The organism is Stenotrophomonas sp. GD04024, assembly GCF_029837545.1.
GTDB lineage: Bacteria > Pseudomonadota > Gammaproteobacteria > Xanthomonadales > Xanthomonadaceae > Stenotrophomonas > Stenotrophomonas forensis.
In genome coordinates this window covers 1-46,408 of record NZ_JAOEDV010000032.1, presented here as the reverse complement: position 1 = coordinate 46,408, position 46,408 = coordinate 1, and the positions used below count along the sequence as shown (strand labels likewise).

Below are 46,408 nucleotides of genomic sequence, written 5' to 3'. Positions count from 1 at the left end.
ACACCGGCAGATCGATGTAACTGGCCTGCGCGGCGCTGTGCCAGACCCGCTGCGTCGCCTTCTGGTAGTCGCCCGGCCTGGCCAGGTAGATGTTCGGCACGTAGGTCTGCGGGTTGCGGTCGTACAGCGGGAACAGGCTGGACTGCACCTGCACCATCACCCGGTGCCCCTTCTGGAAGGTGTGGTTGGCGTTGGGCAGATCGAAGCGGTACGGCAGCACCTCGTTGGCAGCCAGCGGCTTCGGATCGCTGAAGCTCTCACGGTAACGGCCGCGGAAGATCGCCAGCGACACCGGCAGCTCGTAGCCGCCCATCTCCGGCGTCGACGCTTCCTGGTCCGGATACACGTCAATCAGCTTCACCACCCAGTCGCTGTCGGTGCCACTGGTCGATGCCTGCAGGTGCACCACCGGCGCACCGCCAATGCGCAGCGGCGCGCTCAGCGGTTCGGTGATGAACGTCAGCACATCCGGGCGGCCATCGACGAAGCGCTGGTCCTTGACCAGCCAGGTGGTCCACATGTCGCGGTCGCTGAAACGCACCGGTCGCGGCACGAACGGCACCGGCTTGGCCGGGTCGGACACGTATTCCTCGAAGTCACCCTCGCCCGCCGCCGGCGCCTGGAACGCCAGCTTGCCGCCGGCGCGCAGGTACAGCGGCTTGCTGCTGGCGGCACAGCCCTTGTCGCAGCTGCGCGGCCAGCCCTTCAGGCGGTCCCAGTGGTTTTCGCCGGTGTTGTAGATCAGCACCGGCGGCGTGTCGGCCTTGGGTGCACCGTCCACCAGGTACTGGTCGAAGAACGGCTTGAGCACATCACGGCGGAACTGCAACGCGGTATCGCCATCGAACTTCAGGGCGCCCAGTTCACTGCCGCTGTAGTTCACCTGGCTGTGCCGCCATGGGCCCATCACCAGGTAATTGCGGTTGTTGCCACTGTCGCGCCCTTCCATCGCCTGGTAGGCGTGGTTGGCGCCCCACATGTCTTCCTGGTCCCACAGGCCCTGCAGCCACATGGTCGGCACCTTCAACGGCGTCCTGGCCATCACCGTGTCCAGCGCCTGGCCCTGCCAGAAGGCGTCATAGGCCGGGTGCTCGACCAGCTTCTTCCACCAGGTCAGCTGGTCCACGCCGGTGAAACGTGCGTAGTCGCCGGCCGAACCGATGCGCAGGAAGGTGCTGTAGTCGTCGTAGCCGAGGCTGGGCAGCGGCGTGCCCTTGCCGCGCTTCTCGGTCTGCATCGCGAAGTAGTTGAAGTTGACCTGGCGGAACGCACCGTAGTTGAGCCAGTCGTCACCCATCCAGCCATCCACCATCGGGCTCTGCGGTGCGGCCACCTTCAGCGCCGGGTGCGGGTCGGTCAGTGCCATCACCACGGTGAAACCTTCATACGATGAACCGAGCATGCCGACCTTGCCGTTGCTCTCGGGCACGTTCTTCACCAGCCAGTCGATGGTGTCCCAGGCGTCGGTGGAATGGTCGACCTTGGTGTTGTTCAACGGCCCGCGCAGCGGCCGGGTCATCACGTAATCCCCCTCGGAGCCATACTTGCCACGGATGTCCTGGAACACGCGGATGTAACCGCCGTCGACAAACACCTCGTCGCCCTGCGGCAGCATGTCGCGCATGCGCGGCGAATCACTGCGGTTGGCGCGGCCAGCGGCATCGTAGGGCGTGCGGGTCAGCAGGATGGGCGCATTGTGGGCACCCTTGGGCACCACGATCACCGTATACAGCCTGGTGCCATCGCGCATCGGCACCATCACCACGCGCTTGTTGTAGTCGCGGCCGACATCTGGCGCGACGAAGGGCTTGCCGCTGATGTCCGGGGTCATCGGCGGGGTATCGGCAGCCAGCACGGTGCTGGACAGGCAAAGGGCGATGGCTACAGCAACGGCACGCACACGCATGGAGACCCCTCCCGGCAGGAAAGCCTCAAGCCTACTCCTGCCATGAGCCGTGAAGTGTGGGCGGGCTTTGCATTCTGCGGTGGATACGGGCAGGACTGATGGCACATGTGCCGTCGCCCGGTAGTGCCGGCCGCTGGCCGGCAACGTCATGCTCCTGGGGCCGGTACGTGGTTGCCGGCCAGCAGCCGGCACTACCGATCAGGCGGCCACCTCATGCAGCGCCAGCCAGCACCAGCGCCCCTGCTCCTTCTCCTGCCTCAGTACCGCCAGCGATTCGCGCCATGCGGGCTCGCCGCCATCGATCGCATGCCCTTCGCGATAGCGCAGCACCGCCAGCGGTGATGGCACTTCCACCGCCTGCACGGCGTCGATGGAAATCTGCAGCCCTGGACGCGCGCCATGACCGCCCGCGAACAGTGCCTGCACGGCAATCCGGTCCAGCCTGCGACCAGCGATACCGACCATGCTGAAGTCCGCGCAGAAATGCGCCATCAGATCATCCAGTGCGTCGATGCCGACCTCGGCACGGAACCAGGCCTGCAGTTTGTCGTGCAGGCGGTGGATTTCATGTTCTGCGGTGGTATCCATCATCAATTCCCAGGGTGTGGAAGAAGAAGCTGCTTCGGCCGACGCAACAGCAGCATCGGCAGCAGGGTCAGTACGGCGGCCAGACCCAGCGCCACGCCAGTGGCGCGGGCCGGCAGCCATTGCATGGCCAGTGCCAGCAGCAGCGCGATGGCGGCGGTGCCCAGGCAGAAGCTGAGCTGGCGGTTGAGGTTCCAGAGTGCACTGGCATCGCCCAGCGCTTCGCCCTCGACCCCATGGAAGGCCAGCGTCTGCGCGGTGCTGCTGCACAGGCTGCCGCCGGCACCCATCAGCGCGAACAGCAGCCCGGCCAGCGCAAATGCCGGCCGTGGCAACAGCGCCATCGCCAGCAGGCCACTGGCCTGCAGGAACATGCCGGCACGCAGCACTGCGGCCGGGCCGAAGCGGGCCAGCAGGCGCTTGCTGGCGGTAATCGCGATGGCCGAGGCCAGCGCCCACGGCAGCATCAGTGCGCCGATGCGCGCGGCGCTGTAACCGGCCTGGTGCAGTTGCAGGGTGCTGACCAGCTGACTGCCGATGAACACGCCCGGCACCGCCAGATACACCAGCATCGCCAGGCGCAGGCTGCGATGGAACAGCAGCGACCAGCGCAGCAGAGGCTGTGGCTGCCGACGTGCATGCCGCAGGTGGATCACGGCGAGCACCACCGCGACCATCAGCAAGCCGCTGCCGGCAAGACGATGCCCGGGTTCGCCCAGCCAGGTCAACGCCAGCAGCAGCGCGCCCAGCGCCGTCATCGCGGTGGACAGCGCATGGGCCTGCAGGCGCGGCGCAGTCCGACGGACGTCGGCGGGCATCCACGCCAGCGCCAGCCCAATCGCCATGAGTGCCAGCGGCAGGCTGGCCCAGAGCACACCGCGCCAGGACAGCCATTGCACCATCAGCCCGCCCAGCGCTGGCGCCAGTGCCGGCACCAGCAGCGCCACCAGCAGGATGCGCCGGGTCAGCGCGCCACGTTGGTCGGGCGTGCACTGCCGGTAGGCCGCCGCCTGAGCCACCGGAATCAGCAGGCCACCGGCCAGGCCCTGCAGCAGCCGCCACCCCAGCAGCCAACCGATGCCCGGCGCGGCTCCAGCCAGCGCAGCGGCGATCGCGAACAGCAGCAGTGCCACCAGCAGCAGGCGGCGCTCGCCACAGCGTGCGGCCAGCCATGGCGCCAACGGGATCACCACGCTCAGGCCCAGCATGTAGGCAGTGCCGACCCAGGCCAGGGTGCCGACGTCGGCATGCAGCTCGGCCGCCAATGCCGGATAGGCCACCGTGGCAATGAACATGTTGACCAGGTCCAGGGCGAACACCAACAGGAAGATCGCCTCATGGCGCAGGCGGGGGGACGGCATCGACGGCGCTCCAGCAGGGAAGCGGCCAGCATGCCCGGCAGGCGTTGTTGGAAAAACACGACGACAGCTGCAACACTGTCAAATCTGTTTTGACAATTGATGCCCATGGTCAGCCTCGATCGCTTCGACATCTTCCGTGCTGTGGTCGAGGCCGGCAGCCTGACCGCGGCGGCCGACCGCCTCGGCCTGAGCCGCGCGGTGGTCAGCTTCAACCTGAAGCGGCTGGAACAGGAGCTGGGCGTGACCCTGCTGTTGCGCAGCACCCGTCACCTGGCCCTTACCGAGGCCGGTGAACAGTTCCTGCAGCACTGCGTGCAGGCACTGGATGCTGCACAGGCGGCGATCGATGCCGCGCGCCGCGACCAGCACCAACTGCAGGGCGTACTGCGCCTGACCACCACACCGGAGTACGCACAGCTGCGCCTGATCCCGGCACTGGAGGCGTTCCGCGCGCGCCACCCGGCCCTGCAACTGCATCTGTCGACCTCGCCGGCACCGGCTGACCTCATTCCCGAGCGTTTTGATCTGGCGATCCGTCTTGGCCGCCTGCCCGACTCTGGCCTGCATGCCAGCGAGCTGGAACAGCACCCTCTGTGTGCGGTGGCGGCGCCTTCACTGCTGGCGCGCCTGCCGTCCGCTGATGCCGCGGACGATCCGGTTCAGCTCGGCACGCTGCCGCGCCTGGGCTACCCACGGCTGGCCGATGTACCGGTGATCGCACCCGATGGCAGCGATGCGTTGTTTGCCACCAATCCGGCCAATGCAGTGGTACGCGTGGATGGCGCCAGCAGCCTGCGCGCCTTCGCCGTGGCCGGTGCTGGGGTCACCGTTCTTCCCCACTGGCTGATCGAGGACGACCTGGCCATGAACCGGCTGCGGCCACTACTGCGCCATCACCGTTTTCCACAGCAGAGCGTGTACGCGGTCTATCCACACAGCACCCAGCCCTCTCCGAAGGTCCGCCAGCTGATCGATTTCCTGCGCGACTGGTTCGCCGCATGAAGAAAGGGACGGAGGGAATCAAGTCGTTTCTGCCATAAACGACTTGATTCCCTCCGTCCCCTTTTTCAGACACGGCCCGTTGCGGGGCCGTGTCCTCAGGCATCAGCGCAGCACCTGCTCCACCAGCTGTACGTCCACGCTCTGCAGCGGCTCGGCGGCGTTGCGCGACAGCTGCACCTGGTAGGTGCCGCCATCGATCTTCCACTGGCGGGCCTGTGCATCGTAATGGGCCAGCGTCTTCGGCTCGGCCTCGATGCGGATGCGGCGCTGTTCGCCCGGCTGCAGGTTCACCTTGTCATAGCCGATCAGGCGGATCGGCGTGGTGCTGCCGGCCGGCAGCTTCAGGTACAGCTGGGCCACATCGGCACCGGCGCGCTTGCCGGTGTTGCGGATGTCGACGCTGGCGACCAGGCGCGAGCCTTCCACGCTCACCTTCAGGTTTTCATAGGCGAAGGAGGTGTAGGACAGGCCGTGGCCGAAGGCGAAGGTCGGGGTCAGGCCCTTGGCCGCCATCCACTTGTAACCGACGTTGGCGCCTTCGATATCGAAATCGAACACATCACCGAACGGCTTGGCCGGCTTGAAGCCGAGGCCGTCGATGTGCGGGCGCGGCAGCTGCGATTCATCCACCACCCAGGTCACCGGCAGGCGGCCGGACGGATTGACCTGGCCGGTCAGCAGCGCGGCAATGCCTTCGCCACCGCGGATGCCCGGGTACCAGGCCTGCAGCATCGCCGGCACCTGTGCCAGCCACGGCGTGCGCACCGGGCCGTTGGTTTCCAGCACCAGCACGGTCTTCGGGTTGGCCTTGGCCACGGCCGAGATCAGGGCGTCCTGGTTATCCGGCAGCTGCATGTCCGGCAGGTCGACCGATTCGGCCGCCCACTGGGTGGCAAACACGATGGCGACGTCGGCCTGCGCGGCAGCCTTGGCTGCAGCGGCGGCATTGCTGCCGTCCACATACTCGATGGTCGCGTCCGGGCGTGCAGCGCGCAGCGATTCCAGCGGCGAAGACGGGTGGAAGATCACCGGGCCCGGCCAGGTGGTCGGCAGCACGCCCGGCACCGCATTGGTGCCCTTGGCGGTCACGCCCACCATCGACGAACCACCGCCACCGATCACGCCCTTGTCGGCATGGCCACCGATGATGACGATGCGCTTCACGCTGTCGGCCAGCGGCAGCAGGTTGCCTTCATTGCGCAACAGCACGCTGCCCTCTTCCACCGTGCGCTGGGCGACGGCGAAGCCGGCCTCGGCATCCACCTTCTGGTGCTGCGGCGGGTTGTCGAAATTGCCGTGCAGGAACATCGTGCGCAGGATGCGCGCCACCATGTCGTTCAGGCGCGCCTGCGGCACTACGCCACCGTGCACGGCCAGGCGCAGCGGTTCGTCGAAGAACACCGCCGCATCGAACACTTCACCGGCCGACTGCTGGTCCAGGCCGGCCAGCGCCGCCTTCGAGCCACTGTGCACGCCACCCCAGTCGGACATCACGAAACCGGGGAACTTCCATTCCTGCTTCAGCACCTGGTTCATCAGGTAGCCATTCTCGCAGCCGTAGGTGCCATTGATCTTGTTGTACGAACACATCGCCACGCCCGGGCGGCCTGCCTCCAGCGCGATCTCGAAGGCGAGCAGGTCCGACTCGTGCATGGCCTGCTCGCCGATGCGCACGTCGTGGAAGTTGCGGCGGGTCTCCATGTCGTTCAGCGCGAAGTGCTTCATCGAGGAGATCACGTGCTGGCTCTGTACGCCCTGGATCAGCGCGCCGACCATCGAACCGGCCAGCAGCGGGTCTTCACCGGCATACTCGAAATTGCGACCATTGCGCGGGTCGCGCTGCAGGTTGACGCTGCCCGACAGCAGGATGTTGAAACGCTGCTGCCAGGCCTCGCGGCCCATGGTCGCGCCGCCGGCAAAGGCCACTTCGCGGTTCCAGCTGGACGCAGTGGACGGGCCCGACGGCATCGCGGTGGCGAAGTCGCCCGGACGGATGCCACCCGGATTGGTCACGCCGACGCCGGCATCGGCCGACTGCTGCGAGGGAATGCCCAGGCGCGGCACCGCCGGTACGAAGCCAGCCGAACCGACCGCGCCTTCCGGCAGCGGGCCACCGTCCTTGCCCAGCCCGAAGTAGCTGTGCAGCATCTGGAACTTCTCATCCTCGGTCATCGCCTTCAGCAGCAGCGCAGCACGTGCGTCGGCGTTGAGGGTGGTGTCCATCCACGGCGTGTCGCCATGCGTGTCGGCGGCATAGGCCAGGGTCAGCAGCGTGGCACGCAGGCTGCTGCCTTCCACCTTGAACGGCGCACTGCTGGCAGCCTTGAAGCCATCGCTGAAGTAGCTGGCGTCTGCTTCCAGTGCGACACGCGCCGGATCGAAGCCGGCCGCCGTGGCCGATTCGCCAGCCACGGCACCGAGCAGGACCGCCGGCGCACCCAGCCGCGAGCGCGTGACCAGCGCCGGCAGCTGTGCCGCGCCTGCACCGGCATCGGTATAGACCGCGACGGTGTGGCGGCCATCGTCCAGGCGCAGGTAATTCAGTCCCGGCTGGTCGGGGCCGGACTCAGCGGCGATCGGCAGCCGTGTCAGCACGGCCTGGCCGCGCTGGGTCTGGCCATCGTCCTTGCCTGCGGCAATGAAGCGGTACTCATAGCCCAGGCCGTCGGCCAGCACCTGCAGCGGATCGACCTGGCCGATGCCGCGCTGCACCTGGCGCACGCTCACCGCGTCCACCTTCAGGCTCTTCAGCTGCGCAGCCAGGGCCGGCATTGCTTCGGCGCCGGGCGCCTGTTCCAGGGTCAACACGGTGAACGCCGCAGGGTCGGCCCAGGCCGGGGCGGCGAGCGCAGCAGACAGGGCGAGGGAGAGGGCAAGCGGCTTTGTAAACGTTTTCATCGGCAGGCGTAATTCCGTTGCCAAGGCAATCGGTCCAGGGAAAGTGCCGCCGAAGGGTGCAGCGTTCATGCCGCGCAGGGGTTGCCAGGCAACGTCCCGCAGGCCGAAGGACGGGCCGGTCTGCGCGCGGGACCCTCCTCCCGGCGTGACAACCTGCCTGTCCGGGCCGCGCAGGGCGACCCAATCATGTGAAGATTGTGCGAGGGCGTTCACACCTGTCAACAGGACCTAAGTCACAGGGGCAACCTGGCCGCCGGTTATCAGGCCATCACCGGCAGTCATCAGCAGGCCGCACGGGGCTGCCGATAATGGGGCGTCACCGGCCCTGAACCCCGCCCATGAACATACACCGCGACTTCGATCATCTCTGGCGCGACCGCTGTGATACCTCGAGCCAACGCAGCCCACGCGTGTTGATCCGGGTGTTCGTGGCCCCGGGCCAGCTGGAGCAGAGCGTGGCTTTCTATGAGCAGTTGCAGGGCGTCGTGGCCGATGCGGGCTTCCCGTTTCCCGATGCCGGCCTGCGCCTGGCGATGGTCGGAGCCTTCCTGCTGATCGAAGGGTGCGAGGAAGCGCTGGCCCCCTTCACTTCGACCACCGGGACGCTGCTGGTCGATGACGTGCGGCCCTATCACGACCGGCTGGTCGCGGCGGGGGCCGAAATCATCTTCCCGCTGCAGGTGGTGCCGACCGGGGCGGCATTCAACGCAGTGCATCCCGATGGCACTGTGGTCGAGTACGTGCATCACCGGCCCGACCCGCACGGGCGCTGAGGGTACGCACGGCCGGGCTGCCGCCCGGCACCCGCAGAGGCAACGGCCGAAGCAACAACAGAAGCGAAAGCTGGGCTCCTGTGGGGTGGCGGGGTGGGTCCGGTTGCGGGGGACGGCGCAAGTACGTCCATGTAGCCTCGGTCGCGCCATCCATGGCGCTCACGCCCCCGCAACCGGGCCCACCCCGCCTTCGACAATTCCCCGCACGGCCTGCTGTAGAGCCGAACCCATGCTCGGCTGCTCTTCGTTCAACTATCGGAACATTCGATTTCGATGGAGATCCATCCACGCATGGCGTGGATCTACAATTCCTCCATGTCCTCTCCCGCCCTGCCCTGGAATGGCACGCTGCTGCTGGATGCCCACGTGGCGCTGCTGCAGGGCCATGCCGGTGGCAGCGCTGCGCATGCGCACTACGCCCATCAACTGCTGCTGAGCGACGGTGCAGCGTGGCAGGTCGCGGTTGATGGCGTGCGGCAGCAGGGTCAACGCCTGTGGCTGCCTTCCTTCCAGTCGCATGCCATCCTGTCGGCACCGCAGGACGGTTGCACGGTTTTTCTTGAGCCAGCACATGCCGATCCCACACAGATCCAACGGTATCTGCACGCCCTGCCGGGCAACGCGGTGGCACTGCAGGACTGGCTGCCACGACTGAGCCGTCCGCAGCCGCTGGATCGACGCGTGCAGGCGGCACTGGCCCGTATCACCCACTACCTGCCTGGCCCGGTGCCGGCCGCCGATATCGCCGAAGCGGCGCATCTGTCGACCAGCCAGCTGCATCGGCGCTTCCAGTCAGACCTGTCGGTGACCCTGCGCGGCTGGGTGCTGTGGCAACGGCTGCGCAATGCGCTCGCGCATCATCTGCGTGGACACAGCCTGACCGACAGCGCCCACGCGGCCGGGTTCGCCGACCTGGCCCATCTGTCACGCAACCTGCACCGCATGTTCGGCATCGGTGCCGCGCAGTTGCAGGGCCTGCAGCTGCGCGCGACCTGACATGCGGGATCATCCGCGCCTGCGCAACCCTTCGGGCAGCTCCGGCACCTCGCCATGTGGCAGTTCACGGAACGGTGCCAGCAGCTGCCCGGGATAATCGCGCGGATAGTCCGGCTGGCTGCCGATGCCGAGATCGCGTTGCCGCAGCCGGTAGCCCGGCGCATCGAAGGCGGTTCCCAGCAGGTGATCCCATACGGTCAGGAACAAACCGAAATTGACATCCCCGGCGATGCCGTAACGCATGTGGTGGAAGCGGTGCAGCGGCGCCCAGGCCATCACCCGGCCCAGCACGCCGGGGCGCATGTCCACGTTGGAGTGCTGCAACAGCAGCTGGATGGCAATGGCGAATGCCAGCACCGACGCCACTGGCATCGGCAGGCCCAGCACCAGCAGCGGCAGCACGCCGCCCACTGCTTCGGCCGCCTGGTGCAGCGGATGCTTCATCAGGCCGTTGAAGCCGTACATGCGGGTGACGCTGTGATGCACCGCATGCAGCCGCCACAGCCAGCCGATGCGGTGGCTGGCGTAGTGCACCAGGGTGATGCCGAGATCGGCGCAGACGATGGCCAGCAGCACCTGCAGCGCGAAGGGCCACTGCACCGGCCAGGCCTGCCATGGAATGATCGCCGCCAACAGCGGCACCGCGGCGATCGACAGCAGGTTCAGGCTTTCGTTGACCAGCGCATGCAGGGTGTCACGCAGGCGGTCGCCCTGGTCGTGGTTGAACGCAGGGTCGTAGGGCCAAGCGCGTTCAGCGCCGAACGAAACCGCGATGGCGACCAGCAGCAAGGCCAGCAGCCACAGCGGATCACCATGCAGGTGGCCCACCCAGGCGATGGCGGTGGCAACGAACCCGAGCAGGAACAACGGGGCATACAGGCGGAGCATCCAGTGCTTCATGGGCAACCCGAAACGTGAGGGGCCTGCATGCTGGCGCGATGCGACGGTTGCCGGCTTGAACAAACGGCGCAACCCGGCACGCGCCTGCTGGATGCCCGCCCTGGTCGGCACCATAATTCCAGCATCCACGCATGGCGTGGATCTACAATGGCGCCCTCATCGCGCCCGGGACCGGCATGGATTCCTTCAACCTGATGCGTGCCTTCCGCCGCATCGTCGAACGCGGCGGGCTGGCCCGTGCCGCCGAAGACCTGGGCATGTCGCCAGCCGGGCTGAGCAAGCAGCTGCGCACGCTGGAGACCCACCTGGGCGTGGTGCTGCTGCAGCGGACCACGCGCCGCATGAGCCTGACCGAAACCGGCCATGCCTATTACCGTGAGTGCTGCCGCCTGCTCGACGAGCTGGACGCGCTGGAACGTGGCATCGCCGAACAGCGTGGCGAAGTGGCCGGGCGCCTGCGCGTCAATGCGCCGCAGTCGTTCGCGCTGAGCACGCTGTCGCCGCTGCTGCCGCGTTTCCTGCAGCAGCATCCGCAGCTGTCGCTGGACCTGGTGATGGAAGACCGCCTGCTCGATGCGGTCGGCGAAGGCTTCGATGTGTCGCTGCGGCTGCGCGCCGAGCTGGACGACTCGCGACTGGTGGCGCGCCGGCTGGCCTCGCTGCAGCAGGTGCTGTGCGCGGCCCCGTCCTACCTGCAGCAGCATCCGGTACCGCAGGCGGTTGAGGATCTGCAGGCGCACAGCGTGCTGGCCTACAGCCTGTCCGATTCACCGGGCAGCTGGCCGCTGCTCGGCCCCGATGGCCAGGTGACGATCACCCTGCCGGCACGCGTCACCGTCAACAACAGCCTGATGCTGCGCGACCTGCTGGCGGCCGGCATGGGCATCGGCCCCCTGCCCTCGTTCCTGGCGGCACCGGCGCTGGCCCGTGGCGAACTGCAGCAGGTGCTGCCCGACCACCGCTATCCGCCGCGCTTCGTGCATGCGGTCTACCCCACCTCGCGCCACCTGCAGCCCAAGGTGCGTGCCTTCATCGATTTCCTGCACGCCGAGCTGCCCGCCTGCGCCGGCCTGGATTCGTAACCGCCAGCGAAAACTGAGCTGCCCGTGGCGTGCTGTTTCAGCCACGCCGCGCTGCCTAACCTGCCGCCTCCCCTCTCACCGATGGCAGGCCGATGTCTTCCGTTTCTTCCCCCACCGCTGCAGCGCCAGTGGTCGATTTCTTCCACGACGTGGTCTGCGGCTGGTGCTTCGTGCTGGCCCCGCGCCTGCAGCAGGTCTCGGCCGAACTCGGCATCCAGGTGCGTCACCGCAGCTTCGTGCTGCAGGACTCGCGCGCGCAGATGGTCGAGGTATTCGGCTCGATGGAGCGTGCCAAGGCGATCATCCTGCGCCACTGGACCGACTGCGCCGCGCATGAAGACAGCGCGCGCATCGATATCGAAGGCATGCGTGCACAGGACTTCGAATATCCCTCCGGCTGGCTGGGCGCGTTGGCCTGCCAGGCCGCCGGCATGCTTGGCGGCAATGAGGCCCACGGCGTGATGTTCGATGCCGTGCAGTGGGCGCACCTGCACCAGCACCGCAACATCGGCGATGCCGAAGTGCTGCTGGACATCGCCGAAGCGCTCGGCCACCCCCGTGGTGCCTTCGCTGACCACATGCGCAGCGACGCAGTACGCCAGCGCGTGCAGGCCGACCGCGCCGAAGCCGCTGCGCTCGGCATCCGTTCCATTCCCACCGTGATCGGCGACAACGGCCTGCGCCTGCAGACCCTGCCGCTGCCGCACCTGCGCCAGGCCCTGGCGCCGCTGGTCGCGGCCTGAGCCGCACCATTCCCCCCCTGCAAGGAGATTCCCCATGACCCCACGTACCCTGGCCACCGCACTGGCCCTGCTGCTGGCCGGCACCGCTGCTTCCACCACGGTGTCCGCGCACGAACGCGTTCCTTCCGGCCAGCAGGTCGGCACCAGCCCCTGGGGGCCGAAGGACGAGATCGGCCGTCTCAACCTGATCACCGAGGCCTCGCGCGCAGCGATCCTGTCGCGGGTCAGCGGCGGCAAGGCCTATGACCTGGCCACCGAGTACTACGTCGGCATGCCCAGCTGGCAGGACGCCGGCGACCCGCACTACCAGTTCTGGATGACCCACACCCCGCGCGGCACGGTGATGGACGACCCGATGGGCGTGGGCGAGACCATGAACCTCACCCGCAGCTACACCGGCACGGCGTTCTCGATGTACAGCCACACCGGCACCCACATCGATGCGCTGAACCACTTCGGTATCCACGGAAAGATCTGGAACGGCTTCGAGGCCGACAAGCACCTCGGCGATCGTGGCTGGAATGTCACCGGCATCGAGAAATTCCCGCCGCTGATCGCGCGTGGCGTACTGATCGACGTGGCCGGAGCCAAGGGCGTGGACATGCTGCCGGACAGCTACCGCGTCACCCGCCAGGACCTGAAGGATGCGCTGGCACGCCAGCAGGTGAAGCTGCAGCAGGGTGACATCGTGCTGATCCGCACCGGCCGCATGCGCCTGTTCGAACAGCCCAGGGCGTACATGGCCAACCCGCCGGGCATGGGCCTGGACGCGGCGCGCTTCCTGGTCGAAGACAGCGGCGCGATGATCGTCGGCGCCGACAACCTCAGCTTCGAGACCTTCCCTTCGGAAGTGTCCGATGACTACGTGCCGCTGCACACCTACCTGCTGGCCCAGCAGGGCGCACCGATCATCGAGCTGGTGGCACTGGACGAACTGGCCCGCGACAAGGTCTACGAGTTCGCCTTCATCGGTGGTCCGTTGAAGATCCGCGGTGGCGATGCCGCGCCGCTGCGCCCGGTGGCGCTGCCGGTCCGCCCGTAACCGGGGCCTGTGGGTGCCGACCTTGGTCGGCACTCCTTTCCCCCTTCAGCAACCTGAAACCCGACCCTCCAATTTCATTAGTAATTCTACTTACAACGCGAGTAGCATGTCCGGTCTCAGCCCCTGATACCGGCCTGTCGATACTCGCTCCATGCCCGCCGTTTCCGCCCATTCCTGTCGCCCCCAGCCCGCCCGGCGCCTCCCCTGGAGGACCGGCTGATGGGCGCCGTCGTCGCCCTCGACCGGCTGCTGGATGGCCGCCAGCTGTGGCGCGGCCCGGCCCGCCAAAGGCCCGCCAGCGACCACCTGGCCAGCGGCCACCCGGCACTGGATGCACGCCTGCCCGGCGGTGGCTGGCCGGCCAGCGGGCTGTGCGAGGTGCTGCAGGCAGCACCCGGCGTGGGCGAGCTGGTGCTGGTCTGGCCGGCGCTGGCGAAGCTGAGCCAGCGCGGACGCCCGATCGTGCTGGTCGCGCCCCCGTACCGCCCGCATGCACCGGCCTGGGCGGCGGCCGGGCTGGACCTGGCCCAGCTGCAGATCATCCACGCCGCGCCAAAGCAGGCGCTGTGGGCGGCCGAGCAGTGCCTGCGCTCGGCCGCCTGCGCCGCGGTGCTGTGCTGGCCACAGCAGGCCGACGACCGTGCCCTGCGCCGGCTGCAGGTCGCCGCCGACAGCGGCCAGTGCCTGGGCTTCGTGTTCCGCGAGGCGCAGGCAGCGCGCAACCCCTCCCCGGCCAGCCTGCGCCTGCAGCTCGACCACGGCCAGGTGCGGGTACTGAAATGCCGTGGCGGCCTGCCGCCGGCGCAGCCGTTGCCCCTGGCCATCAGCCACTGAGGCCGCGCCGTGAACTGGGCCTGCCTGTTGTTGCCGCAGCTGGCGCTGGACAGCGTGCTGCGCCTGCAACCGGACCCGCAGCGGCCGCTGGTGCTGCTGCAGGGTCCGGCACAACGCCGCGTGCTGCGCGCGGTCAGCCCGGCCGCACGGGCAGCCGGGCTGCGCCCGGGCATGCTGCTGTCGGCCGCGCAGGTGCTGGTGCAGGACATGCACCTGCACGACTACGACCCGAACGCCGAACAGCACACCCGGCAGCTGCTGGCCAGCTGGGCCTATGCCTACAGTTCGCAGGTCAGCCTCGATTTTCCGCATGCGCTGGTGCTGGAGATCGGCGCCAGCCGTGCCCTGTTCGGTGACTGGCTGACCATCGAGAAACGCCTGCGCGGTGAACTGCACGAACTGGGTTTCCGCCATCGCCTGGTGGCCGCGCCCACGCCGCATGCCGCGCGCGTGCTGGCCAACGTGCACGATGGCCTCGGCCTCGATGCGCAGCAGCTGCCGGCGGTACTCGCACAGCTGCCGTTGCCGCGCTGCGGGCTGCCCAGCGAAGCAGTGACCGTGCTGGGCCGCTCCGGCCTGCGCACGCTGGGTGCGGTGCTCGCGCTGCCGCGCGACAGCCTGGCCCGGCGCTTCGCCCCCGACGTGCTGCAGCAGCTGGATGCGCTACGTGGCCAGCCCACCGCACCACTGCGCTACTACCAGCCTCCCGACCGTTTCGATGCGCGCATCGAGTTCGAGTACGAGATCGAATCCAGCCAGGCCCTGCTGTTCCCGCTGCGTCGCCTGCTGCTGGACCTGGCCGCCTTCCTGTGCTCCCGCGATGGTGGCGTGCAGCGCTTCGACCTGCATTTCGAGCACGACCTGCTGCCACCCAGCGTGCTGACCATCGGCCTGCTGGCACCGGAGCGTGATCCCGCGCTGCTGTTCGAGATCGCGCGCAACCGCATGGAAGCCTTCGCCCTGCCCGCCGGCAGCCGCGCACTGCGCCTGCAGGCCGAGCAGCTGCCGCCCTTCGTGCCCGCCGCGCGCGACCTGTTCGATACCCGGCCGGCGCAGGCGATGCCCTGGACCCAGTTGCGCGAGCGCCTGCGTGCGCGGTTGGGCGATGACGCCGTGCAGCCGCTGGCGGTGCAGGCCGACCATCGCCCCGAACGCGCCAATGGTACGCAGCCGGCGGTCAAACCGCCGTCGTACTGGCCACTACGCCCGGGCTGGCTGCTGGATACGCCGCAACCGCTGCGTGATCCACGCCTGCGCATCGTCGCCGGGCCGGAGCGCATCGAATCGGGCTGGTGGGACCAGGCCGACGCACGGCGCGACTACTACGTGGTGGAAACCGCACATGGCCAGCGCGGCTGGGCCTTCCGCACACGCAACGATCCGCATGCACCGTGGATGCTGCACGGCTGGTTCGGCTGAGCCGCCATGCACAGTGAACTGCCCGGCTACGCCGAACTGCACTGCCTGTCGGCGTTCAGTTTCCAGCGCGGCGCCTCGATTGCCGAAGAACTGTTCGCGCGCGCCGCCGGCCAGGGCTACCGGGCGCTGGCAATCACCGACGAGTGCTCGCTGGCCGGCATCGTGCGCGCCTGGCAGGCGGCGAAGACGCATGGCGTGGCGCTGATCGTCGGCGCTGAGTTCCAGGTCGAGGACGGACCGAAGCTGGCCCTGCTGTGCACCGACCAGGCCGCCTATGCCGGGCTGTGCCAGTTGATCACCACCTGCCGGCGACGCGCGGCCAAGGGTGAATACCATTGCCTGCGCGACGACCTGCTCGGCCTGCCCGACGGCCTGCTCTGCCTGTGGCTGGACCGGCAGCCGGCCGCCACCGATCTGGAGCTGCTGCGCACCGGCTTCAATGATCGCCTGTGGCTGGCGGTGGAGCTGCATCACGAGCATGACGACGCGCATCGCCTGCAGCAGCTGCAGGCCTTTGGCGAACGCCACCGCCTGCCACTGGTTGCCAGTGGTGATGTGCACATGCACGTGCGCCGCCGGCGTGCGCTGCAGGACACACTGACCGCGATCCGCCACCGCTGCAGCGTAGCCGAAGCCGGCTGGCGCCTGTTTCCCAATGGCGAGCGCCATCTGCGCCCACGCACCGCACTGGCCCAGCTGTATCCGTCCGAACTGCTGGCCGAGACCCTGCGCATCGCCGAACGCTGCCACTTCACCCTGGAGCAGCTGCAGTACACCTACCCGCGCGAACTGGTGCCGGAAGGGCACGACCCGGACAGCTGGCTGCGCGTGCTGGTCGAGCGTGGCATTCCGTGGCGCTGGAAGAACGGCATCGAACCGGCACAACGCGCGCAGATCGAACACGAACTGGCATTGATCCGGCAGAAGAACTACGCCTCCTACTTCCTCACCGTGCAGGACATTGTGCGCTTCGCGCGCAGCCAGGACATCCTCTGCCAGGGCCGTGGCTCGGCGGCCAACTCGGCGGTGTGCTTCGTGCTGGGCGTGACTGAAATCGATCCGGCACGCAGCAATCTGTTGTTCGAGCGCTTCATCTCCGCCGAACGCGACGAACCACCGGATATCGACATCGACTTCGAGCACGAGCGCCGCGAGGAAGTGCTGCAGTACGTGTTCAAGCGCTATGGGCGTGAACGTGCTGCATTGACTGCGGTGGCGATCAGTTACCGTGGCCGCAGCGCGATCCGCGATGTGGCCCGTGCGCTCGGCCTGCCGATGGACCAGGTCAACGAACTGGGCGCAGCGATGGATCACTGGGGCGGCCACGTGCCGTTGCCCGAGACCCTGCGCGAGCGGGGTTTCGATCCCGACACCCCGCTGATGCGCCGGCTGCTGTCATTGACCGCCGAGCTGATCGACTTTCCGCGCCACCTGTCACAGCACCCCGGCGGTTTCGTGATTTCCGAGCATCCGCTGTCGACCCTGGTGCCGGTCGAGAACGCAGCGATGGCTGACCGCACCGTCATCCAGTGGGACAAGGACGATCTGGATGCCACCGGCCTGATGAAAGTCGACTGCCTGGCACTGGGCATGCTCACCGCCATCCGAAAGTGCCTGGCGATGCTACAGCAGCACGGCCTGCATGCAGGGCGCATGGATGCGATCCCTCCCAAGGATACGAAGACCTACGACATGATCTGCGCGGCCGACACCATCGGCGTATTCCAGATCGAGTCGCGCGCACAGATGGCGATGCTGCCACGCCTGCAGCCACGCGAGTTCTATGACCTGGTGATCGAGGTGGCGATCGTGCGCCCCGGCCCGATCCAGGGCGACATGGTGCATCCCTACCTGGAACGGCGAAGGATCCTGCGCGAACAGGGTCCTGACGCGTTGAACGATCCGGATAATCCGCTCTATCCAGCGCAGCTGGAACGCGTGTTCGCCCGCACCCTCGGCGTGCCGCTGTTCCAGGAACAGGTGATGCAGCTGGCGGTGGATGCAGCCGGCTACACCCCGGGCGAGGCCGATGCCCTGCGCCGTTCGATGGCCGCGTGGAAACGTCGTGGCGGGCTGGAACCGCATCGCGAGAAGCTGCTGGCCGGGATGTTGAAGAACGGCTTCAGCCGCGAGTACGGCGAGCACCTGTTCGAGCAGATCAAGGGCTTCGGCGATTACGGCTTTCCGGAAAGCCACGCCGCCAGCTTCGCCCTCTTGACCTATAACAGTTGCTGGTTGAAGTGCCACCACCCGGCCGCGTTCACCGCCAGCCTGATCAACAGCCAGCCACTGGGCTTCTACAGCCCCGACCAGCTGCTGCAGGACGCGCGCCGGCATGGCATCCGCGTGCTGCCGCTGGACGTGCGCCACAGCGATTGGGATTGCACGCTGGATTTCAGCAAGGGCGCGGCCGCGATCCGGCTCGGCCTGCGCCTGATTGATGGCTGCAACGAACCTGCCGTGCAGGCCATCATGCGCGAGCGCGCGCGACGCCCCTTCGATGACGTGGGCGACCTGTGCCAGCGCACCGCGCTGGACCGTCGCCAGCAGGGTGTGCTGGCCGATGCTGGCGCGTTGCGTGGGCTCAGCGGCCATCGCCATCGTGCGCGCTGGGACATCTCCGGCGTTGAAAACCGGCTGCCGCTGTTCGACCATGCCCGCGCCACCGCCGAAGCCCGCGTACCGTTGCCGCTGCCCAGCGCGTGGGAGGACATGCAGGCCGACTACCGCAGTACCGGCACCACGCTTGGCCGCCATCCGATCTCGTTCCTGCGCGCACAGCTGCGCACTCGTGGCTGCCTGGACGCCGCGCAACTGGCGGCTCACGGCCATGGCCGCCGCGTGCGCATTGCCGGCCTGGTACGCATGCGCCAGCGTCCGCAGACCGCCAGTGGCGTGACCTTCCTCACCCTTGAGGACGAAACCGGCATGGTCAACGCGGTGGTCTGGCGGCACCTCGCTGATCGCCAGCACCGGGTGCTGGTTGATACCCAGCTGATGCAGATCGATGGCCGCCTGGAGCGCGTCGATGGCGTGCAGCATGTCATCGTGCAGCGCATGCACTGCCTGGATGAACTACTGCAGGGACTGCGCAGCCACAGCCGCGATTTCCACTGATACCGGAAATGACTGCGTAACGGCCACTGGGTGATGTCGACCAGATAGAGGTAGAGTCGACTGTTAGTCGACTGCCCTTCGATCAGGCTCCAGAAATTCGCGCGCTGCGCGCGATAGTCGACTAACAGTCGACTCTACCCGGTCGACTCTACCCATCCCCTTTTGCATCCGCTATCGTCGGCACATCCAAGGAAGGACGACACGATGCCCCGTGCACTGCTGCTGACCACGCTGGTGGTCGCCACCCTCGCCCTGCTGGTGTCCGGCTGGACCGCCTGGAGCCTGCATCGCAGCCAATCGCCACAGCGCATCATCGAAGCACGCGGGCTGGTCATCCACGATGAAAGCGGACAACCACGGGTGATCCTCGGCGCACCGGTTCCCGATCCACGCAGCCAGGGCCGCACCCAGGGGCCGCGCGCGACCGCCCTGTCAGGCCTGATCCTGCTCGGCCCGGACGGCTCCGAACGCGGTGGCTATGGCACCAGCGACCGCGGCGGCGAGGCCCTGCTGACCCTGGACGATGCCACCGGCACCACTGAAGTGTTCAAGGTGGTGGCCAACCCGGACCGCGGCGCCAGCCTGATGGTCAAGCACCAGAACAATACCGGCGCCATGCTCACCTCCTGGCAGGGAAAGCCGGAACTGATGTTCGTCGATGACAGCGGCCAGTCCTACTACGTGCGCCCGGGCGCCAACGCCGCGCCCTGATCTGCTTTTGTAGCGTCGAGCTTGCTCGACTTTGCTTCACCTTTGTAGAGTCGAGCTTGCTCGACTTTGCTTCACCTTTGTAGAGTCGAGCTTGCTCGACTGTTGTTGGCACGAGCAGTCGAGCAAGCTCGACTCTACAGTCCAGACACCACCGCCAGATCATCGGCCAGCTGTCGCTGCTGCACCGGTCCCAGCGCCGCGCAGGTGATGCGCAGGCCATGCCCGGGGGCCGCCACCGCGAACACTTCGCCCGCGCGCACATGCCAGCCACGCGAGGCCAGCGCCAGCACCTGAGGATGGCTGTCGGCCGGCAATGGCAGCCACAGGTTCAGCCCTTCCATCGGCTGCGGCATCGCCATGCCACGTGCAACGAGCAATTCCTGCAGCGACTGCAGGCGCTGCTGGTAACGCTCGCCTGCCGACGCGATCTTCGCCCGCTGCGACGCCGAGCCCAGCACCGAGGTGGCCGCGTCCTGCAGAAGATGACTGACCCAGCCCGTGCCCGAGGCCAACCGCAGCCGCAACCGCGCCGCAGTTTCCTCATCACAGCCCAACCAGGCCAGCCGAAGGTCAGGGCCAAGCGGCTTGGACAGCGAGCGCAACAGCGCCCAGCGCCGGCCATCGAGCGGCAGCACCGAATGGTAGGCCTGCTGCGAGAGCAGCGCGTAGTGATCGTCGATCAGCACTGCCACCTGCGGATAGTGGGCAAGCAGCTGCCGCAGTGCCCGTGCGCGCTTCGCATCCAGGCTGGCCCCGGTCGGATTGTGCGCACGCGGGGTCAGCAGCACCGCGCGTGCGCCGGCCTCCAGCGCGGCACGTAGCGATTCAACCTGCATGCCATGCGCATCCACCGCCACCGGCAACGGCGCATGGCCTACCGCGTTGAGTACGTTGAGGCTGCCGAGGAAACAGGGATCTTCGACCGCGATGCGATCACCCGGCAGCAGCCATGCCGCCAACAGGCGCTCGATGCCATCGACCGCGCCATGGGTCAGCTCCAGCGCATACCCCTCGGGGCAATCCGCATCCAGCGAGGCCCGTGCCAGCGCCTGCAACCGCGGGTCGACCGTTCCCACCCCATACAACCGTGGCGCCGCCTGAGCCAGTCGCAGGTTCGGCAGCAGGCGCGGGTCCGGGTTGCCACTGGCCAGGTCATGCAGGGCCACTCCCGGCGTGCTTCCTTCGCGTGCCATTGCCGGCGGCAAGCCGCGCACCACCGTGCCGCGACGGCCGGCAGTGCTGGCCAGGCCCGCCGCGTCCAGCCGCTTGTAGGCTGCGGCCACAGTGTTGCGGTTCACCCCCAGCTGCTCGGCTAGCTCACGCACCGGCGGCAGCACGCTGCCGGCCGGCAGGCGGCCCTTGCCGATGCCGTCGCGGATGCTGTCGAAGATCGACTCGGCGCTATGCCCGGTGATTTTCATTTTGTCCTATGCCAAAATAACTCTTGTCCTGTGCCAGTGTATCCCACCCTGGCCATTCCGCATTGGAGGTGCCCGCATGCCCCTTGCCGCCGCCGACTGGCCCATGGCCCAGTCTGTTGAACAGATCGCCGCCAACCTGGCCACCGTGCGCCAGCGCATCGCCGACGCCTGCGCCCGCGCTGGCCGTGATCCGGCCAGCGTGCGCCTGCTGCCGGTCAGCAAGACCGTCGATGACGCCCGCATCCGCATGGCCGTGGCCGCTGGTTGCCACGAACTGGGCGAGAACAAGGTCCAGGAGGCACAGCGCAAGGCCGAGGCCATGGCCGACCTGGGCGTGCACTGGTCGGTGATCGGCCACCTGCAGACCAACAAGGCGCGCTACGTGGCGCGCTTCGCCAGCGAGTTCCAGGCGCTGGACAGCCTGCGCGTGGCCGAGGCCCTGCAGCAGCGCCTGCAAGTGGAAGATCGCACGCTGGAGGTGTTCGTGCAGGTCAATACCTCGGCCGAGCCCAGCAAGTACGGACTCGAGCCCGGCGCGGTGGAGGGCTTCGTGCAGCAGCTGCCGGCCTTCGATCGTCTGCGCGTGCGCGGCCTGATGACCCTGGCCGTGTTCACCCCGGATGTCGAGCGCGTGCGCGCCTGCTTCGTGCGCCTGCGCGAACTGCGCGACCAGCTGCAGTGCTCTGCGCCCGCCGGCCTCGACCTCTCGCAGCTGTCGATGGGCATGTCCGGTGACTTCGAAGTCGCCATCGAGGAAGGCGCCACCGTGGTCCGCGTCGGCCAGGCCATCTTCGGCGCCCGCGCCACCCCGGACAGTTTCTACTGGCCCCACAGCGGAGCACCGGCATGAAGCACGCGGTGGTCCTGCAGCACGTTGCCTTCGAAGACCTCGGCACCCTGACGCCGCTGCTGCTGGCGCAGGGCTGGCAGCTGCAGGTGCTGCAGGCCGGTGTCGACCCGCTCGACGATGCCGAAGCGGCCGAGCTGCTGGTCGTGCTGGGTGGCCCGATCAGTGCCAACGACACAGAAACCTATCCCTTCGTCACCGACAGCATCGCCCTGCTGCGGCGTCGCCTGCAGCAGCAGCGGCCAACCCTCGGCATCTGCCTCGGTGCGCAGCTGATGGCGCGCGCGCTCGGCGCCAGCGTCGTTGCCAGTGGCGGCAAGGAGATCGGTTTCGCGCCACTGCTGCTCACCGATGACGGCCAGCGCTCGCCCCTGCAGGCCCTGCAGGGCATTCCGGTACTGCATTGGCACGGTGAGGGCTTCGAACTCCCGCCCGGCGCGAGCCGCCTGGCCAGCACGCCCGCCTGCCGCCACCAGGCATTTGCCATCGGTCAGCACGCGCTGGGCCTGCAATGCCATCCGGAGCTGGACGCGCGCCAGTTCGAACGCTGGCTGATCGGCCACACCCTGGAACTGGCCCAGGCCGGCATCGACCCGAACGACCTGCGCGCGCAGGCGCGCCGCTATGGTGCGCCGCTGGCAGCCGCCGCCACCGCGATGTTCGACCACTGGCTGCAGGACCTGCCGGAGATGCCACGATGAATTACCGGTTGCAGGTCTACCGCGATGGCGCCTACTGGGGCCACTTCGACTGCAGCGGCCCCGACGCCCTGCTGCGCATGGACGTCATCGCCGCACGGCTGCCCAGCGAACAGGGCTTCCAGCTGAAGCGGCAGAAAGGTATCGGCGAGGAGCGCATCCTGTCCAGCAACGCTGACGGCCTGCGCGTGCTCGCCGCGCAGATCCAGTACCGCGATCTTTGACCCGTTTGGGGGCATGCCGGCCAACGGCTGGCGGTCCCATCACTGGCTGATGACCGCCCATTGATGCAAATGATTCTCTTTTGCTGTAAGGTGCTGCCGCTGCCCTTGCCGCCGCGGGCTGTTCCCTTTCCCAGTTGTCGCCCGCCCCGTGTCCACGCCTGTCGAACCGACGGATGTCGCGCAGCTGTGCGCGGCCCATTACCGGCCGCTGCACGCCCATGTCCGCCGCAAACTCCCGCAACGCAGCGATGCCGATGACGTCGTCCAGGAAACCTGGCTGCGTATCGTCAAGGTCGCCGCCAGCGGCCTGCTGAACAATGGCCGCGCCTATCTGTATCGCGTTGCCCACAACCTGATCGCCGACCACTACCGGCAGCGCCAGCGCCGGCGCGAAGAGGCGCTGGACGACATCCAGCTGCATGCCATCGCCGATCCCGCACCGCTACCGGACCAGCGCCTGCTCGACGCCGAACAGCTGCGTCATCTCGATGCGATCATCGCCGCGCTGCCACCGCGCTCGCGCCAGGTATTCCTGCTCGCCCGTGTCGAGCAAATGGCCCTGGCCGAGATCGGGCGCCAGCTCGGCATCAGCCGCCAGACCGCGCATGGCCATCTGCTGCGCGCCCTGGTCGCCCTGCAGCAGGTACCTGGCCCATGAGCCAGGACACCATCGCACGCGAAGCCGCCCGCTGGTGGCTGGATGGGCACGACGGCGAACGCGATGAGAACGCGTTCAATCAATGGTGCCAGGCCGACCCGCGCCATGCCCTGCAGTACCAGCACCTGCAGCAGCTGTGGCAGGCCGGTGCCGCCACCCCCAGCCTTCAGCGCCAGCAGCAACGCCGGCGCCGCCGCCACCTGGGTGAAGCCGGTATTGCGGCGCTGCTGCTGTGCGCGCTTGGACTGTATGGCCACCCTGCCCCGCCGCCGGCCGCGCAGGTGCTGCGCACCGCCGCTGGCGAAATCCGCGACGAAGCGCTGCCGGACGGTTCGCATGTCCTGCTGTCGCCGGGCAGCGAAGTGCATGTGCGCGTTGATGGGCAACATCGCCAGTTGCAACTGCAACGCGGCCAGGCCTGGTTCAAGGTCGCCGCCGACGCCCGCCGGCCGTTCCAGGTGCATACGCCGCATGGCACGGTCACTGCACTGGGTACTGCCTTCGACCTCGTCGTGCAGGGCAACAGCAGCAGGGTCACGGTCACCGAACATCGCGTCCGGGTAGAAGACGGCAGCGGGACCGTGCAGGCGACCGAGGGGCAACAGGTACGCTTCAACGGAAAGTATCCGCCTGCCGCCCAGCCGGCAGACAGCGGCGGCCTTGCCTGGCGCGAACGACGCCTGCACTGGGTCTCGGCCCCCCTGGCCGATGTGACCGAAGGCCTGGACCGCTGGCACGGCGGGCACACCTGGATCATCGGCGCGCGCCTGCGCCAGCAACCGGTCACCCTGCTGGGCAGTGCCGACGGCGCAGCCAGCAACCGCGATCAACTGGCCGCGCAGCTGCACGTGCGCGTGCTGCGTCTGGGCGCGGGCGTGCAGGTCTGGTTGCCGCCGCGCAGGGAACATGCTGATGCACCCTGACATCGGGCCTGCGGCTGCGTCTACCCAGGATGACGACGCTCTGCGTCAGCCCCTGGAGCCTTCGATGCTGTGCCACCGCCCCCTTGTTCTTGCCCTGTCGCTGGCCTGTGCCAGCACGGTTCCGCTGTTGCCCTCCAGCGCCCACGCGCAGGTGGCCACCCGCACCTATGATCTGCCCGCGCAGCCACTGGCCGCCGCGCTGGATGCGTACAGCCGCCTGACCGGCGTCGACCTGGTGATCGGCGCGGCATTGCCCACCGGTCATCCTGCACCGGCCCTGCGCGGTGACTTCGATGACGCACAGGCGCTGTCACGCCTGCTGGCCGGCACTGGCCTGCGCCCACGCTTCATCGATGCACGCCGGGCCACCCTCGAACCGGCGCCCGCCGAGCGCAGCGACGGCAGCCGCCGCACCGGGCCACTGCGCGTGCAGGGCGACACCGCGCATGGCCAGGCACCAGGCACCGGCGCCAGCCAGTACGTGCCCGCCACCCGCGATGGCTTCGCTCCCGCTGTAGGCAGTGAGCGGGTGGCGATGGCCGAGCGCCAGGATGGCAACAGCCTGCTGCGCTCGATGCCCGGAACCCACAGCTTCCATTCGCGCAGCCAGCCCGGCCTGCAGGTCAACATCCGCGGCATGACCGGCGCCGGCCGGGTCAACACCATGATCGACGGTGTCACCCAGACCTTCCGCAACAACGCCGGCCATGGATCGGGTGGTCCGTTCGCCTACGTCGATCCGTTCCTGCTGGCCGGCGTGGACGTGCAGCGCGGCGCGGTCGCCGGTGGCGATGGCGCTGGTACGCTGGCCGGCAGCGCCAACTTCCGCACCCTGGACATCGACGATCTGCTTGGCGAAGGCCGCGACTGGGGCCTGCGTGCAGGCTACCGGCATGGCAACAACGGCTATGGAAGTGGCCGCACCTTCGCCGGCGCATGGCGCCACAGCGAAGACGGTGGCGACCGCCAGTTCGGCCTGCTCGCCGCCGCCAGCAGCAGCCGCAGCGGCGAATACGCGACGGCACGCGGGCAGACCAACAAGGCCGACCCTGGCAGCCAGCAGCCCAGCAGCTGGCTGCTGAAAGCGCGCCTGCAGCCCAGCGACCAGCATCGGCTCGACCTGAGCCACATGCGTTACGAAAACGACTTCTACCACAACTACCCGTGGCAGATTTCCGCACGCAACCAGCGCGCCAGCTACCACTACACGCCCTACTCTCCGTGGGTCGACCTGCGTGCGACCTTCGCCAGCAACAAGACCCGGCTGTTCTACCCGCCGGTGGAGGACTCCAGCTACATCGGCCGTCGTACCCACAGCAGCCTGAGCAGCTGGACCCTCGACAACACCAGCCGCTTCGACATCGGCGCGCTGCAGGCGCGCTGGAACACCGGCATCAAGCACCAGTCGGACATCTTCGTGGCCGATACGCCTACCCTGCGCGGCGCCAACCCGCAGGGGCGCAGCCAGCTCGACAGCGTGTTCAGCACGCTGGAACTGCAGTACGACATCTATGCACTGACCGCCGGCCTGCGCCAGGACCGCTACGGCATCCGTGGCCATATCCCCGGCTGTTCCGAGGTGCCGGGCCAGTGCGCGGAGATCAACGGCGGCGACATCGATGTGCGCCGCACCGAGCGTGCACTCAGCCCCAGCCTGGCGGTCTCTCTGCAGGCCACCGACTGGCTGCAGCTGTTCGCCGAAGTCTCGCGCACCTCGCGGCCACCACGGGTGCAGGAAATGTTCTTCGAGAAGATTCCGCTGGAGGGCATGAGCGATGCCGATGGCGTAGGTGCCAATCCGTTCCTGCGCCGCGAGCGCTCGCGCAACCTGCAGTTCGGCGCCAACCTCAGCACCGACTCGCTGCTGGTTGACGGCGACCTGGCCCAGCTGCGCATCACCCGCTTCGACAACCGCATCCGCGACTACATCAAGCCGCAGTACCTGCTGATCGTGCATCCGCCGGAAGTGGCGCCGTTCGTGGTGCCAATCGACAGCGATCCGCAGCTCAATGCCTGGACCGATACGCTGGATGCCGACGACTTCAGTACCACCACGCGCTGGATGAACCACCAGGGCATCGTGCGCATGCGCGGCATCGAGCTGGAGGCGCACTACGCCAGCGAGCATTACCACGCCACCCTCAGCTGGACCCGATCGCAGACCAGCGCGCCGGCCATCGAGTTCGTCAACCTGGAAGACATCACCGCCCTGCCCGACCGCTACTGGACGCTGGATGTGGGCGGCCGCTGGTGGCAGCAGCGCGTGCAGGCCGGCCTGCGCGCCGAATACTCCGGTCCCACCGAGGAAGGCTACGACTTCTTCCAGACCCGCAAGACCGGCGGTACCGGTGTACTGCTGGACTTCTACGCCAGCTTCAAGCCCCAGCCCAATACCACGCTGTGGCTGAACATCGAAAACCTGCAGAACAAGGCCTATGACAACAATGCCTCGATCGACAGCATCTTCAGCCCGATCCTTGACCGCGGCAACGGCCGTGGCCGCACCGTCTCGATGGGCGTCAATGTGGCGTTCTAGCCGCCGTTGGCTGCTGCTGTGCCTGCTTGCGCTGACCTCCCTGGCCAGCGCACAGCCGATGCCCGGCAAGGTGATCGACCTGGCCAGCGGCCAGCCGCTGGACGAGTCCATGTTCATCCAGCGTGCGGCCGGCGCGCAACGACTGCTGCTGGGCGAGCGTCATGACCTTGCGGGCGACCATGCCGGCCAGCGCTGGTTGCTGCAGGCACTGCACCAGCAGCGCCCGCAGGGTGCGCTGGTGATGGAAATGATCGCCAGCGAACGCCAGCCGCGGTTGCAGCGGGTACAGCGCTGGCTGGCCAAGGGCAACCAGGCCGAGGGCCCACGCCTGCAGGAACTGCTGGACTGGGATGCGCGCTGGCCATGGGCCGCCTACGGTGGTCTGGTGCAGGACGCCGCGGCTGCGGGCATTGCGCTGGTCGGCGGAAACCTGTCGCGCGCCGAGGTCAACAGCCTGCTGGCCTCTACAGAACCGGTAGCATTTCCGGTTGCTGCGGCTCGGCAACGGTTGTCGGCGGTGGTGCTGGCACAGCATGCAGACGCAGCACCGATGCTGGACGGGATGCTGGCCGTACAGTACGCCCGCGATCGCCGCATGGCACAGGTACTGACCGATGCGCCGGCCCCGGTGCTGCTGGTCGCCGGGCGCTGGCATGTACTGCGCGGTACCGGCGTGCCGGGCCATCTGCCACCGGGTACCCCGGCGTTGGTGATCGTGCTGGCGTCTCCAGGCGAACAGGTCGATGCCACCGATGCCGACCTGCTGTGGGTGCTGGGCGATGACTGAGCGTGGCCACCACTGGCAGGCCGTTGTTATCAGCATCGGCCTGCACCTGCTGCCCTTGCTGCTGCTGGTGCACTGGGTGGCCACGCCGCCCGCGCTGCCCCCCCAGGAACAGGACGTGCGCATCAGCCTGCGCCTGCTGGCACCGGCCACGCCGCCGCAACCGGTGGAGGAACGCCAGGCCGACACCCCCAGCCAGGCGCAGCAGGCACGTGCATCGCAGCCGACGAAATCGCCCCCACCGCCCACCCCCACCGCAGCACGCGAGGGTGAGCTGGCGGCCAGCGAGACCGGTGGCCTTGGCCGGCAGCCGCTGCCGATCGCCCCGCCTGCGGCCGCGACCGATGCAAGTCCCGCACCGGCATCGATCACGGCCGCGCCGCCCGCTCCAGACGCACCCCCTGCGGACTTCCAGGCCGGCGCCGCCAGCGACCAGTGGGAAGCCCGCCTGATGGCGCGGCTGGAGCGGTACCGCTACTACCCTGCCGCCGCGCGCTCACGACGCCAGCAGGGCACGGCCTGGGTCAGGGCCAGCATCGACCGTGAGGGGCGGCTGCTGGCACTGCGTCTGGAGCAGTCCAGTAGCCAGCCGATGCTGGACGACGCCGCGCTGCAGACCTTCCGCCGCGCGCAGCCACTGCCGCCCATTCCTGCTGAACTGAAGGCGCCGCAGGAACTGGTGGTACCGGTGGAGTACTACCTGCGCTAGGCGCCCCAGGCCTCGTATGGATGACCGGGATTGCGCAGCAGTCTGCGACCTCAACTCCGGTTGAGGTCAAATGCATCCAACGCAACAGAGTAGTCCGGCGCGCGCAACGATCACGGCCCTTCGTAGCGTCGAACCTGCTCGACGCTACCGATGCCGGTTCAGGTCCACGCCGGATCGGCAGTGAAATCGATGGTCAGCCAGAACGTGCTGCCACGTGCATCCAGCCGTACTGCGATCTCATCACGCATCGCATCGACCTGGCCCACCGAGCCCAGCGGTGTCGCCGGGTCGGCCAGCACATGGATCTCGATGAAGCGCATTCGCCCCATCTTCGCCACGTGGCTGGTGAAGCCGGCATAGCCGCGCTCGGCCACGAACGCCTGCATCACCTGTTGCACGCGCCGGTCCAGGTCATCCGGCGCCACCTGCAGCACTTCACGCATGGCCTTCCACGCGCTTCGCGCCGGCACCGGCAGTACCGCCAGGCTGATCAACGCCAGCACGATCGAATCCAGGTACGGCACCCAGTGATGCCACTGACCGCCGTGCAGCACCAGGGCCAGCACGAAGGCCAGCACCACGGCCAGGCTCATCAATCCGCCCAGCAGCCAGCCACGCACGTCCAGCCACAGCAACGCCGAGCGCAGGCGCCGCGCACGCTGCGCGACGAACGCGGCCATTGCCAGGTTGCTGGCACTCAGCAACGCCGCCCACCACAGCGCGGGCCCGAACTTCACTTCGTGCCCGCCCGTGGTCAGGCCAATCACCGCGTTGGCCAGCGCATACACGCAGGCCAGCGACAGAATCACCCCACCGAGTGCCTCCACCATCGGCTCCAGGTGCCAGTAACCGTACTGGAAGCGCGGGCTCTGTTCCCGCGCCACCAGCCGCAGTACCGACAACGACACCAGCGTCAGGGCAACGTCGACCAGGCTGTAGACACCATCGAACAGGATGGCCTGCGATCCCACCAGCAGGCCACCGATGAAGCCGACCGCGCTGACCGCAATGGTCACCCCGATCGAGAACTTCAGGATGCGTTGCTCGCGCGCGGTATCCATCGTTCGCCGAAGGGCCGACCGTCGCCGGTCAGGCCTTCAGCACCTCCACCCTGTACGAGGTCTCATCGCCATCGTGCTCGATGATCAGCCCGTGCACGTCCGACTCGAAGCCCGGGAAACGGGCATTCTGCTCGCGGGCGATGCGCAGCGACTGGATGATCGGCTCGTCGCTGTCGCCGAAGCGTTCGCCCGGCATGATGGTCGGGATGCCCGGCGGGTACGGCACCAGCATGGTGGCGGCGATGCGGCCGCTGAGCAGCTCGATGTCGACCCGCTCGATCTCGCCCTTCACCAGGTGATTGTAAGCGTCCGCCGGGGTCATCACCGGGGTCGGCAGGTCCACGTACATTTCGCGCATCACCTTGGCCACCGAGAATTCCTGGTTGAACGCGTGCAGCGCATCGCACAGGTCACGCAGGCCCCAGCCAGCATAGGCATTCGGATAGTCAGCGGCCAGAGACGGGAGTGCCTGGCTCAGCGGCGCGTTGCGGTCGTACAGTTCCTTGAACGCCATCAGCTCGGTGACCAGCGTGCTCCACTTACCCTTGGTGATGCCCATCGAGAACAGGAACAGCACCGAGTACAGGTTGGTCTTCTCCACGGTGATGCCGCGGCCCCACAGGAACTTGCTCAGCACCGCCGCCGGGATGCCCAGCTTGCCCATGCTGCCGTCCATCGCCAGCCCCGGGGTCAGCAGGGTCACCTTGATCGGGTCGATCAGCACATAGTCGTCAACCAGGTTCTCGAAGCCGTGCCAGTGCGCATCCGGCTGCAGGTACCACTCTTCGCGCTTGGCCACCAGCGGTGCCGGCGTATCGCCCTTGTCCAGGCTGCGCTCGACCTTGGTGGGCTGCCACACGCTGAACCACCAGTCGTCGCGGCCAAGGTCATCGCGCACGTGCAGCATCGCGCGGCGGAACGCGATCGCCTCGTCGTGCATTTCCTGCACCAGCGAACGGCCGGCGTCACCTTCCATCATCTTCGAGGCCACGTCACAGGCCGCGATCACCCCGTAATGCGGGCTGGTCGAGGTGTGCATCATGAACGACTCGTTGAAGCGCTCGGCATCCAGGTTGCGATGTGCGGAATTGCGCACGTGGATCATCGACGCCTGCGAGAACGCGGCCAGCAGCTTGTGGGTGGAATGGGTGGTGAAGATGATCGCATCCTGCTCACGCGGCTTGCCCTTGGCCATGCCGTAGTGGTTCTCGTAGAACGGATGGAACGCGGCGTAGGCGTACCAGGCTTCGTCGAAGTGCAGGAAGTCGACCGCGCTGCCGATCTCGTCGGCGATCTTCTCGGCGTTGTAGCACAGGCCGTCGTAGGTCGAGTTGGTGACCACCGCGATGCGCGGCTTGGAGCCGGCCTGGTAGGCCTTGCTGGCCAGCGGATTGGCGGCGATGCGCTGCTGCAGCGACTCGGGCGTGAACTGGTCCAGGCTGATCGGCCCGATGATGCCGTGCGCGTTGCGGCTGGGGGTGAAGTACACCGGCACCGCGCCGGTCATGATCAGCGCGTGCAGCAGCGACTTGTGGCAGTTGCGATCGACGAACACCACGTCGCCACGCGCCACCGTGCCATGCCAGACGATCTTGTTGGCGGTGGAGGTGCCGTTGGTGACGAAGAAGGTATGGTCGGCACCGAAGTTGCGCGCCGCTTCGTTCTCGGCGTCCTTGATCGGGCCGGTATGATCGAGCAGCGAGCCCAGCTCCGGCACCGAGATCGACAGATCGCTGCGCAGGGTGTTCTCACCGTAGAACTGGTGGAAGGCGCGGCCGACCGGCGACTTGGTGAACGCCACGCCGCCGGCATGGCCCGGCGTATGCCAGGAGTAGTTCGACTCGGCCGCATGGTGGATCAGGGCCTTGAAGAACGGCGGCAGCAGGTTCTTCATGTAGTCTTCGGCCGCGCGCATGACCTGCCGCGAGATGAAGCTCTTGGTGTCTTCAAACAGGAAGATGAAGCCATGGATGTACTTGAGCAGCTTGCTCGGCACCTTCTCGATGGTACGGCGCTCGCCGTACAGGAACACCGGCAGGTTGGCGCGGCGCGCGCTCTGCTCACGCAGGAACGCGGTCAGGCGCTGGAACTCGCCGTCCACCTCTTCGCTGCCATCGATCGAGATCAGCACGGCCGAAGCGGCCACGTAGGTGCGGGCACCGGCACGGGCATCATCCAGGTTCAGGCCGCACAGAACGCGCTGGTCGTTGCTGCGCAGCTCTTCCACCAGTGCACGGATCAGGATGCCACCGATGCGCGGCGACTCGTAGTCGTTGTCGATGACAATGACCGGGTAGTCCAGGGACTTGAAGTACACGTTGATTCTCCTTGTCTAACTCAGGAACGCTGGGCGCCGGCGCTGATCGCCGAGGCCTCGCGGGCGCGCTGCCGCTGCTGGCGGCGCTCCTCGCTGAAGAAGGGATAGAACACGGTGATGAACAGCACGAACAGGAAGGCGTACTGCACGATGGTTCCCGACGAACCATAGATCGCCCACAGGCAGTACACGACGGTCAGGCTGGTCAGCGTCCAGAACGCTCCGGTGTGGACCAGCGTGTGCGAACGCTCGACCACGAAGTAGCACGCCACGCACGAGTAGATGTAGGGCAGCAGCGTCAGTACCACCGCCGCCGACGTGATCACGTCGAACTGCGCGGACGCGGTTTCCGAGGTGGAGGTGACCAGCACCGCCAGGGTCATCAGCACCGCTACGATCAGCACGCCCTTGACCGGCACGTCATCCTTGTTGGTCTTGCTGAAGATGCTCGGGAACAGGCCGTCATCCGACGCCGCCTTGGCGCTCTGCGCGGTCAGCAGGATCCAGCCGCCCAGCGAACCGGCAGCACCGATGAAGGCGCACAGGCTGACCAGAGCACCGCCCCAGCCACCGACGGCCTTTGCCGCGGCCAATGCGAACGGGGCATCGGAGGTCTGCAGTTCACCGTTGGGCACCATGCCCATGATCACCGAGGAGCTGGCGATATAGGCGATGGCAGCCAGGAACACGCCCGCCAGCGTGGCCCGGGCCACGTTCTTTTCCGGGTTCTCGACCACGCCGGCGGTCACCGAGGCCGATTCGACGCCGATGAAGGCCCACAGGGTCAGCGCCGCGGCGCTGGAGATCGCACCGAAGTTCGACTCACCGGACACGTTGTAGGCGCCCTTGAAGATGTCGGCATCGAAGAAGAACCAGCCGAAGATGGCGATGCCCAGGATCGGCACCAGCGCGAAGCTGGTGGTGACCGTCTGCACGCGGCTGACGAAGGCCGGGCCGATCATGTTGGCGAAGCTGAGCGCCCACACCAGCACCAGCACCGCGATGCAGCGCACCAGCGGCTCGGACAGGATCGGGAAGAAGTAGCTGAAGTACCCCACCGCGGCGATCGGAATGGCGACATTACCGATCCAGTTGGCGAACCAGTAGATGGTGTTGGTCTGGAAGCCCATGTACGGCCCGAACCAGTCACGCGCGTAGGCATAGGGACCACCCGCCTTCGGTGCCAGCTTGCCCAGCTTGGCGAACACGAAGGCCAGCAGCAACGCGCCGGCAGTGGTGATCAGCCAGCCCCAGATCGAGGCGGTACCGATCTTGGCCAGGCTGGACGGCAGCAGGAACACACCCGAGCCCATCATGTTGCCGGCGACGAGAAAGGTGGCTCCGACCACCCCGATTTTCTTTGCTTCTGCCATGACAATCTCCTGTACTGGCATGAGCCCGGTGCGACCGGGCGTGGGGACGGTTGCGCTGGCGTACGGCCGCTGGCGCTTACTTGATGAAGTTGTATTGCAGGCTGCCCTGCACCCGGACCGTGTCGCCGCGCGTGCCGCCCTGCTGTTCCAGGCGGCCGTACAGCAGCTCCATGCCCATCGTCCACGACGGCGCCGGGCTCCAGATCAGGTTGAACACGCCGTAGCGGCTCTGCCGGAACGCGTCGGCCGCCAGTGCCGCATTCCGCTCCAGGGTCAACTGCCCGAAGATCAGGTTCGAGCGCCACAGCTCGGACCAGTAATGGGTGTAGCCCACGAAGCCACCATGCAGGTCCAATGCATCCAGGCGGCCATCGGCGCCGACCACGGCATCCAGCCCGGAGCCGGTCAGGTCGGCGGTGTAGCGACTTAGGCCGCGGCCACCCAGGGCACCAAACAACAACAGGTCGCGCTCGCCCACCGAGGCCGAGCCGCTGAGCTGCAGGCCGCCGGCCATGCGCCGGTCGCGCTCGCCATCGCCGTCATAGGCCAGGCTGCGCGCCACCGCACCCAGTTGCAGATGGCCCCAGTCACGCTCCATGCGCGCGGTCACCGTCACATCGGGCAGGCGGTTCACTGCGGCCCGTTCCTCGGTGGCCCCGGCCAGTTCGGTCTTCGGGTCTTCAGCGGCGACGGTGAGCGTGTTGCCCTTGCCCATCGCGAAGCTGTGGTGGATGCCCGCCACCAACAGATAGCCGGCACCGCCCGGCCCTGCGAAATCCAGCGTGTCGGGCAGGCTGTCCGGGTCCATGAAACTGGAATAGCCGTAGCCGGCGTAGGTATTGCCGAGCTGGCCATAGGCATGGCGCAGCCGGAACTCGTAGCCATCGCTGCTGCCGAAGAAGTCGTTTTCCAGGTAGAAGCGCAGATTGCCATGCGTGGTCGGCCGCCGCGCCTCGAAACTGAAGCGGGTCTGCTTGGCGTGGATGTTGAAGTTGGAGACATCACGATGGCTGCCACCCACCGGCATGGATGACGGAATGAATTGATCCTCATCACCCGCCGCGCGCGAGTCGGCGATGGCATCCAGCTTGGCGTAGCCCCCGATGCGGATCACCGTGTCGGTCCCGGGAATGGCGAAGAAGCCTTTCAGATCGGGGTCGGTCGGGCCTGCGGCGCTGTCCGGACGCGATGCGGCGGTGGACGGGTCAGCCACGGAGTCGCGTTGCGGCAGCACCGGCTGTGCCACACCCGGCACCTGGGTGCGATGGACTACATCGGTCGCAGCCGTCGTTGCAGCACCAGCCGCTACAGGCGCTGCCGGCATCTGCGCCAACGCAGGCGCAGGCGTCGCGTCGCGTTGTTCAAGCCGATCCAGGCGCTGCTGCATGCCTTCCAGCGCCTGCCGCATGGCGGCAATCTCGCGCCGCAGTGCCTGTGTATCCTCCGCATCGTGCTGTTGCGCATACGCTGGCGTGATCGCCAGTGCACCCAGACACGCCAGACTCAGTACCGCCACACGCATTGCATCCTCCCCGGACGAACATTCGCATCACGTTCCCGGAGCGCACGCATGCGCCACCCTGGCCTCGCGTTGCCGTTGCTGGAAATGCAGGTACTGCGTCGACGACACCGGTCAGCCTGCGCGTGGCAGGCAACAGAACGATGACACTGTCCTGCCTGCCCCCATGTCGACTCCATCAAGGCCGCACTGCCAGAGAGGTGGCGACCGCAGCGGTCTGGGTAACAAGCAGGGAGTGAGAGTGTCGTGAATGGCTGAGCCGGCCGACCCCGATTGGGGGCTGGCGAACGCGGCATCCATCGCGTAGTGACGCTGTATTCCATGCGTCACAGGCTAATCCGGCTGTCGTTCTTGGCCTTGATTGGAATCAAGGCGCGATGCTTGATGTCAGTCACGATTCAGACGTGACGAAGAACAGGTGCTGCGCAGGTGGCTGTGCCCGCCTGGGCCGCTGAACGCAGCAGGCCCGCATGTCACCATGCGGGCCTGCGGTTCACGTCATGCGATGCGGGTTTCGATCAGCGCGGGCCCAGCACCGTCTGCAGGTCATCCCCCTGCGGCAGGCCGGCGCGACGCTGCACCTGGCCCTGCGCGTCCTGGAACAGGATGCCCGGCGTGCCCTGGAAGCCCATTTCGATCATCAACACCTGGTTGGCATCGAGTTTGCCGGCGATCTCGCGGCTGATGCTTGGCAGTGCCTTGATGCCACCGCGGTCGAACTGGTGCTCGTTCTCCAGCAGCGCCGCGCTCGGGTCACGCGCCGACAGGATGGCTGCGGCCTTGGCCGGGCTGTCCTCGCGGATTACGCCGACCATGATGTGGCGCAGCTGCACCTTGCCTGCATCGACCCATCGGCGGGCCGCTTCCCAGAACTTGTGGCAGTACGGGCAATTGGCATCGCTGAAGGTATAGACCACACGCGGTGCGTCGGCCTTGCCATCACGCACCCAGGCGCTGGCCTCCAGCTTGGTCCACATCTTGGCCGACATCGGTGCGGCGACCAGCTTTTCCACGGCCTCGGCAGCCACGTCGTTGCCTTCGGCATCGAACAGGCTGCCGACCAGCACGTGCTTGCCGTCAGCGGTGACGTAGGCCGCAGCCGGCTGCTGCCCCCCCACCACACCGGCGAAGCCACGCAGTCCACCCGGCGCATCGAACTCGGCAACGACCTCGAAGCCGTGCTTTTCGATGCCCTTCAACACTGCGGGACGGTCACCCTTGGCAGCGGCCGGCGCGCTTGCCGCCGGTGCCGGCGCAGCTTTGCCTGGCGGAGTCTGGGCCTGGCTGCAGGCGGCCAATGCCAGCATGACCGGCAACAACAGCAACGCCGGAGCGGTGCGCAGGGAAGTCGACAACATGGGAACTCCGTAGTGAGATGCCCGCGCAGGCTACCGCAGCCGGCGCAGTTTGTGTTCAAGACCAGCGGCGGTCAGTTCGCCCAGGTGCAGTTCACGCAGGCGCCCGTCGGCATCGAAAAAGAGGGTCGAAGGATAGGCCTGCACGCCCAGCACGGTTGATGCGGCCGCGTCGTCGTCCAGCAACACGTTCCCCAGCACCAGCCGCTCGTCGGCGAGAAAACCCTGGACCTCATCCAGGGTTTCGCCTTGATTGAGGAATACGAACTGCACATCGGCATGTGCCTGCTGCGCCGCGGCCAGCACCGGCATTTCTCGGCGGCAGGGGCCACACCATGTGGCCCACAGATTCAGTACCAGCGGCGAGCCCCGGAACTGTTGCAGATCAACCTGGCCACCCTGCAGATCCGTCACCTGCAGCGTCGGCAATGGCATCTGGCGCTCCTGCCACAGCGACAATACCTGGCTCCCTCCAAACCAGAGCAATACGCCGACCAGGGCCGCTGTCAGCACCGGCGCACGTAACACGGGCCATCGGCGCAGGCGCCACAGCCCCCACGCAAGCCCCGCCAGCACCACCACCACCAGATGATAGCCACCATCGGTGATCTGAAGAATGCTCCACGGCGCGCCACCATACAGCGCGAAATTCAGTGCCACGAAACTGATGCGACCGCACAGCAGGCCGATCAGGAGCATGTCCAGCACCATGCTGGCCGCCGAGGGCAGCGGCTCCGGGGCGTTTCCGCGTGGCCACAGGCGGGCAACCGCCATGGCCAGCGCAGCGCACACAAGAATCAACACCACCGGCATCGGAACCGGTCCAACACTCGACATCAACCCACCTGTTCAATCATTCATCCACTCCATGGTCGAAGCGTCACGCCCAGGTTGCAAGCACGACTGCAACATTGATGTCTCACGCGGCGCTTCGCCCCAGCTGCGCACCCGTCGGCGCCTGCAGCCCACGCAGGCTGCCTGCGACCGAAGGCATCAGCGGCCGCTCGCGTCGCTTGCAGCTGACATGGCGGCGATAGTTGGCGGGCGTCATGCCCACAATGCGAAGGAACAGGCGCCGGAACGCGCTCTGGTCGGCATAGCCCACCCCCCAGGCCACTTCGTCGATACCGGCGCCCTGCTGCAGCAGCGTCTGCGCCTTGGCGATGCGCAGCCGCTGGCAATACTCGATGGGCCGCAGACCGGTGGCCCGGAGGAAGCGTCGCTGCAGCGTCCGCGGTTCCAGCCCGGAAACCTCACAGATCGCGGCCAGGGTGGCACCACGCGCGGCGGTCGTATGCAGCCAGCGCTGCGCCTTCAATACATCGCGATCACCATGCGCGAAATTGGCGCTGAAGCGCTCCAGATCCTGCTGTACCCCATCCGGCACCGTGATGCCCAACTGTTGCGCCACCGCGCTGGCCACGCCCTGTCCATGCAGCCGGTACAGCAGCCGAAGCCCCAGGAAACGCCACGCCTGCGAGCCGCCGACGGTCAGCAGATCGCCGTCATCGACCAGCGCACGCTCGCTCGGCACCCAGCTCACGGCCTGCGCCTGCAACCCCGGGTGTCGCCCCAGATCAGGCCCGCTGACCGTTCGCCCGGCCAGCAGGCCCGCACGCGCAAGAACGCTCACACCTTCGCTGGCTGCAGCCAGCAGGCTGCCACCGTCATAGTGGGCACGCAGCCAGTCCAACACGACTTCTTCGGCACGCAGGCAGGTGCCGGGACTGATCTGCCCGGGAACGGCGATCACCGCAGGAATGGCGGCATCAAGCATCTCCGCACCGGCGATGCGGTGCACACCAGTCTGACTGGCGGGTACGATCCAGCGCGTGACCAGCACACGCTTGAACGGCCGGCGCTGTTGCTGGGCCAGACGATTGGCGACATGAGCCATCTCGGCCAGTACGGAAGCGGCGGACGGATCGCCTCCCGGGTACTCGACCACCGCGACCTCGACGAATCCCTCGTTCCTGATTCCATCCACAGACCACCTCCTCGGTTTGTTACAGGCCATCGAACGGCCGGTTCAGGCGAAGGGTAGGAACTGGTCCCGCGGCGGGGCTATGAAGAAAGTTGCAAAGTGCCCTGAATACGCACTTCGGGCCCAGCCTTGACCCTCGACCAGACTCCAGGCTTCACAATGAGCGGCAGCACCTGCAGGAATCCGCCATGAACATTGGACAACTGGCCCGCCAGGCCGGCGTGCCGATCGATACCGTCCGCTACTACGAGCGGCAGCAGCTGCTGCCGACGGCGGCGCGGTCGGCCGGTGGCTACCGCATCTTCGGCGAGCCGGACCTGCGCAGGCTGCGCTTCATCCGCCGCGCCAAAGCGCTTGGCTTCAGCCTGGACGAGATCGGCGAACTGCTCGCGCTCAGTGATCGTCACTCGCAGGACATGGGCAGCGTGCGCGACACCGCACGGGCCCGCCTGCAGGACATCGCGCAACGGATGGCCGAACTGCAGCGCATGCACACCGCGCTTTCGCAGCTGGTCGACGCCTGCCCCGGGCATGGTGCGCTGGATCAATGCCCGATCCTGGCGGCACTGACCGGCGACAACGCGTAGCCACGGCGACAGGAATCTGCCGCGCAGCGTGCGTGAAGAAAAGTGCAACAAATGCTTGCCAACCCCTTGGGGCAAGGCTATTATTTCGCTCCTCAGCGACGTGGGGCCATAGCTCAGCTGGGAGAGCGCCTGCATGGCATGCAGGAGGTCAGCGGTTCGATCCCGCTTGGCTCCACCAATCTTTCGGCATTAGGCCGTCGAAAGGTCGCTAAAGAACATTGATGAGAATTGCGTCCCCATCGTCTAGAGGCCTAGGACATCACCCTTTCACGGTGGCGACCGGGGTTCGAATCCCCGTGGGGACGCCACTCATCACGAACAACGAGGACCCGGCCGATAACCGGGTCTTTTTTGTTCACCGCCTACCGGCATTCAGGTTGTGGCGTTGCGGTTCCCCTGCCCCTGTGGCTTCGGATGAACCGGGACGAAAAAAGTTGAAAAAAGGCTTCCACAAACGTGAACACGCAGGTATGATAGGCGGCTCGGTAACACGGGGCCATAGCTCAGCTGGGAGAGCGCCTGCATGGCATGCAGGAGGTCAGCGGTTCGATCCCGCTTGGCTCCACCACTTTCGACATTAGGCCGTCGAAAGTTCTACAACTTGAAGTTTTCGTGCGTCCCCATCGTCTAGAGGCCTAGGACATCACCCTTTCACGGTGGCGACCGGGGTTCGAATCCCCGTGGGGACGCCAGTTTCAAACGGACTCTGCTCCCGGCAGATCATCCGCAGTTTCATGGGGGCCATAGCTCAGCTGGGAGAGCGCCTGCATGGCATGCAGGAGGTCAGCGGTTCGATCCCGCTTGGCTCCACCACTTCGACATTAGGCCGTCGAAGGTTCTACAACTTGAAGTTTTTCGTGCGTCCCCATCGTCTAGAGGCCTAGGACATCACCCTTTCACGGTGGCGACCGGGGTTCGAATCCCCGTGGGGACGCCAATTCTTGAGAACCCCGGCTTCGGCCGGGGTTTTTCTTTGCCTGGAATCCAGGCACTCATTTCAGAAGCGCCGATACATCCCGATCGACGCCGGCGCGGTGGGCGCGAAGCCGAACTGTGCATACAACCGGTGCGCTTCACCATCGGCCAGCAGGCTGACGTACGCCGACGGCGGCAGGCTGGCCCGCATCCAGTCGTCCAGCCGCCGCATCACCTCCTTGCCCAGGCCCTGCCCCTGCAGGCGTGGCAGCACGGCGATGTCGCAGACCTGCAGGTGGCAGCCGCCATCGCCGACGATGCGCCCCATCGCTACCAGCTCATTGCCCTGGTAGGCGCATACGCCGAACAGGGTATTGGGCAATGCGCGCGCAGCGGCTTCCTGATGCTTGGCACTGAGGCCTGCCAGTACACGCAGCCGGCAGTAGTCCTCGACCGTGGGCACGGCTTCGCGGAACTGGCAGGTGGCGGATTCATTCATGCGGCATCTCCTGATGGGTCGGGCTATCCTGCCGCATCCACGTCGCAGCCGCTGCGACCCACACCGGCAGAGTTCGCATGTGCTATTCCGCCCTGATCCGCGCCGACTACGCCAAGCTGGTGCGCGAGTTCGGCGCCATTCTCTCGCTGGAGGAATTCGCCGAGCTGTACGCGCACGATCCCGGCAAGAAGCGCCCGAAAACCCCAAAAGCCATGGACGACGGCTTTGCCGGCGCGCGCACGGAACAGGGCCGCGACATCGTGGCAAAGATCCAGCAATGGCATGCCCAGGAGCAGCAGGCACTGGAGGCCGAGCTGGTCCGGCAGCGCGAACGACGCGATATCGCCCACGCCACGCTGGCGACCCGCCCCACCCAGAAGGCGCGCAACGACCTGCGCGTGGCCGGCAACCGCATCGAGCGCGCGCAGGCCCGGCTGGAGGATCTGCATCGGGTGCAGCTGCTGCCGCGCGACAACCGCATCTTCCCGGGCACCTACGCACCGGTCATGGTCAGCGACAACGGCCAGCGGGTGATCAAGCCGATGCGCTACCAGTGCCGGCTGCCGGACACGCCAGCACGCAACGACGTGCTCTACCCCGGCACCTACAATGCACGGCGCGACAGCCTGGAAGGCTACTGGCGCGGCGCATTCGGGCTGCGCCATGGGGTCGTGGTCGTGCAGGCGTTCTATGAGCACGTGCCACGCCACGCCATCGACGCACGCACGCTGGGCGCCGACGAGAAGGAACAGGACGTAGTGCTGGAATTCCGCCCCGATCCGCCACGCGACCTGCTGCTGGCCTGCCTGTGGGCGGAGTGGGAAGGGCCGGAAGGCCGGCTGCTGTCGTTTGCCACGATCACCGACGCCCCGCCACCCGATGTCGCCGCCGCCGGGCATGACCGCGGCGTGGTGCCGATCCGCCGGGAGCACCTGGACGCCTGGCTCAATCCGGACCCGGATGACCTGGCCCTGCAATACCGCATCCTCGACGACCGCGAGGACATCCGCTACGTGTACGACGAAGCCGGATGAACACCACGCGCCTATGAAAAACCCCGCCTGGGCGGGGTTTCTGGATCAGGGGTTGCCGCCGCACATCGCCTCTTCGCAGAAGGCTTGTTCCTGCAGGCACTGCTCGACCTCACCGCCGCGCGCGATGCAGCTCTTGTAGAGCTGGAAGCAGGGCTGGCCGCACCATGCCGCAGTCGCGGTACCACCGAAGACCGCCATCGAAAGGACACCCGCGGCAACCATGCGCTTGATCCACTTCTTCATGCCACTCTCCTTGTAGGCCTGAGCATTCAGGCCACGGCAGCATACGCCGGTCCTCTGCGCCGGGGCCAATCAGGCCTTGACGCGGGAATGCCCCACCGCGCGCACCAGCGCCTTGGACAGATCCACCGACAGGTACGGCTTGACCAGCAGCACCCCGGCCAGCATCGACGCCGGCAACTGCTCGGCCAGCATGCCGGTGGCCAGCACGAACGGCACACCGCGTGCCGACAGCGCTGCCGCCACGGGCTCGCTGGTCTCGTTGCGGGCCAGGCGATAGTCGAGCAGGGCCACGTCCGGCGCCGAATCCTCCAGCAGGCGCAGCGCTTCGTCCACGCTCGCCGCCAACCCGACCACGGTCGCGCCGGCATGCACCAGCTGCATCTGCAGCAGCGCGGCACTCATTTCGTCGTTCTCGACCACCAGCACCCTCAGGTCCTGCAACACTGTCATCGGCTACCGCTCCTGGAGGTATTCACGCCGCCGCAGTATAGCCACCACGGGGCCGATGCCGACAGGAAGCGCCCCGAATGGCCCTGCCCCTATGAAAGCCCTGCCGACCTCGGTTACACTCACGCGCTGCCTGCCGGTGTGGCGGAATGGTATACGCAGCTGACTCAAAATCAGCCGGGGGTGACCCCATGAAGGTTCGAGTCCTTTCACCGGCACCAAAGACCCTTGCGGCATAAGGGCTTCAACGAAAATGGCGTAATGGAGTCGTGAATCTTCCGGCTCCGCCTTTTTTCTTAACTCCCTCTCTCGCTAAACGCCGCGCTGCATCTGCTGCAGCCCTGACCTCACCCACGCCTTGCGCGCGTCCTTCGGGCGGGGCTTGGTCTCTGCCGGCGGCTTGCGCGGCTCCAGCGCTGCCTTGATCCGCTCGACCTCCTCAGCTCCGGCCTCAGCCAAGCGCCGAGCCTGTTGCTGCTGCTCGCGGGTCGGCGGCAGGCCGGGCAGTGGTGGCGGGGGCTGGATCGGGGTGCTGTCGGTCAGCCGAGCGACGGCCTCACGAAGGGGCAGACAGGGATAGAGCCTGGCCGCGCACCAGCGCTCCGCGTAGCGCTTCGCCTGGCGGACGTTGGCGGCACGCGCTTCCTTGGTCTGCCACATCTTCTGGCCTTCCATCCATAGCCGGACGCCAGGACCGCCATCGAACGTGACGTTCGCCGTTTCCCGGCCGTTGTACCAGAGCGCCCAGCGCTCGCCGGTCTGGACCCAGCCAGAGGGAATCGGGGCAGTGCGGAAGCCGTGGGAGGAATACATGGCCGGAAGGATACGGCCGGCCGTCGCAGATCCTGAGAACAGGCCCGCTACCTTTGTGAATCGCTCAACCTTCAAGACAAACACCAAAAGCCGCTCAGCATGCATGTTGCGTCCGGATGCTTGCTGATGCATATTGCACGCATCCGACGAAGGAGTGCTTGCTATGACCGAAGAATCTCCCGATAGCCCTCAATCCGCAGGCGGCAAGGCGAGGGCCACTGCACTGTCTGAAAGCAAGCGCTCCGAAATTGCCAAGAAGGCCGCCGAAGCGCGGTGGGGCGGTGTGAAGAAGGCAACCCATGAGGGGACGCTCACAATCGCTGGAGTTCCAATCCCCTGCTACGTGCTGGAAGACGGCAACCGTTACATCAGCACGCGAGGAATCATGAAGGCGCTCAAGCGCCCATGGAGAGGCCGCAAATACACTGGGACCGAATTGCCTGTTTTCATCGAGGCAGGCAACCTATCGCCCTTTATAAACAATGACTTGAAGGAAATTCTGACCGGGACCGAAGTGCGCAGCACGAAAGGCGTCGTCTCGGAAGCTTTCCGCGCCGAGGCGCTCCCGGCTGTGTGCGACATCTACCTGCGCGCTCGCGAGGCTAAGGCGCTTACCGCTACCCAGCTCGTCGTCGCGCAGCAAGCAGAGGTCCTTGTCCGGGCACTTTCGCAACTTGGCATCATCGCCCTGGTTGACGAGGCCACGGGCTACCAGGAAGTCAGACCTCGGGACGCGCTGCAGCAGTACCTGGATGCCGTTCTTCGCAAAGAACTCGCCGCTTGGAGCAAGCGCTTCCCTGATGAGTTTTACGAGAACATCTATAAGCTAAAGGGCTGGACTTGGCCTGGCATGAAGAAGAACCGGTTCAGTGTCGTTGCGCACTACACTCGCGACCTTGTCTATGACCGACTCGGAACTGGGGTTCTTAAGGAGCTGGAAATGCGCTCGCCAAAGAATGAGAGCGGCGCACGGCCAAATAAACTTCACCAGTGGCTGTCGGATGACGTAGGCCACCCTCTTCTTGCCCAGCACCTCCATTCGTTGATCATGTTCCAGCGCTTGGCGATCGCCAGCGGGCATGGTTGGCAGAGATACGTAAAGATGGTTGACCAGGTGCTGCCGAAGAAGGGCGACACACTGGAGCTTCCGCTCAATGATCCAGACTGAACAGGAAAATCACTGAATCGATACACGATCAGTGACAAGCGTGTTCGCATCGATGTCCCACCTGAAGATCGAATCCCTGACCAATGACAAATGGAATTTACAATGTGCATCCAATGGAGAGCCCCAGGTATCACCTTGCGCGCGCGAAAGCCCGATTTCGCGATACCCGAGTCCAAGTTCAGCAACACGCCAACTCCGGCGCCTTCTCATTAGTTACCGAAACTGATCCAGAGAACGGCAAACGCACAACCGTACTAAGAAGGACAAAGAGAACGCCAATCGCGGTCGGCGCAGCGGTAAACGATGCGTTTGAGGAGCTGCGAAAGGCTCTCGACCAGGCGTGCTATGCGGTTGCCAAGGCAGCGGGCAAAAGTGGAAAGAAGTGCGCATTCCCCTTTGGTGAAACAGAACAAGAACTTGCTGGGAGGCGGAATGGAATAAGCCGGGAGATCCCAAAGGAGATTCTTGATGCGATTCTCGCATTCCAGCCCCGACTCGACGGCGACAAACTCTTATGGGCAGTCAATGCCATTGCCAACCACAGCAAGCATCGTGTGACCGTCACGTTTCCAACGCCTGTTTCCAGCGCAACCTTTGGCCAGATTGTCCTCAACGGCACTGGCAGCATCTTGGGGCCGTGGGACGAAGCCCGAGGTGAGTTGATTATTGCGGAGGTCGATGCAGGCTCCGAAGTTTCCATTGGAGATATGCAGTTTGGCGTGAGCCTAAGGTTCGGTGACATTGAGGGCCTGGAAGGGCTGGAAGTCGAACCCGTCTTCCTTTACGCAGAGTCGAAAGTTGCACAAATTCTGGATGCGATCGAGGAAAAGGCAGAGGAACTGGCCTTGTTTCGCAGCTAGATGAGCGCGACCTGAGTCAGAGTCAGGACATCCCAATACGTCGAACTAACCTGGTAGGACTACCCTACAAGTATGTGCGGCCGATTCGTCCAGCTCCCCGTGATCGACTTCGGCCAGCCGGGGCTGGCTGACCTTGCCCCCGGCCTGGCCGAGATCCAGCCCAGCTACAACCTGGCGCCGACGCAGCGCGCCTCGGTGATCCTGGACCGCGGCGAAGGCCGGCAGGTCACCCGCTTGGCGTGGGGCCTGCTGCCGTTCTGGGCCAAGGCCAAGGGCCTGCAGGGCTCGACCATCAACGCCCGCATCGAGACAGTGGCCACCAAGCCGGCATTCCGGTCGGCGTTCAAGAAGCGCCGGTGCGTGATCCCCATGGCCGGCTACTACGAGTGGTCGGTCAGCCCCGAGGACGGGAAGAAGGACCCGTGGTTCATCCACGCCAAGGGCCCACTGCTGGCCGCCGGCTTGTGGGAGGACGCCAGCCCCCTGCTGCCCGACGGCAACCTGGGCACCTTCACCATCATCACCGGCGACAGCAGCGGCGTATCGGCCGACATCCACGACCGTATGCCTGTCTGGCTGCAGGCCGGCCAGATCGATGATTGGATGGGCGCCAGCCCGGACGACGCCATGGCAATGCTGCTGGCCAGCGAGCCGCCGGCCATGGAGGCTTACCGCGTCAGCCGCTCGGTCAACACGCCGCGGAACAACCGCGAAGATCTGCTGCAGGCAGTTGCGTAAGCGCCTCCTAGGCCGGGCCCCGCGCCCGCTGGTCTGATCTCAATGCCCCCCACCCGGCAGTGCCTCAATCCCCACCGCCCGCCGGTGGCGCGACGATCTCCGGTGCCGGCGGGTTCTCTGCTTCCCACACGCGATCCGTCGCGGCCTTGATCAGCGCCATCAGCTTCCAGCCAGGCTCGGTGATCTGCTCGCCCGTCTGCGGGTGGGCGAAGGTGTATTCGCCCGCCAGCAGGTCACGGATCGGAGCGCGCACTGTGCTGTCATAGCTCCTGGTGTTGACCTGCCCCGTGCCCGGGTTCCAGTCCACGCGATCGAAGAAGAACAGCACCGGGCCGTCATTGGCCCGGAAGTCCCACTGCACATCGATTCGGGTCGCCAACATCTCGACCCGGTTGTTGTTGCTCTCGGAAAGAATCGGTGACATCTCATTGCTCCACGGAAATGATGCCCAGCGTCTGATTGATCACCACACCGACCGTACCGCCGCTCGCCGTGCCGGTGGCCACGTTGCGGGTGACGATGATCGCCCGGTAGGTGAACTGCTCGGTGCCCGGGGTGTTGTCGGTGAAGGTGTGCGAACCAGCCATGCGCGAGGTCAACTGCGAGGGGCCGCCTTGCTCGTTCAGCACCTCATAGCTGCCCGTGACGTTGAAGTTGGTAATGAACTGCTCTCCGCCGTTTCCGACCTTCCGGTAGATCGCGATGGTGGCGTTCACAGGCCCGGAAACCCCGGTCCACCGGCCCGTGTTCGCCGTGTCGGTCTTGGTCATGTCGTAGCTGACCACGACGTTCTTGGCGCGTCCCAGGGTCGAGAATGGCCCGTTGATGATCTCGGCGTTGCCGTTCGTCGAGGTGGTCTGCACAGCATTCTTGAGCACGCCGGCCGACAGGCTGCCACCGAAGTAGCCGTTGCCCTGGTTGTCGACCCAGAACAGGCCGTTCGCCTTGCTGGCATTGCCCGGGTTGGAACCCACACCGATCCACATCATCAGGTCGTTGGACACCCCGAACGGCTTGCCGTGTACCATCATGTAGGCCCCTGACCGGGTGATCCAGCGGCCGCCCTCGAACGTCGTGCTACCGGTGTTGTTCGGATCAACAATGCCCAATCGATCAGCAACGAAGTCGATCCGACCGATGCTGCCGTTGTTGACAGACGTCATGCCGATGGCTCGGCCGTTTACGTCCAGTGCCCAGGTGTAGGACGCCTGCAGCTGACTCTGCCCGTTCTCCAACTGTGTCGCGCGCACTGACAGCGCCTGCGTGGCCGATGCCGTCAGATCTATCGCCGTGTCGTCGCTCCACAAGGTGGGAGTGCGACCAAGT

The 46,408-nt window shown here is 66.6% G+C and carries 41 protein-coding genes, 7 tRNA genes and 1 pseudogene; 30 read left to right on the top strand and 19 right to left on the bottom strand.

Translation table 11 applies throughout. From position 1 onward, the window contains the following. The 3 genes from N7590_RS12220 to N7590_RS12210 all read right to left on the bottom strand — a co-directional run. On the bottom strand, nucleotides 1–1,906 hold a 1,906-nt coding region (locus N7590_RS12220; protein WP_279935557.1), incomplete at its 3' end, for a CocE/NonD family hydrolase. Between the two features lie 198 nt (nucleotides 1,907–2,104). After that, a complete protein-coding gene (locus N7590_RS12215) occupies nucleotides 2,105–2,494 on the bottom strand; it encodes a cytoplasmic protein (RefSeq protein WP_053511979.1) in 390 nt (129 codons plus the stop codon). A gap of 2 nt (nucleotides 2,495–2,496) precedes the next feature. Then, complete coding sequence (locus N7590_RS12210) at nucleotides 2,497–3,852, bottom strand: MFS transporter (RefSeq protein ID WP_164242576.1); 1,356 nt, start codon at nucleotides 3,850–3,852, stop codon at nucleotides 2,497–2,499. Between the two features lie 105 nt (nucleotides 3,853–3,957). Here N7590_RS12210 and N7590_RS12205 point away from each other — a divergent pair, with 105 nt between their 5' ends. Further along, on the top strand, nucleotides 3,958–4,854 hold the full coding sequence (locus N7590_RS12205) for a LysR family transcriptional regulator (protein ID WP_164242575.1): 897 nt from the start codon (nucleotides 3,958–3,960) through the stop codon (nucleotides 4,852–4,854). Between the two features lie 102 nt (nucleotides 4,855–4,956). Here N7590_RS12205 and N7590_RS12200 read toward each other — a convergent pair whose 3' ends face one another. Next, nucleotides 4,957–7,752, bottom strand: a complete 2,796-nt coding sequence (locus N7590_RS12200; RefSeq protein WP_164242574.1) for a glycoside hydrolase family 3 C-terminal domain-containing protein — start codon at nucleotides 7,750–7,752, stop codon at nucleotides 4,957–4,959. Nucleotides 7,753–8,090: 338 nt separating this feature from the next. Here N7590_RS12200 and N7590_RS12195 point away from each other — a divergent pair, with 338 nt between their 5' ends. Together N7590_RS12195 and N7590_RS12190 are read left to right on the top strand one after the other, a co-directional pair. Then, nucleotides 8,091–8,525, top strand: a complete 435-nt coding sequence (locus tag N7590_RS12195; protein ID WP_040007487.1) for a glyoxalase/bleomycin resistance/dioxygenase family protein — start codon at nucleotides 8,091–8,093, stop codon at nucleotides 8,523–8,525. A 291-nt stretch (nucleotides 8,526–8,816) separates the two neighbouring features. Further along, nucleotides 8,817–9,521 carry a helix-turn-helix domain-containing protein gene (locus N7590_RS12190; RefSeq protein ID WP_053510867.1) on the top strand — a complete coding sequence of 235 codons (705 nt, stop codon included), beginning with the start codon at nucleotides 8,817–8,819 and terminating at the stop codon, nucleotides 9,519–9,521. Nucleotides 9,522–9,530: 9 nt separating this feature from the next. Here N7590_RS12190 and N7590_RS12185 read toward each other — a convergent pair whose 3' ends face one another. Continuing rightward, the gene (locus N7590_RS12185) at nucleotides 9,531–10,409 is read right to left on the bottom strand and encodes a sterol desaturase family protein (protein ID WP_239544529.1); all 879 of its coding nucleotides are present in this window, start codon (nucleotides 10,407–10,409) and stop codon (nucleotides 9,531–9,533) included. Nucleotides 10,410–10,552: 143 nt separating this feature from the next. Between N7590_RS12185 and N7590_RS12180 the strand changes: the two genes are divergently transcribed. The 7 genes from N7590_RS12180 to N7590_RS12150 all read left to right on the top strand — a co-directional run bounded on the left by N7590_RS12180 (nucleotide 10,553) and on the right by N7590_RS12150 (nucleotide 19,369). Further along, nucleotides 10,553–11,503, top strand: a complete 951-nt coding sequence (locus tag N7590_RS12180; RefSeq protein ID WP_204275150.1) for a LysR family transcriptional regulator — start codon at nucleotides 10,553–10,555, stop codon at nucleotides 11,501–11,503. A 92-nt stretch (nucleotides 11,504–11,595) separates the two neighbouring features. Further along, the gene (locus N7590_RS12175; protein ID WP_053510866.1) at nucleotides 11,596–12,246 is read left to right on the top strand and encodes a DsbA family protein; all 651 of its coding nucleotides are present in this window, start codon (nucleotides 11,596–11,598) and stop codon (nucleotides 12,244–12,246) included. 34 nt (nucleotides 12,247–12,280) lie between these two features. Then, on the top strand, nucleotides 12,281–13,288 hold the full coding sequence (locus N7590_RS12170) for a cyclase family protein (protein ID WP_008266828.1): 1,008 nt from the start codon (nucleotides 12,281–12,283) through the stop codon (nucleotides 13,286–13,288). Between the two features lie 219 nt (nucleotides 13,289–13,507). After that, nucleotides 13,508–14,122 carry a translesion DNA synthesis-associated protein ImuA gene (imuA, locus tag N7590_RS12165; RefSeq protein WP_164242698.1) on the top strand — a complete coding sequence of 205 codons (615 nt, stop codon included), beginning with the start codon at nucleotides 13,508–13,510 and terminating at the stop codon, nucleotides 14,120–14,122. Between the two features lie 9 nt (nucleotides 14,123–14,131). After that, nucleotides 14,132–15,541: a DNA polymerase Y family protein gene (locus tag N7590_RS12160; protein WP_164242699.1), complete on the top strand. Its 1,410-nt coding sequence runs from the start codon at nucleotides 14,132–14,134 to the stop codon at nucleotides 15,539–15,541. A 6-nt stretch (nucleotides 15,542–15,547) separates the two neighbouring features. Then, nucleotides 15,548–18,658 carry an error-prone DNA polymerase gene (locus N7590_RS12155; RefSeq protein WP_164242700.1) on the top strand — a complete coding sequence of 1,037 codons (3,111 nt, stop codon included), beginning with the start codon at nucleotides 15,548–15,550 and terminating at the stop codon, nucleotides 18,656–18,658. Nucleotides 18,659–18,862: 204 nt separating this feature from the next. After that, nucleotides 18,863–19,369: a hypothetical protein gene (locus N7590_RS12150; protein ID WP_053510859.1), complete on the top strand. Its 507-nt coding sequence runs from the start codon at nucleotides 18,863–18,865 to the stop codon at nucleotides 19,367–19,369. A gap of 134 nt (nucleotides 19,370–19,503) precedes the next feature. Here the strand turns inward: N7590_RS12150 and ptsJ are convergent, their stop codons facing one another. Then, a complete protein-coding gene (gene ptsJ, locus N7590_RS12145) occupies nucleotides 19,504–20,790 on the bottom strand; it encodes a transcriptional regulator PtsJ (protein WP_053510857.1) in 1,287 nt (428 codons plus the stop codon). A gap of 76 nt (nucleotides 20,791–20,866) precedes the next feature. Here ptsJ and N7590_RS12140 point away from each other — a divergent pair, with 76 nt between their 5' ends. The 8 genes from N7590_RS12140 to N7590_RS12105 all read left to right on the top strand — a co-directional run bounded on the left by N7590_RS12140 (nucleotide 20,867) and on the right by N7590_RS12105 (nucleotide 28,169). Continuing rightward, a complete protein-coding gene (locus N7590_RS12140) occupies nucleotides 20,867–21,640 on the top strand; it encodes a YggS family pyridoxal phosphate-dependent enzyme (RefSeq protein WP_164087957.1) in 774 nt (257 codons plus the stop codon). Next, nucleotides 21,637–22,338, top strand: a complete 702-nt coding sequence (locus N7590_RS12135) for a glutamine amidotransferase (protein ID WP_164242701.1) — start codon at nucleotides 21,637–21,639, stop codon at nucleotides 22,336–22,338. Before N7590_RS12140 ends, N7590_RS12135 begins: the two co-directional genes overlap by 4 nt. Further along, nucleotides 22,335–22,559 carry a hypothetical protein gene (locus N7590_RS12130; RefSeq protein ID WP_053510853.1) on the top strand — a complete coding sequence of 75 codons (225 nt, stop codon included), beginning with the start codon at nucleotides 22,335–22,337 and terminating at the stop codon, nucleotides 22,557–22,559. The genes N7590_RS12135 and N7590_RS12130 overlap by 4 nt, the downstream gene beginning before the upstream one ends. Nucleotides 22,560–22,707: 148 nt before the next feature. After that, nucleotides 22,708–23,217: a sigma-70 family RNA polymerase sigma factor gene (locus N7590_RS12125; RefSeq protein ID WP_164087959.1), complete on the top strand. Its 510-nt coding sequence runs from the start codon at nucleotides 22,708–22,710 to the stop codon at nucleotides 23,215–23,217. After that, nucleotides 23,214–24,140 carry a FecR domain-containing protein gene (locus N7590_RS12120; protein WP_279935549.1) on the top strand — a complete coding sequence of 309 codons (927 nt, stop codon included), beginning with the start codon at nucleotides 23,214–23,216 and terminating at the stop codon, nucleotides 24,138–24,140. Before N7590_RS12125 ends, N7590_RS12120 begins: the two co-directional genes overlap by 4 nt. A gap of 64 nt (nucleotides 24,141–24,204) precedes the next feature. Continuing rightward, nucleotides 24,205–26,676, top strand: coding sequence for a TonB-dependent receptor (locus N7590_RS12115; RefSeq protein ID WP_164242703.1), 2,472 nt, complete (start codon nucleotides 24,205–24,207; stop codon nucleotides 26,674–26,676). Further along, nucleotides 26,663–27,463: a ChaN family lipoprotein gene (locus N7590_RS12110; protein ID WP_279935546.1), complete on the top strand. Its 801-nt coding sequence runs from the start codon at nucleotides 26,663–26,665 to the stop codon at nucleotides 27,461–27,463. Before N7590_RS12115 ends, N7590_RS12110 begins: the two co-directional genes overlap by 14 nt. Further along, nucleotides 27,456–28,169, top strand: a complete 714-nt coding sequence (locus N7590_RS12105; protein WP_279935544.1) for an energy transducer TonB — start codon at nucleotides 27,456–27,458, stop codon at nucleotides 28,167–28,169. The genes N7590_RS12110 and N7590_RS12105 overlap by 8 nt, the downstream gene beginning before the upstream one ends. 158 nt (nucleotides 28,170–28,327) lie before the next feature. Here the strand turns inward: N7590_RS12105 and N7590_RS12100 are convergent, their stop codons facing one another. The 7 genes from N7590_RS12100 to N7590_RS12070 form a co-directional block, all read right to left on the bottom strand. Then, on the bottom strand, nucleotides 28,328–29,230 hold the full coding sequence (locus N7590_RS12100; protein WP_006461443.1) for a cation diffusion facilitator family transporter: 903 nt from the start codon (nucleotides 29,228–29,230) through the stop codon (nucleotides 28,328–28,330). A 28-nt stretch (nucleotides 29,231–29,258) separates the two neighbouring features. Then, nucleotides 29,259–31,547 (bottom strand): Orn/Lys/Arg decarboxylase N-terminal domain-containing protein, encoded by a 2,289-nt coding sequence (locus N7590_RS12095; protein WP_164242817.1) that lies wholly within the window; start codon nucleotides 31,545–31,547, stop codon nucleotides 29,259–29,261. A gap of 20 nt (nucleotides 31,548–31,567) precedes the next feature. Further along, complete coding sequence (gene adiC / locus N7590_RS12090; protein ID WP_006461445.1) at nucleotides 31,568–32,920, bottom strand: arginine/agmatine antiporter; 1,353 nt, start codon at nucleotides 32,918–32,920, stop codon at nucleotides 31,568–31,570. 76 nt (nucleotides 32,921–32,996) lie between these two features. Next, entirely contained in the window at nucleotides 32,997–34,442 is a 1,446-nt protein-coding gene (locus N7590_RS12085; protein WP_164242818.1) for a DcaP family trimeric outer membrane transporter, read from the bottom strand. A gap of 515 nt (nucleotides 34,443–34,957) precedes the next feature. After that, nucleotides 34,958–35,797 (bottom strand): thiol:disulfide interchange protein DsbG, encoded by an 840-nt coding sequence (dsbG, locus tag N7590_RS12080; RefSeq protein WP_279935541.1) that lies wholly within the window; start codon nucleotides 35,795–35,797, stop codon nucleotides 34,958–34,960. Between the two features lie 30 nt (nucleotides 35,798–35,827). After that, nucleotides 35,828–36,631, bottom strand: a complete 804-nt coding sequence (locus tag N7590_RS12075) for a TlpA disulfide reductase family protein (protein ID WP_053510836.1) — start codon at nucleotides 36,629–36,631, stop codon at nucleotides 35,828–35,830. Between the two features lie 82 nt (nucleotides 36,632–36,713). Beyond that, nucleotides 36,714–37,781, bottom strand: coding sequence for a helix-turn-helix domain-containing protein (locus N7590_RS12070; RefSeq protein WP_053510834.1), 1,068 nt, complete (start codon nucleotides 37,779–37,781; stop codon nucleotides 36,714–36,716). A 185-nt stretch (nucleotides 37,782–37,966) separates the two neighbouring features. Between N7590_RS12070 and N7590_RS12065 the strand changes: the two genes are divergently transcribed. From N7590_RS12065 to N7590_RS12035, 7 genes are all read left to right on the top strand, one after another. Next, nucleotides 37,967–38,365: a heavy metal-responsive transcriptional regulator gene (locus N7590_RS12065; RefSeq protein ID WP_164242820.1), complete on the top strand. Its 399-nt coding sequence runs from the start codon at nucleotides 37,967–37,969 to the stop codon at nucleotides 38,363–38,365. A 102-nt stretch (nucleotides 38,366–38,467) separates the two neighbouring features. Beyond that, nucleotides 38,468–38,543 (top strand) — tRNA-Ala (locus N7590_RS12060). 54 nt (nucleotides 38,544–38,597) lie between these two features. Beyond that, nucleotides 38,598–38,673, top strand: a tRNA-Glu gene (locus N7590_RS12055). 184 nt (nucleotides 38,674–38,857) lie between these two features. Then, a tRNA-Ala gene (locus N7590_RS12050) sits at nucleotides 38,858–38,933 on the top strand. Nucleotides 38,934–38,981: 48 nt separating this feature from the next. Next, a tRNA-Glu gene (locus tag N7590_RS12045) sits at nucleotides 38,982–39,057 on the top strand. A 45-nt stretch (nucleotides 39,058–39,102) separates the two neighbouring features. After that, a tRNA-Ala gene (locus N7590_RS12040) sits at nucleotides 39,103–39,178 on the top strand. Between the two features lie 48 nt (nucleotides 39,179–39,226). Beyond that, nucleotides 39,227–39,302, top strand: a tRNA-Glu gene (locus tag N7590_RS12035). A 60-nt stretch (nucleotides 39,303–39,362) separates the two neighbouring features. On the opposite strand, the gene N7590_RS12030 is transcribed toward N7590_RS12035, so the two are convergent. Beyond that, on the bottom strand, nucleotides 39,363–39,779 hold the full coding sequence (locus N7590_RS12030; RefSeq protein WP_008267409.1) for a GNAT family N-acetyltransferase: 417 nt from the start codon (nucleotides 39,777–39,779) through the stop codon (nucleotides 39,363–39,365). 77 nt (nucleotides 39,780–39,856) lie between these two features. Between N7590_RS12030 and N7590_RS12025 the strand changes: the two genes are divergently transcribed. Continuing rightward, on the top strand, nucleotides 39,857–40,813 hold the full coding sequence (locus N7590_RS12025) for an SOS response-associated peptidase family protein (protein WP_053511701.1): 957 nt from the start codon (nucleotides 39,857–39,859) through the stop codon (nucleotides 40,811–40,813). Nucleotides 40,814–40,858: 45 nt separating this feature from the next. On the opposite strand, the gene N7590_RS12020 is transcribed toward N7590_RS12025, so the two are convergent. Next, nucleotides 40,859–41,056 carry a hypothetical protein gene (locus N7590_RS12020; protein WP_006461763.1) on the bottom strand — a complete coding sequence of 66 codons (198 nt, stop codon included), beginning with the start codon at nucleotides 41,054–41,056 and terminating at the stop codon, nucleotides 40,859–40,861. Between the two features lie 69 nt (nucleotides 41,057–41,125). After that, entirely contained in the window at nucleotides 41,126–41,506 is a 381-nt protein-coding gene (locus tag N7590_RS12015) for a response regulator (protein WP_053511700.1), read from the bottom strand. A gap of 132 nt (nucleotides 41,507–41,638) precedes the next feature. Between N7590_RS12015 and N7590_RS12010 the strand changes: the two genes are divergently transcribed. After that, nucleotides 41,639–41,724: transfer RNA gene (locus N7590_RS12010), tRNA-Leu, on the top strand. A gap of 91 nt (nucleotides 41,725–41,815) precedes the next feature. Here N7590_RS12010 and N7590_RS12005 read toward each other — a convergent pair. After that, a complete protein-coding gene (locus N7590_RS12005; protein ID WP_279935538.1) occupies nucleotides 41,816–42,316 on the bottom strand; it encodes a hypothetical protein in 501 nt (166 codons plus the stop codon). Nucleotides 42,317–42,479: 163 nt separating this feature from the next. On the opposite strand from N7590_RS12005, the gene N7590_RS12000 reads away from it, so the two are divergent. The 3 genes from N7590_RS12000 (at nucleotide 42,480) to N7590_RS11990 (ending at nucleotide 45,082) form a co-directional block, all read left to right on the top strand. Beyond that, nucleotides 42,480–43,484: a P63C domain-containing protein gene (locus tag N7590_RS12000; RefSeq protein ID WP_279935537.1), complete on the top strand. Its 1,005-nt coding sequence runs from the start codon at nucleotides 42,480–42,482 to the stop codon at nucleotides 43,482–43,484. Nucleotides 43,485–43,567: 83 nt separating this feature from the next. After that, the gene (locus N7590_RS11995) at nucleotides 43,568–44,344 is read left to right on the top strand and encodes a hypothetical protein (protein WP_279935536.1); all 777 of its coding nucleotides are present in this window, start codon (nucleotides 43,568–43,570) and stop codon (nucleotides 44,342–44,344) included. A 72-nt stretch (nucleotides 44,345–44,416) separates the two neighbouring features. Further along, nucleotides 44,417–45,082, top strand: a complete 666-nt coding sequence (locus tag N7590_RS11990; protein WP_279935535.1) for an SOS response-associated peptidase — start codon at nucleotides 44,417–44,419, stop codon at nucleotides 45,080–45,082. Between the two features lie 64 nt (nucleotides 45,083–45,146). Here the strand turns inward: N7590_RS11990 and N7590_RS11985 are convergent, their stop codons facing one another. Then, the gene (locus N7590_RS11985) at nucleotides 45,147–45,506 is read right to left on the bottom strand and encodes a hypothetical protein (RefSeq protein ID WP_279935534.1); all 360 of its coding nucleotides are present in this window, start codon (nucleotides 45,504–45,506) and stop codon (nucleotides 45,147–45,149) included. A 1-nt stretch (nucleotide 45,507) separates the two neighbouring features. Then, a pseudogene (locus tag N7590_RS11980) lies at nucleotides 45,508–46,408 on the bottom strand (phage tail protein); the annotation flags it as partial.

What these genes read in the sequence shown, in the direction of transcription:
- dsbG (WP_279935541.1), bottom strand. Translation starts at nt 35,797, where the DNA reads ATGTTGTCGACTTCCCTGCGCACCGCTCCGGCGTTGCTGTTGTTGCCG.
- N7590_RS12205 (WP_164242575.1), top strand. Translation starts at nt 3,958, where the DNA reads ATGGTCAGCCTCGATCGCTTCGACATCTTCCGTGCTGTGGTCGAGGCC.
- N7590_RS11990 (WP_279935535.1), top strand. Translation starts at nt 44,417, where the DNA reads ATGTGCGGCCGATTCGTCCAGCTCCCCGTGATCGACTTCGGCCAGCCG.
- N7590_RS12000 (WP_279935537.1), top strand. Translation starts at nt 42,480, where the DNA reads ATGACCGAAGAATCTCCCGATAGCCCTCAATCCGCAGGCGGCAAGGCG.
- N7590_RS12130 (WP_053510853.1), top strand. Translation starts at nt 22,335, where the DNA reads ATGAATTACCGGTTGCAGGTCTACCGCGATGGCGCCTACTGGGGCCAC.
- N7590_RS12075 (WP_053510836.1), bottom strand. Translation starts at nt 36,631, where the DNA reads ATGTCGAGTGTTGGACCGGTTCCGATGCCGGTGGTGTTGATTCTTGTG.
- N7590_RS12015 (WP_053511700.1), bottom strand. Translation starts at nt 41,506, where the DNA reads ATGACAGTGTTGCAGGACCTGAGGGTGCTGGTGGTCGAGAACGACGAA.
- N7590_RS12120 (WP_279935549.1), top strand. Translation starts at nt 23,214, where the DNA reads ATGAGCCAGGACACCATCGCACGCGAAGCCGCCCGCTGGTGGCTGGAT.
- N7590_RS12200 (WP_164242574.1), bottom strand. Translation starts at nt 7,752, where the DNA reads ATGAAAACGTTTACAAAGCCGCTTGCCCTCTCCCTCGCCCTGTCTGCT.
- N7590_RS12025 (WP_053511701.1), top strand. Translation starts at nt 39,857, where the DNA reads ATGTGCTATTCCGCCCTGATCCGCGCCGACTACGCCAAGCTGGTGCGC.
- N7590_RS12085 (WP_164242818.1), bottom strand. Translation starts at nt 34,442, where the DNA reads ATGCGTGTGGCGGTACTGAGTCTGGCGTGTCTGGGTGCACTGGCGATC.
- adiC (WP_006461445.1), bottom strand. Translation starts at nt 32,920, where the DNA reads ATGGCAGAAGCAAAGAAAATCGGGGTGGTCGGAGCCACCTTTCTCGTC.
- N7590_RS12170 (WP_008266828.1), top strand. Translation starts at nt 12,281, where the DNA reads ATGACCCCACGTACCCTGGCCACCGCACTGGCCCTGCTGCTGGCCGGC.
- N7590_RS11985 (WP_279935534.1), bottom strand. Translation starts at nt 45,506, where the DNA reads ATGTCACCGATTCTTTCCGAGAGCAACAACAACCGGGTCGAGATGTTG.
- N7590_RS12030 (WP_008267409.1), bottom strand. Translation starts at nt 39,779, where the DNA reads ATGAATGAATCCGCCACCTGCCAGTTCCGCGAAGCCGTGCCCACGGTC.
- N7590_RS12110 (WP_279935546.1), top strand. Translation starts at nt 26,663, where the DNA reads ATGTGGCGTTCTAGCCGCCGTTGGCTGCTGCTGTGCCTGCTTGCGCTG.
- N7590_RS12150 (WP_053510859.1), top strand. Translation starts at nt 18,863, where the DNA reads ATGCCCCGTGCACTGCTGCTGACCACGCTGGTGGTCGCCACCCTCGCC.
- N7590_RS12210 (WP_164242576.1), bottom strand. Translation starts at nt 3,852, where the DNA reads ATGCCGTCCCCCCGCCTGCGCCATGAGGCGATCTTCCTGTTGGTGTTC.
- N7590_RS12140 (WP_164087957.1), top strand. Translation starts at nt 20,867, where the DNA reads ATGCCCCTTGCCGCCGCCGACTGGCCCATGGCCCAGTCTGTTGAACAG.
- N7590_RS12195 (WP_040007487.1), top strand. Translation starts at nt 8,091, where the DNA reads ATGAACATACACCGCGACTTCGATCATCTCTGGCGCGACCGCTGTGAT.
- N7590_RS11995 (WP_279935536.1), top strand. Translation starts at nt 43,568, where the DNA reads ATGACAAATGGAATTTACAATGTGCATCCAATGGAGAGCCCCAGGTAT.
- N7590_RS12215 (WP_053511979.1), bottom strand. Translation starts at nt 2,494, where the DNA reads ATGGATACCACCGCAGAACATGAAATCCACCGCCTGCACGACAAACTG.
- N7590_RS12190 (WP_053510867.1), top strand. Translation starts at nt 8,817, where the DNA reads ATGGCGTGGATCTACAATTCCTCCATGTCCTCTCCCGCCCTGCCCTGG.
- N7590_RS12020 (WP_006461763.1), bottom strand. Translation starts at nt 41,056, where the DNA reads ATGAAGAAGTGGATCAAGCGCATGGTTGCCGCGGGTGTCCTTTCGATG.
- N7590_RS12135 (WP_164242701.1), top strand. Translation starts at nt 21,637, where the DNA reads ATGAAGCACGCGGTGGTCCTGCAGCACGTTGCCTTCGAAGACCTCGGC.
- N7590_RS12155 (WP_164242700.1), top strand. Translation starts at nt 15,548, where the DNA reads ATGCACAGTGAACTGCCCGGCTACGCCGAACTGCACTGCCTGTCGGCG.
- imuA (WP_164242698.1), top strand. Translation starts at nt 13,508, where the DNA reads ATGGGCGCCGTCGTCGCCCTCGACCGGCTGCTGGATGGCCGCCAGCTG.
- ptsJ (WP_053510857.1), bottom strand. Translation starts at nt 20,790, where the DNA reads ATGAAAATCACCGGGCATAGCGCCGAGTCGATCTTCGACAGCATCCGC.
- N7590_RS12175 (WP_053510866.1), top strand. Translation starts at nt 11,596, where the DNA reads ATGTCTTCCGTTTCTTCCCCCACCGCTGCAGCGCCAGTGGTCGATTTC.
- N7590_RS12185 (WP_239544529.1), bottom strand. Translation starts at nt 10,409, where the DNA reads ATGCTCCGCCTGTATGCCCCGTTGTTCCTGCTCGGGTTCGTTGCCACC.
- N7590_RS12100 (WP_006461443.1), bottom strand. Translation starts at nt 29,230, where the DNA reads ATGGATACCGCGCGCGAGCAACGCATCCTGAAGTTCTCGATCGGGGTG.
- N7590_RS12105 (WP_279935544.1), top strand. Translation starts at nt 27,456, where the DNA reads ATGACTGAGCGTGGCCACCACTGGCAGGCCGTTGTTATCAGCATCGGC.
- N7590_RS12115 (WP_164242703.1), top strand. Translation starts at nt 24,205, where the DNA reads ATGCTGTGCCACCGCCCCCTTGTTCTTGCCCTGTCGCTGGCCTGTGCC.
- N7590_RS12180 (WP_204275150.1), top strand. Translation starts at nt 10,553, where the DNA reads ATGGCGTGGATCTACAATGGCGCCCTCATCGCGCCCGGGACCGGCATG.
- N7590_RS12065 (WP_164242820.1), top strand. Translation starts at nt 37,967, where the DNA reads ATGAACATTGGACAACTGGCCCGCCAGGCCGGCGTGCCGATCGATACC.
- N7590_RS12005 (WP_279935538.1), bottom strand. Translation starts at nt 42,316, where the DNA reads ATGTATTCCTCCCACGGCTTCCGCACTGCCCCGATTCCCTCTGGCTGG.